Genomic DNA, 56,948 nt, shown 5'->3' with positions numbered 1-56,948 from the left:
GACGTTGAGCGGACATAAGCTCTGCCGGAATTGACCTTCTGTCAGGGGGCCGGACTCCAGTATGCCTTTCCGCTACGTCCGACCGAAGGCTGGTCAATCAGCTTTTCGGGCCCGAGTGACGGCCGTCGACGAGCTTTCCCATACCATTCCCGGAGGAATACATGCCGACCAAGACTACAGACGGAAAAGCCGGTGCGAAGAAGGCTGCAGACAAGCCTGCCGCTAAGAAGGCTGCCGGCTCCAAGCCCAATGCTCTTCAGAAGCCTCTGCAGCCGTCCAAGGAACTGGCCGCCATCGTAGGCTCGGATCCGCTCCCGCGCGGCGAGGTCGTGAGCAAGATCTGGGATTACATCAAGAAGAACAACCTTCAGAATCCTGAGAACAAGCGCGAAATCCTGGCTGACGACAAGCTGCAGCCGATCTTCGGCAAGCCGAAGGTGACGATGTTCGAGATGAACAAGCACCTCGCTCAGCATCTGAAGTAAGCCTCGTCAGGAATCCTGCCGCCACTGCGTGAGCGGCAGGATATCCGGCCGCTGACCCGGGGCCTTCTCCCAGGGATCAACCGCCCAGGCCGTTCCGGACCGTTTCTCCGCGATGACCGCCGTGAAATGCGGATAGCGTCCGTCCAGGAAGAAGCCCCGCGATTCCGGATATTCCACGATATGATGGGTGAGAAGGCCCTGCTCTTGCAGAACCAGGAGCAGGCTCGTGGTGTTGGTGGTCTCGTCCAGGCAGTCCATCTGACCATAGACGCCGGACATCTGGGGCGGAGACCCCGGCACGTCGGGCTTCCCGCCCAGGGACGTGGCAAGATAGGCGGTGTAGGATCTGATCACCTCGCCCAGAGCCCGCCGCTCCGCATCCGGCGAAGCCTGACCGGATTTCAGAGCCGCCCTGGCCCTGTCGATCCAGGTTCCATCGACCGAGATCGCCATCCGACGCACGCATCCATAGCCGTGACAGGCAATGATCCGGCCGCCCGACGGGCCGACATAGCCCTGCTGGTTGAACCAGCTCTGGGCCGGAAGGGATCCTGCCGCGGCGGATGAAACGGTGAACAGGAACGGAAGGGCTTTCAAAATGAGAAGTGGCATCGATCTCATGATGGGGATACCTATCGCCGGCGTCGCTGCGGGTGCCCCGGTTCATATAGATCGGACCGTTCGTCTGCCCATAGGTTAAGCTTGGTTGAGTCGGGTTACGACTTTGGAGGTCTCATGTCCCGCATCGTCTTCCTCAATGGATCCTTCCTGCCGATCGAAGAGGCCAAGGTGCCCTTCATGGATCGAGGCTTCATGTTCGGGGATGGCGTCTATGAAGGCATCGGCATGCTCGACGGGCGGCTGATCGACAACGAGGCCCATCTGGAGCGCCTGGAGCGCTCTCTCGCCGAGATCCGCATCCCCAATCCCTATACCAGGGCCGAGTGGACGTCTCTCCAGGAGGAATTGGCTCGCCGAAACGCCATGACGGAGGGCTTCATCTACTTCCAGGTCACCCGCGGCGTCGCCGAGCGTGACTTCTTCTTCCCGGAGAACACCAAGCCGACGGTCGCGATGTTCACCCAGGCCAAGGCCATTGCCGCAGCGCCCGCGGCGCAGACGGGGATCGCCGTCGTCACCGTGCCCGACCTGCGCTGGCAGCGGCGCGACATCAAGTCGATCAACCTGCTCGCTCAGGTTCTCGCCAAGCAGGCGGCCCGAGAGGCCGGTGCGCAGGAGGCCTGGCTGGTGGAGGATGGTTTCGTGACGGAGGGGGGCTCGTCCAGCGCCTTCATCGTCACGACGGGCGGCAGCATCGTCGTGCGTCCGCTGTCCAACGCCATCCTGCCGGGCATCACGCGCAAGTCCCTGCTGGAACTCTCGAGAGAAGCCGGGATCAAGCTCGAGGAGCGCCGCTTCACGGTCGAGGAGGCCTATGGCGCCGCCGAGGCTTTCCTCACCAGCGCGTCTAACTTCGTCCTTCCCGTCGTGTCCATCGACGGGCGGCCGGTCGCCGACGGCAAGCCGGGCCCGATCACGAAACGGTTGCGGGAGCTCTACCTGACCATGGCCGGCTCACCGGCCCTGGCCGCCGAGTAGCTGGGCCGGAACCCCCTCCTGGGTCGCTCGTTGCCTTTCCAAAGGAGCGACCCATGAAGCGTGTGTTGGTCTTATCCACGATCCTGGCAGCCGGCCTCGGCACGGCTGCCCTGGCGCAAAACCCCGAGGTTCTGAGGCAGCAGGCTCCGAACATGCCTGCTCCCAGCCAGATGCCGGCCGAAAAGGTCGAGCCGGACAGCAATCTCTCCGGCACGAACGGACCCTCCGAGACTGGTTCGACCAATACCTTGAGCGACAAGCTGGAGCGTTCCGACGGGGTGATCCGTCCGCCGGAGAATGCCACACCGGACATTACCGTGCCGGCGCCTGTCCCTGATCCGGGCACCACGCCGGTCATTCGCCCGCCGGGAAGTCCCGGGGGCAATCAGCAGGTACAACCCAAGTAGTCGCACCGCCTTTGACGGTTCCGGCGCTCGGCGGGGCTACTTTCCCGCCGAGCGCCGGCGCTTGCCGTCACGGGACCTGTTGTTCTCGCGGTCCTTCCCGTTCCCGGGCTGGCTGCCGCTTTTCATGATCTGAGCGGCCACTTCGGAGATCTCGCGGCGGAGTTCGTCGTTCTGGCCCTGCGAACTCTCCAGCCCCGCAAAGCGGGCCTGAACCTCGTCCCGCTCGCTTTCGATCTCCCGGATCTTCTGCTCCAGGATCAGGCCGCGTTCCTGCTCGGCGGCAAGACTCTTGGCCAGCTCGGCCAAGCGCAGGCGCTCGTCCGAGAGCTCGCTGTGGCGCTCGCCCAGCGCTCTCTCGAAGTCGTTGCCGCGGGCGGTCTGGGTCATCAGGCGGGTTTCGAGGTCGGAAATGGTGATGCGTTTGGTGTCGAGCTCGCTCAGGGAGGCCGTAAGACGCCGTTGCGCATCCGTGAACTCGGTCTCGAGACGGGAGAGCTTCTCGTCCGCGTGGATGAGCTCGTTCCTGAGCTTGGCGCGCTCCTGCTGCGCCAGATCCAGTTCCATGCGGGTGTTCGACAGCTCGTCCAGGGTGGCCCGGTGGGCATTCTCGAGAGCGGCCAGCGTCTCGCGCGTGCTCGAGAGATAGGTTTGCGTCTGCGTCTGATCGGCCTCGGCGGCGGCGAGGCGTGTCTGGGTCTCGGCCAGCCTAGTCTCAAGCTCCGACACCGTCCTGTCCCGTTCGGCCAGGGTGGCTTCGAGAGCCTCGATGCGGATGGCCCGACGGCCGAGCTCTTCCATGCTCTCGTGCTTGAAGGCGAGGGCCTCCTCGGCCTTGCGCTCGATGCGCCGCTGCAGCACGGCGAATTCGGCCCGGAGGTGGTCCTTCTCCGCCGTCAGCTCCGAAATCGACATGGGAAACAGAGCCTCGGCCCTGCGTCGGGCCAGGCGCTCCGCTCGCGCATTCACGGCCGGGATGATGAGAAGCGCGATGAGGGATGCTGCAACGAACCCCAGCGCAAAGATCATGATGCTTTCGATCACGCGGACGCCAACTCCAAGATGCTTGACCGGTAACGCTCAAGCACCTTGACTTGTGCCTGCGCAGCTTTCCAGAGCCATCGTGCCCCAGACGGCCCGTTGTAGCGCATTCGCGGGCCGTTTCCACTGGCTGGCGGGCAGATGCCGGCCCGCCCTGTGTCCTAGAACGGATTCCAGGTCGGTTCCGAGGTGAACTTCAGGTACCCGACATTGACGCCGAGACGGGCGCCCACGCCGGCCCGGATCGGAACCACGATCATCTCGTCCGCGGCCACGGCCGTCACGCCGAAGCCGCCGATGAAATAGGCCGAGCCGTCGATGCCCACGAAGCGCTTATAGAGGGCCTCGGTGAAGGGCATGTTGTAGACGAGCATCATGGTGCGGGCTCCGTCGCCGCCCACATCGAAGCCCAGCGACGGTCCCTGCCAGAAAATGCGACGGTCTCCCGCGTTGCGGGTGAAAAGCTTGCCCTCGCCGTAGCGCAGGCCGCCGAAGAAGGCCCCGGAGGCTTCCTGACCCAGGATGTAGCCGTTGGGCTCGCCCCACCGCCTGATCGCCTCCTGGAGAGCAAGGGCGAGACCGCGGGAGGCCGAACCGAAGAACTGGTGTCCCGACTCGACCAGTTCGTTGGAATTGAACGAGTTGGGATTGCCGGGATTGCTCGCGTAGGCGCGTTGAACGGATTGCGCCGAGGCCTGGAAGGGCAGGGTGCCGATCAGGGCGGCAAAGGCCGCTGCCGCAAGGAACGTGGATCGGGAGCGCATGGGCTATCTCCTCGCATGAGACAGGGGGCCGTCCGGCCGCTCGGGCCGGAGGGCTGCTATCGAGGCCCGAAGTTTAAGATCATCAACCCTAACAATCTCTGTACGGAAAGCCCAAGGGACGCGCGGGATTCATCATTCCGACCGGCAACGTCGCGAAAAATTCCCCGATCGGTCGTGGGATTCAGGCGACCGAGGCCGAAACCGGCAGATCGAGGCGCGTCGCGAGAGCCCCATCGCCGATCGCCGCGAAGGGGCCGTTGCGGTAGCCCCTTCCTTCGTGGCCGTAGGTCAGCGGAGCGCCGCCCGGCCCGACGACGCTGCCGCCCGCGCAGGTGAGAATGTGATCCCCGGCCGCCGTGTCCCATTCCATGGTGGGGCCGCAGCGTACGTAGACATCGGCCTCGCCAGACGCGATGAGGCAGAATTTCAGGGCCGACGAGGTCATGCGCCGCGTTCCGATCGACAGGGCCGACAGGCACGTTTCCGTCGCCATGTCGCCGTGACGGCGGCTGACCAGGGCCACGAGGTCCTTCTCGGGGGCTGGACGAACCCTCGCCTCGCGCCAGTCGAATCCCGCCTCCAGACTGTCCGGCAGGGGACTCTTGAGGGCCGTGTCCCCGGCGATCCACACCGATCCCATGGCCGGAGCCGCCACCACGGCCGCCACGGGCCTGTCGCCGTGGATCAAGGCGATGTTGACGCTGTATTCACCGGTGCCATGAATGAAATCGCCGGTCCCATCGAGAGGGTCCACGAGGAAGAAGTAGTCGTCCGTCTGCGTGGAGCTGGAGGTTTCCTCCGCCACGACCGGCACGCCGGACCACGATTCGTCGAGACGTTGGATGATCAGCCGTTCGGCTGCGAGATCCGCCGCCGTCGTCGGAGTCCCGTCATCCTTGATGCGCTTGTCGACGATGGCACTTTCCATGCCGCGCAGGATGCGGCCCGCCTCCCAGGCGATATGGGCGAGCTTGAGGGCGATCTCGTCGGGATTCTGACCATCGAAGCGCATCATGGCTTTGTGCCTGCTCCCTTGAGACCTGTCGATCTCTTTTTGCCCGCTTTTCAAAGAACTCATAGCCGGGTATCCGGGTTCACGTTCTCTTTTCTGTTTGGCTGTATGCATGCTGGTCGAAATCTCGATTTCATGAACACATAGCTGACATTACGGTGCTTCCGGAGCCCTCATGGCCACGATCTCGCTCGATTCGCTCGACCTCGCCGCTCTCCTCTGCTCGCGCGTCTGCCACGACGTGATTTCCCCGGTGGGCGCGATCGTCAACGGGCTGGAGGTTCTGGAGGACGACAGCGACGCCTCCATGCGCGACTTCGCGCTCGATCTCATCAACAAGAGCGCCCGCCAGGCCTCCGCCCGGCTGCAATTCGCCCGGCTGGCCTTCGGGGCGGCCGGATCGGCGGGGGCCTCGATCGATCTCGGCGACGCTGAGCAGGTGGCCCGTGGGCTCTTCCTCGACGACAAGATCTCCTTCTCCTGGTCGTCGCCGCGGCTCCTCTTCCCGAAGAACCGGGTGAAGCTGCTCCTCAATCTGGTCATGATCGCCACGGCGGCCATCCCGCGGGGCGGCTCGATTGCCGTGACCGTCACGGGAGATGCGGAGAACTGCGCCTTCACGATCGTCTCGAAGGGGCTGAATGCCCGCATTCCCGCACATTCCGAGGCGCTGCTGGCGGGCAATTCGGAAACCGGCACCGTCGATGCCCACGGCATCCAGATCTACTATGCCGGCATGGTGGCGCGCGCCTCGAGCATGAGCGTCGCCTTCAGCCTCGAAGGCGACGAGGTGACGATCAAGGCCGCCTTGGCCTGAGGCTGCCGGTCAGCCCTTATAGGCGACGAGAACCGCGCCCGACGCGATCAGAGCGATGCCGATCCAGTTCGGCATCGCCAGCTTCTCGCCCAGAAACAGCACGCCGAACAGGGCGACGAGCACGACGCTGAGCTTGTCGAGCGGGGCGACGCGGGCCGCATCGCCGAGCTTCAGGGCCCGGAAGTAGCAGAGCCAGGACGCACCGGTGGCCAACCCGGACAGCACAAGGAACAGATAGGTCCTTCCGGAAATGGAGGCAGGCGCCTGCCACTGGCCGCTGGCGACGAGGATCCCCCCGAGGACGAACAGGATCACGACCGTCCGGATGAACGTGGCGAAGTCCGAGTTGATCTGCTCGATGCCCACTTTGGCGAAGATGGCCGTCAGAGCCGCGAAGGCGGCTGAAAGCAGGGCCCAGAACTGCCACGAGACAAGAACGGATTTCATGCAGGCCTCCCGTACCGTCAACAAAAAAGCCCGGGTCTGAACCGGGCCTTTTTGGGTGTGCCATCGATCGCGAGGCTTAGAGCTGTTCCCACTCACGTGGAATCAACTCTCTAAAATGCTCTAGATCGCGATGCGCTCTTCCGCCTCGTTCGGCTCGCGCAGCACGTAGCCGCGGCCCCAGACGGTCTCGATGTAGTTGCGGCCCTGCGAGGCATTGGCGAGCTTCTTGCGCAGCTTGCAGATGAAGACGTCGATGATCTTCAGCTCGGGTTCGTCCATGCCGCCGTAGAGGTGGTTGAGGAACATCTCCTTCGTGAGGGTGGTGCCCTTGCGCAGGGAGAGGAGTTCCAGCATCTGGTACTCCTTGCCCGTCAGGTGAACGCGGGCCCCGCTGACCTCGACCGTCTTGGTGTCGAGGTTCACGATCAGGTCCCCGGTGGTGATCACCGATTGGGCGTGACCCTTCGAGCGGCGGACGATCGCATGGATGCGGGCCACCATCTCGTCCTTGTGGAACGGCTTGGTCAGATAGTCGTCGGCCCCGAAGCCGAGGCCCTTCACCTTGTCCTCGATGCCGGCCATGCCGGACAGGATCAGGATCGGGGTCTTCACCTTCGCGACGCGGAGCGTCCGCAGAACCTCGTAGCCCGACATGTCGGGCAGGTTCAGATCGAGAAGGATGATGTCGTAGTCGTAGAGTTTGCCGAGGTCGATGCCCTCTTCGCCGAGATCCGTCGTATAAATGTTGAAGTTCTCGGACTTCAGCATCAGTTCGATGCTTTGCGCTGTCGCGCTGTCGTCTTCAATCAGAAGTACGCGCATGTTCAATCCCCAGCCCTTGCCCTTGAGCTTGAGAGCAGCGGAAGACTGCCCATCCGACGCCGGGCCTGCGACGGATGCTCTTTTGAACTGATTCGAAACGCTAATTCAGAATGGTTAACAAACACTGATTCTGGGATGCAAGCGCTTAACGACCTTGGCCGGCAGATCATCCGCCGAAGACGATTGTCCTGTGGATTCTGGGTAACCATAGGGAACCGCCTCACATCATCCCAAATTCTTGTAACCTAAGCGTTTCAGGTGAATCCGGAGGCGGATCCGGTCTGGCCGCGCCCGTGACCGACCCAGTGTTAACGAAACCGGTAAACGAAAGGTTTACAAAGCCGGACGACGTCGCTCCCGGGCCCATGCGCGCCGCAGGGGAGCCAGGGGATAGGAAATTTTTTGTCGCAGGCGGTAAGGAAAGCTCAACCTCCGTGGGCGATGGTCGGGCATGTCTGGCGGATAACTGAGCGATCCGTGAGATGCAGTGAAACAGCGACGTGTGGAGTTGAATCAAGATGAAGTCGCGGGATACGCTCATCCGCCTCAAGCGCTTTCAGGTCGACGAGAAGCGTCGACGGGTGGCGCAGATCGAGATGATGATCGCCGAGTTCGACCGCATGGCGGCTGACCTCGACCGGGAGATCGCGGCGGAAGAGCAGAAGGCCGGCATCGCCGACCCGAACCACTTTGCCTATCCAACCTATGCGCGCGCCGCGGCCCAGCGCCGCGACAACCTCCGCCACTCGGCTCAGAACCTTCACATCCAGCTCGACGACGCGAAGGCGGAGCTCGGCGAGGCCTTCGAGGAGCTGAAGAAGGCCGAGAGCCTGGAGGATCGCGAGCGGAGCCTGGATGCCGCGATCAGCCAGACCGGGCAGGGCCGCGCCGTCCGCGCCACCGCCTGACCGTCCGAACAATTCCCGTGATCGAAGGGCGCGCTCGACCGACCGCGCCCTTTTTCACGCCGGGGCCGTCAGGATCGGCACCTGGGGGGCGGCCTCCCGCGGGAGGAACCCGAGCAGCCGAGGATCGTCGGCCACCTCGATGGCGCGCCGGTACGGGGTGAAGCCCGACCGCATGTAAAAGGCGAGGGCCCCCGGGGCGTCGAGCGTGCAGGTGTGGACGAAGAAGCGCTCGATCGGCCGGGCGAAGGCGCGGGCGATGGCCTCGTTCATCAGGAAGCGGCCCGCGCCCTGGCCGATGAACCCGGGAACGAGCCCGAGAAACGCCAGCTCGACCTCCCGGTCGATCCGGAAGTCGAGTTCGAGCAGCCCCACATCGGCCGTGCCGTCGTGCAGCGCATAGGCTTCCACCCCGGGATCGTCGAGGATGGACGCCAGCCTGTCGTCGGCCATGACCGCGCGGCTGAACCAGAGCCAGGGTTCGCCGATTGCCCTGAACAGCGCCCGGTAGCGCGGGCGGTCCCGATCGATCCGATGAAGGCTCCAGCCCGCGGGCTTGCAAGACGGCGGCGTGCTGGGGCGCTCGCGCATGTCGAGATATGTGACGATCGCGGCGATCTTGCCGGGCGGCAGGTCCGTGTAGCCGTTGAGGTTGAGAGCCGTTGCAGGTTCCGTCGTCATGGACCGGGCCTCGTGGACGCGATGGGGAAGAGGAAGGGTGCCGTTTGATAAGGGCATCGGGGTCCCGCGTCACTCCCTTCCGGTTGCAGGCCGGACATGCCTCCCGGCTTCCATGGAGCCGCCCCGGCCTTGCCTCCCGTGGCGGGTGCCGGCCTTGGACCTTATGTCATGTTGCGGCAAGGCATAATCCCCTTGCGGAACAATGGGATTGTGGGCACAGAAGATAACAGCGAGGGAGTTCTGCCGGCTCTATGAAGAATGTGCGTGAGTTCATTTGGCCCGTGATCGGGTTGCTGGCAGTCGTCGTGTCGGGCTGGCTTCTGTATCGCGAGCTGCGCGGCATGTCCCTCGACGACGTCTGGGACAGCCTGACCGCCGTTCCGCCCCATCGCTATGCCCTCGCGGCCCTGTCCACCCTCGTGGCCTATGCGGCCCTGGCCTGGTACGACCGGATCGCCCTGCTGCACCTGGGCGTCCGCCACATTTCGTGGCTGTTCGTGTCCATCACGTCGTTCACCACCTACGCCCTGTCGCACAACATCGGCGCCTCGGTCTTTTCCGGCGCGGTCGTGCGCTATCGCGCCTATACCTCGAAGGGCCTGGGCGCGCCTCAGATCGCCGTGCTGGTCGCCCTGTGCTCCTTCACCTTCGGGCTCGGCACCATCCTGCTCGGCGGCATCGCCCTGGTGGCCGACCCGACCCTGCTGCACCGGCTCGAGGAACTGCTTCCCTCGGTCCTGACCAACCCGGCGACGGCCCGCATCGTCGGCATCCTGCTCCTCGGCTTCGTGGCGCTTTACGTGGTCGGGTCCATTCTGCACCTCCCGCCGCTCGTCGTCCGCAAGGCCAAGCTGGAATATCCCCGGCCGGCCGTGATGGTGCGCCAGCTGATCGCCGCGCCGCTCGAGCTCCTGGGCGCGGCCGGCATCATCTATTTCGTGCTTCCGGCCCATCTCGAGCCGAGCTTCATCATCGTGCTGGCGGTCTTCCTGGCGTCGTTCTCGGCCGCCCTGGTCAGCCATGCGCCCGGCGGTCTCGGCGTGTTCGAGCTCGTCTTCCTGACCGCGATGCCCGACATCCCCAAGGCCGACGTCCTGGCGGCCCTCATCATCTTCCGTCTCTTCTATCTCCTGATCCCGTTCGCCCTCTCGCTCGTGGTCGTGCTGATGTTCGAGCGCGCGCGGCTGGCGCAGGCCTGGCGCGGCCGGGTCGTGGCGCCCGACGGGTCCGTACCGCCGCCGCCGCTCTCCTCCTCCGATCAATGACCGTCTTCTGGCGCCGGCTGCGCTTCGGCCTCGCGACGCTGCTTGGCGTGAAACCGCTCGGCTTCTTCATTCCCTATCGGTATGCCGGAAGCGTCGAGCCGCAGGATTACCCCGCGCTGCGCCCCGTGTTCGAGGCCGCGCGTCCGCGCTTCGCCCAGGTGCTGGAGGCGATCGACGCCCATGCGGAGGACCTGCGCGCGATCCTGCGGGGCAGGGGGCCGGCGCGGTTCGATCAGAGCTGGTTTCCCCGTCTCGACGCCGCCGCGGCCTACGCCATCGTCCGGCGGGACAAGCCCAGGCGGATCGTCGAGATCGGCTCCGGCCATTCGACCCGCTTCATGGCCCGGGCGGTTCGGGACGGGGGGCTTCCCACCCGGATCACCTGCATCGATCCCGCCCCCCGGGCCACGTTGAAGACCCTCGACGTGGAGCACCGGCAGGCGCTCCTGCGGGATGCCGACCCGGCCGAGTTCGAGGCCCTCGCGGCCGGCGACATCCTGTTCGTCGATTCCAGCCACATCGCCATGCCGGGCACGGATGTGGACCGCCTTTTCCTCGACGTGCTGCCGCGCCTCGCCGGCGGGACGCTGATCCACGTCCACGACATCACGCTGCCCGACGCCTACCCGGAGGTCTGGGGCTGGCGCGGGTACAACGAGCAATTGCTGGTGGGGGCTCTCCTGCAGGGCGGCGCCTACGAGCTGGTTTTCGCGAGCCACGCCCTCGTCAGGGACCATGGATCCGCGTTCTCGCAGGGAATCCTGGCGGAGCTGCCGCTGGTCCCCGGGGCCCACGAGACCAGCCTCTGGCTGCGTAAGCTTTAGCGCATCGTGCGAAAAAGTGGACCCAGTTTTTTCGCACTCAACGGTGCGCCGCTCAAAGGCTTGAGCATCGGCTATCAGGCGGCGGCCGGCTTCTGGCCCGGCTCCGGCACGGCAATGCCGGCTTCCATGTATTCGTTCAGCTTGTTGCGCAGGGTGCGGATCGAGATGCCGAGGATCCGCGCGGCGTGCGTCCTGTTGCCGAAGCAAGAGGCCAGGGTATCGAGGATCAGATGGCGCTCGACATCCGCGATGGTGCGCCCGACCAGGATGCGCCTGAGCGCGTCGATGGTCTGCTCCCCATCGGCGGAAGGGGGCGGCCCCATAGGGGCCCGGGATGAGCCTTGCTGGTCCAACGGATCCGGAATGCCAAGCACGATGAGGAGCCTGCCTTAAGGGAAGTGATTCAGGAGTTTATGCTCATCGTATGGTTAGGAACATCTTAACGGCCGCGCTTCCCGACGACAAAAAGGCGCCGGTCGGATGACCAGCGCCCGCTTCGTGCCGACCGTCGCGGCGCCTATTGCCGGTATTGCTGGATCCGGGTGGTGCGCAGGCCGGCCAGGCCATGCTGATCGATGGACATCTGCCAGCTCAGGAATTCCTCGGTGGTCAGCGTGTAGCGCTGGCAGGCCTCCTCGAGGCTGAGCAGGCCGCCGCGGACGGCGGCGACAACCTCGGCTTTGCGGCGGATGACCCAGCGGCGGGTGCTGGACGGGGGAAGGTCGGCAATCGTCAGGGGACTGCCGTCGGGCCCAATGACATACTTGACCCTTGGGCGGTGGGGTTCGGTCATGATACGCTCACACAAAAATTCAACGACCTTTGACAGGCTCGAACCTACGCGAGGGGACTTAATGTTTCCCTAAGCCCATCAGGCGGTTACGAGAATGCCTAAGCTTAGCCATAAACGTTAACGTTGGCTTATTGCGGGGCACTTTCCCTTTAAGAATTGTGGCCAGGGCACCGGATCCGGGAACGGTCGGGCCCTTCCAGAATGAGGGCCGTCTTCCAGGCCAGCGCATCGCCTGCCCGTATCCGAAGGGCCGCGTCAGCGAAAACCGGGTCCACTTTTCCGCACGATGCGCGAGAGCATCGGACCCAAAAGTGGGTCCACTTTTGGGATCGATCCGATGCTCCACTCTTGGCTGGCGCATCGTTCGAGCGGAAAACCGGGTCCACTTTTCCGCACGATGCGCTATAGAGGGGCCTTGGCCCCTCCCGTGCGCCGCCTTGAACGGCGCCTCTGGATGGAAAGATGCTCAATTCACTCGACCTCCCCACCGATCCCTCGAAGACCCGCGTCGTGGTTGCGATGTCGGGCGGCGTGGACTCGTCGGTCGTCGCGGCCCTGCTCAAGCGCCAGGGCTACGACGTCATCGGCATCACGCTCCAGTTGTACGACCATGGCGCCGCCGCCCACCGGAAGGGCGCCTGCTGCGCCGGCCAGGACATCTACGATGCCCGCCGGGTGGCCGAAGCCATCGGCATTCCCCATTACGTGCTCGACTACGAGGCGCGCTTCCGGGAGGCGGTGATCGACCGCTTCACCCAGAGCTATCTCGCCGGCGAGACGCCGATCCCCTGCGTCGAGTGCAACCGCTCGATCAAGTTCCGCGACCTCCTGGAGACCGCCCGGGAGCTGGGAGCCGACGTGCTGGCCACGGGCCATTACGTGGCGAGCCGCGCCCTGCCGGACGGGCGCCGCGCCCTCCACCGGGCGGCCGATCCGGACCGGGACCAGAGCTATTTCCTCTATGCCACCACGCCGGCGCAGCTGGATCTGCTCCGCTTCCCCCTGGGCGAGCTGCCCAAGGAGAAAACCCGGGAACTCGCCCGCGAGTTCGGCCTCACCGTGGCCGAGAAGGCGGACAGCCAGGACATCTGCTTCGTCACCCAGGGGCGCTACAGCGACGTGATCGAGCGCCTCAAGCCGGGCGCCGTGCAGGGCGGCGAGATCGTCCATGTGGACGGCCGGGTGCTGGGCCGGCACGACGGCATCATCCATTACACCGTGGGGCAGCGGAAGGGGCTCGGGCTCTCCGTGGGCGAGCCGCTCTATGTGGTGCGCCTCGAGGCCAAGGAGGCCCGCGTCGTCGTGGGGCCCCGGGAGGCCCTGGCCACCCGCCTGATCCGCGTGACGGACGTGAACTGGCTCGGGGACGTTCCCCTCGAATCCCTGGGCGAGACGGGCATGGAGGTGGCGGTGCGCGTCCGCTCCACCCGCGAGCCGCGCCCGGCCACCTTGAGATCCACAGGAACCGGCACTACGGTCGAGCTGTTATCGGCGGAAGACGGGGTGTCTCCCGGTCAAGCTTGTGTCATCTATGAGAGCGATGCTCCGCGGGCACGTGTGCTTGGCGGGGGCACCATTGCTCGGACCATCGCCGAGGCCGCCCCCGCCGCGGCCTGAGGTGCTTACCTAGGGATAGTTTATGACGGATGGAGCGACCACGGTCCTGATGCGCAAGGCCTATGCGCGTTGGGCTCCGATCTATGACCTCGTCTACGACAAGCTGACCGAACCGGCCGCCCGGGCGGCCGTGAACGCCGCCGTCGCCTGCGGGCCCAAGGTTCTCGAGGCCGGCGTCGGCACGGGGCTGTCCCTCGGGTACTATCCGAGGCATGCGGAGGTCTACGGGGTCGATCTGTCCGAGGACATGCTGCGCCGGGCCCAGGACAAGGTCGAGAGGAGGGGGCTCGGCCATGTGAAAAGCCTGCAGGTGATGGACGTCACCCGCCTGAGCTTTCCCGACGAGACCTTCGATGCCGTCACGGCGCAGTTCATCATCACCCTGGTGCCCGAGCCCGAGACGGCGCTCGACGAGTTCATGCGCGTGCTGAAGCCCGGGGGCGAGATCGTCCTCGCCAACCACTGGGGCCAGCCCTCCGGCCCGATCGCCGCCCTGGAGGAACTGGCCTCACCCGTGGCCAAGGCCATCGGCTGGAGCTCGGCCTTCAAGGCGTCCCGGGTCGAGGACTGGGCCCGCGGGACCGGCCGCATGGAAGTCGTGGAGCTCAGGAGCCTGTTCCCGGGCGGCTTCTTCAAGCTGATGAGGATCAGGAAGCGGGCCTGACCGTCCGGTGCGGCAGGCGGGGCGTCGCGTGCACTCCGCCTGAGCGCGCAGGGGCATCGGCGCCGGACCGGCCGGGTGACTTTCGGGGGGCGGGCCCTATCTAAGGAGGGGCTGCCCTCCGCTTATTACGAAAGCCACTCCCATGCGTCTCTTCATGTTCACCTCCCAGGCCAAGGACGACCTGCACGCGTTTGCGGGCGACGAGGCAGGCAGCAAGCTTCCCGCCAAATACGCCCCCTGGGGCCTGACGGGCACGCTCGCTTCCCGCGAGGCTCCGCCGCACAAGTTCTCGCGAAAGGCCATCGAGCAGGCGATTTCCTCCGAGGGATTCCAGCTCTGGCGCATGAAGCCGAAAGGCTGATGGATCGGCCGGCCGGTGCCTCATTCGCCGGCGCCTCATTCCTCGAGAGCGCGCGTTTCACAAATCCGCGGCTCGGCCGCGCGTCTTTCTTGACACCGGGGGGCAACCTTCCCTATATCGCGCTTGCCTGACGCGGGGTCCGCCCCGCTTCCTGGGGCGGAGTAGCTCAGTTGGTCAGAGCAGAGGAATCATAATCCTTGTGTCGGGGGTTCAAATCCCTCCTCCGCTACCATCAAAAAAGCCCGCGAAAGCAAGAGCTTAGCGGGCTTTTTGCTGTCTGAGATCGAAAGCTTCGACGTTGCAAGATGTTTGGCGTCGGCTCTCGAATCCTGCATGGTCGCGACCTCGGAGGGCGGGGCGCCTCGGAGGAGGCGGCCCCGGGCTGACGGTGATCACGGTGGTCAGAGACGGCCTTCCGCGAGCAACTCGCGGGTGCGCTTGAGCGTGGACATGAGGGCGGCCTTGTAGCCCGTCTCGCCGTCGAACTGCGCCTGTTCGGCCTGCTCCTCCGGGCCGTTCGGCTCTTTGCCGCGCAGGCCCAGATAACAGTAGAAGCGGAGCTGGAGCGTGCCGTCCGGGTCTTCGAACAGCTCGTTGACGATGGCGCCCTCGCGCGGCCCGGCGGCCTGGAAGAACGTGACCTTGCTCTCCGGTTCGAGGGTGACGATCTCCCGCAGGTCGGCACCGCCGATCGTGGCTTCGCGGACGAAATGGGTCGCGCTTTCCTCGACCACGTCGCAGCGGGTGCAGAGGCCGGGCGGAAGGAACAGGCGGGCATCGCGGGCCTTGAGCTCCAGGCCGGCCCAGACCTGGGCCCGGATCAGCGTGGTCTCGCCTTCAGGATTCACCGGGACGGTGGCGGTCGAATAGATCATGATGAGGTTCCTTCTCGTGAGGGGTCAGCGTGGATCGGTCGTGACGACATCCCGACAATGAGTGATCCACATTCGCCCCGATAGCCGCTATATCTGGACGCTCCGTCTCACTGGTGGAACGTTCATGGACCTGCTGGCTCTTTCCGATTTCAATCTCGTGGCCCGCTACGGAGGGTTCGGGCGCGCGGCGCGCGCGGCGGGACGCCCGAAGGCGACCCTGTCCCGCCGGGTCGCGGACCTGGAGGGCAGCCTCAACCTGCGCCTGTTCGAGCGCGGCGCACGGGCGCTGAAGCTCACCCAGGAGGGGCGGGCGCTCTTCGAGCGGACGGGCGCGCTGCTCACCGAACTCGACGAGACGGCCGCGGCGATCGCCTCGGGCGGGGACACGCCGCGGGGCAGGTTGCGCATCAGCGCGCCGCTGCTCTTCTCGCAGACCGCGATGGGACGGCTGGCGGCCGGCTTCGCGCTGAAATATCCCGAGGTCCGGCTCGAGATCACGACGGAGGACCGGCCCGTCGACATGGTGGAGGAAGGCTACGACCTGGTCATCCGGGTCAATCCGGACCCGGACGAAACCCTGGTCGGACGGATCTTCCTGCGCGACCGGCTGGTCGTGGTCGCAAGCCCGAACCTCTCTCGGCCGGCGGGCGATCTCGCCGTTCCGGCGATCGTCCGGGGCACCGGCGACCGGGTTGCGGCCTGGAGCCTCATGACGCCGTCCGGACGATCACGCCTCGCGGTCGATCCGGTCCTTCGCCTCTCGTCCCTCGTCATGGTCCGCGATGCCGTGCGGGCCGGCGTTGGCGTCGGACGCCTGCCCGTGTCCCTTGTCAGCCACGATCTGGCCGCCGGAACGCTGGTGCAATGGGGCGCCGTGGAGGGGGCAGACATCGCCCTGTGGACGCTCTATCCGTCGCGGCGGCTCCTGAGTCCTCGCGTGTCCGCCTTCCTCGACTACCTAAAGGAAGCCTTTCCGAAGGGAACGCCCGACGAGCTGGCAGCCTTCGTCCCGGGCTAGAGCTGTTTCCACGGGCGTGGAATCACCTCTCGTCTTGGCCGTGCCGCATTTTTGACGGCGAACCGGAGCCACTTCGCCGAAAAATGCTCCAAGCCCGAGGGCGAGGCAGGCCTTCGATCACAGGGCCGGTGGAACTTGGCCGGTCGAACCTGGCCGTCACCCGTTGCCGTGATCTCCGGTGCCGGGGCGGGCCCGGCGGCTGCCGTCGAGGAGTCGACGAGCGTCGCCATTCTTTGGCAAGATGGGGCTGCAACCCATCAGGCGACGATGCTTCGACAGGTCCACTCCCTCTCCGCCGGATTCCTCATCCTCCTGCTCGTGAGCGCCGGCCCGGACGCCCGGGCTCAGGTCAGGCTCGGGGGCGGGACCGAACGGCCGCCCGGCGCCAATCTCGACCCGCTCCTCGGGCCGGGCGGGGTCTATGCGAGGATCCCGGCGAGAGACGACCGCGGCCGTGACCAGCTGGCAATGTTCCGGGCCTGGAACCCGGACCCGGTCGGACAGCACGAGGCCAATGTTCGGGCCCTCAACCCGGCCCTGGCCAGGGTCATCCTCAAGGCGCAGGCCGATCATCCCGGGCTGCCCTTCGTGATCGGCTCGGGCCGGCGCGACGCCGAGCTGCAGCGCAAGGCGGTGGCCTGGGGCTGGTCGAGAACCCAGGGCAGCCCGCACCGCACCGGCGACGCGGTCGACCTGTGGCCCCTCGACCCGGAGGGTCGCGTCTATTTCGATCCCGGTGTCCAGACCCGGATCGCAGAAGCCGTCAAAAGGGCCGCCGCGGCGCTGGGCGTGCCGATCCGCTGGGGCGGCCACTTCCACAGCTTCAAGGACATGGACCGCTCCCATTTCGAGCTCTCGCCGCGACAACCGGGACAAGGCTGATCCGGCCGCGTTCGCATTCCTGATGAAACCCTCACCCGCTCTCGTGGTTGATAGCCGGTAACCAAACGACTCCGCGAGGCGAACCGGATGCCGAAACGCCCTCGAATGCAGGTTCAGCGGGTCTGCCCGCCGCTTCCAGGTTAGATCTTTCCTTCCATTCTCAACCCTCGTCCCATGCCCGGGACCTGCGCTTCCATGCATTTCGCATGATGGATGCCCCCATGCGGCAGAGACCCCTGTCGCGGAAAGTTTTGCAATGTCTCCGTTTGCCGGCGGCCCAGCCCAGAGCGGCCACGCCCGATTCCCGTCCCTGCACGAGTTCGTTCTCCTCATTGCGCTCGTGATGAGCCTCGGGTCTCTGTCCATCGACAACCTGCTTCCCGCCTTCGGGCCGATCCAGTCCGATTTCGGGATCCCCGATCCCAACGATCTCCAGATGCTGATCACGGCCTACATGGTGCCCTTCGCCGTCATGCAGACGGTCTATGGTCCCGTCTCGGACGCGATCGGGCGGCGGCCCACGCTGATGATCGGGCTGGCCGTCTACCTCCTGGGCGGCTTCATCGCTGCGACAGCCCCAAGCTTCGCCATGCTGCTGATCGGACGTGCCGTTCAGGGAGCCGGCCTGGCCGCCACGCGCGTGCTGACGGTGGCGATCATCCGGGACCGCTTCGCGGGCCGCGAGATGGCGCGCGTTCTGTCGATCACCATGATGGTCTTCATCATCGTGCCGATGCTGGCGCCCGCATCGGGCAGCCTTCTCCTGCTCCTGGGCACGTGGCGCATGATCTTCGGGACCATCCTCGGCTTTGCCGTGCTGGTGGCGGCCTGGTTCTTCATCCGCATGCCGGAAACCCTCCATCCGGAATACCGCCGGCCCTTCTCCGTCGGCCAGATCGTGTCCGCGGTGAAAGTCACGGTCTCCACGCGGGTCAGCATCGGCTATGCGACGGGCGTCGCCCTCATGATGGGCTGTCTCATGGCGTATATCGGGTCCGCGCAGCAGATCTTCGAGACGGAGGTCTACGGGCTTGGAGCGCTCTTCCCTCTGGTCTTCGGGTGCATCGCGGCCTTCATGGGAGCCGCCTCGTTCACGAACGCGACGCTGGTGCGGCGCTTAGGGATGCGCCGCCTGTCGCATATCGGCCTGTGCGGCTTCACGCTCGTTGCGGCCGTGCAGCTTGGCGTGGCGCTCCTCTACGGCGGCCGGCCGCCCCTGCTTCTGTTCGCGGCGATCTTCGCTTTCAACCAGTTCCTGTACAGCCTCACCGTGCCGAACTTCAATTCCATCGCGATGGCCCCCCTGGCGGCCATCGCGGGCACGGCGTCATCCTTCATCGGCTCCTACACCACGCTGGTCGGGGCTCTGTTCGGGTTCGTCATCGGACGCTCCTTCAACGGCACGGTCGTGCCTCTCAGCCTGGGCTATCTCTGCCTCGGCGCGGCATGCCTCGTGGCGGTCCTGTGGACCGAGAGAGGGCATCTGTCCCTCTGGAGCGAGCCCGATGAAGAAGGCGACGAGCAGGCCATGCCGGTTGCGGCGGAGTGAGGGGCCGAGTCTCTCGGCAGCGTGCCCCGGGCGGACCTCACCGTCGCGCTGATCATGCACCGCTTCACGGCTGGATCGAAAGAAATGCTGGCGCGCTGGCATCCGGGTTCGAGCCTCGACATGGACGAAGCCTCACGGGCCCAAAAGCACATGAAGTTCGGCTCGTTCAAGGATGTCTGCCAGCCCGAACTCATGGAGCGGATGCGCGACTTCTTCATGGCCGGGCTTGTCCCGGCCATCCCGATGCGGTGAGGCTCGGCGCCTCAAATAATCGGGATCACCGGGACAAGCCCGGTGATGACGTGGAGGGTGGTATGAGCGGGAGATGACGGGGGGAGTGTTGGTCGAAGCCGGTGACAACACCCTCTCCACGTCATGGCATCCTCCGCCCTTCCTGCTACCCACCCACGTCATGGCCGGCCTTGTGCCGGCCATCCCGATACGGAAGAGCGCGGCGCTTCTCGCATCGGGATCACCGGGACAAGCTCGGTGATGACGGGGAGAGGGACGCGGCTCTCCCGTGCCGGGGCATCGCCGGCGCGAAGCCGGAGACTCGAGCATTTTCGGCGAAATGGATCCGATTCACCGTCACACAATGCGGCTCGGCCAATTCCCCTCGCGTGGAATCATCTCACTTCGATGATTCCACGCGAGGGGAAGCAGCTCGGGTGGGGGTCGATCGAGATCTTGGCATTCGGAACAAAGACCGTTGTTTCCTCTTTCGTCGGGCATGGCTGGACCGAAACATGATACTCGCCCCATCATTCTGGTGGTTGAAGATGAGGCGCTCGTCCGGATGACGCTCGTCGACGTGCTGGAAGATGCAGGCTTCAAGGTGATCGAAGCCGTCCATGCGGATGAGGCGCTCCAGGTTCTGAGGGCCGTCTCGGGCATCCACGGGATGGTGACGGACGTGGAAATGCCGCGCGGCAGCATCAACGGTTTCGAGCTGGCCCGACACGTGCGGGCGAGCCGGCACGAAATCGGCGTTCTGGTCGTCTCCGGGCGGGCCGCCCCCAAGTCGGGCGAACTGCCCGAAGGGGCGCTGTTCATCGGGAAGCCCGTTCATCCCGAAACGCTGGTCCGTCTGCTCAAGAAGCTTCTCGTCTCGAATGACATCTGACGCCCTCCCGATCCGGTCGGATTCGATGGCCACGGGCGTCACTCATCCTCGATCATCGACCGGATCTTCTGCGCGAGGGCATCCACCGCGAACGGCTTGGTGATCATCTGCATCCCCGGCTCGAGGAAGCCCGCGGCCAGAGTGGCGTTCTCCGCATAGCCCGTGATGAAAAGCGTCTTGAGGTTCGGGCGCGTTTCCCGGGCGGCATCCGCCAGTTGGCGGCCGTTCAGCCCGGGAAGACCGACATCCGTGACGAGAAGGTCGATGTGCCGCTTGGATTGAAGGATCTTGAGCCCCTCCGGTCCGTCCACCGCCTCGAGGGTGCGGTAGCCGAGATCCTCCAGCACCTCCAGGATGAGGCCACGCACCACCGGCTCGTCCTCCACCACCAGAACGGTCTCGCCGGATTGCGCCCGCGGCGCCTCGGCGAGGGTCGAGGCTTCGATCTCGGCTTGCGTCTCGCCTCTGTAGCGCGGCAGGTAGATCTTGATCGTGGTGCCCTGGCCAATCTCGCTGTAGATCCGGGCATGGCCCTCCGACTGGCGCGCGAACCCATACACCATCGATAATCCGAGTCCGGTGCCCTGACCCAACGGCTTTGTCGTGAAGAACGGTTCGAACGCACGCTCGATCACGTCGGGCGGCATGCCGGTGCCCGTGTCGGTCACGCAGATGCAGACATACTGGCCCGGCTTCACGTCCCGCTGCGCGGCGATGTAGGTGTCGTCGAGGTGCGCGTTGCAGGTCTCGACCGTGAGCCGGCCTCCGTCCGGCATGGCGTCGCGGGCGTTGATGACGAGGTTGAGAAGTGCGCTCTCGAGCTGGTTCGGGTCGCAGAGCGTCGGCCACAACCCGCCGGCGAGCACCACCTCGAGGGTCACCGTTTCGCCAACCGTGCGCCGGAACAGGTCCTCGAGGGAGGCAACCAGCGCATTCGCCTGCACCGGCCTGGGATCGAGCGGCTGGCGGCGTGCGAAGGCCAGCAGGCGGTGGGTGAGCGCCGCCGCCCGGTTGGCCGACGTGGTCGCGGCCGTGATGTACCGATCGACCGTGTCGAGCCTGCCCTGGGAGACCCGCGTGCGCAGCATGTCGAGGGAGCCGACGATTCCGGTCAGAAGATTGTTGAAGTCGTGAGCGATGCCGCCCGTGAGCTGGCCCACCGCTTCCATCTTCTGCGACTGCCGCAGCGCCTCTTCGGTTTGGCGCAATGCCTCCGCGGCTTCCCGCTCCGCCGTGATGTCGCGACCGATCGCGTAGAACAGTCCCTCCTTGGGCACGGCGGTCCAGGAGACCAGGCGATAGCCGCCGCCCTTGGTCCTGAAGCGGTTTTCGAACCGGAACGTCTGAATCCCCTGTTCCAGATGGGCGAGTTCCGCGAGGGTGCTCTCGATGTCGTCGGGATGGATGAGGCCGAGGAAGTTGCTCGCCAGGAGCTCCTCCTCGGTCCAGCCGAGCATCGTGGTCCAGGCCGGATTGACGGCGAGCAGGGTTCCGTCCGAACGGCATACATCCATCAGGTCGGTGCTGAGCTGCCAGATCTGGTCGCGTTCGCGGGTCCGTTCCTCGACCTGGGCCTCCAGGGTCTCGTTTAGGCGCCGCAAGGCCTCCTCGGCACGCCGCCGCTCCTCGATCTCGCGTTGAGCGTTCTGGAACAGGCGAGCGTTGTCGATCGCCACCGCGGCTCCTGCGGCAAGCCCTGCCATCAGGCGCTCGGAGCGCTGATCGAAGACACCGGTCTGTGCGTGTCCGAAGAACAGCCCGCCGATCACCTCGCCCGAACGGGACGCCACGGGGACGGCCAGATAGCTGCGGACGGGCAGATGGCCCGGCGGCATGCCGCGATGCGGCTCGGTGTGACCGTAGGCCGGATCGCGCGTGATGTCGTCCGAGCGGACGATGCGGTCCCCGCCGAACGTCGGAGCGAACACCTTGGTGTTGCGCGGCATGGGGAACTTGGCGAACGCCTCGCGCGGAACGCCGGAGATCGTATAGAGCATGTAGCTCTCGCCTGCCGCGTTCTCGACGTTGTAGAAGAAGGCGCCGAATTGCGCTCCCGTGAGCTCGACGCCCGCATCGGTCACCCGCTGGACCAGCCGGTCGAGATCAAGCTCCGACGCGACCGCCGCGAGGGCGGTGTTCAGGATCTCCAGGGAGCGCGTCTCTTCCTGGAGGGCCTCCCGGGCGGCCCTGCGCTCATGAATATCCTCCGTGGTCCCGTACCACTTGACGATGTCTCCGGACGGGCCCCGTCGCGGGAATGCGCGGGAATGCATCCAGCGGTATTCGCCCGAGCGCATGCGGGCGCGGTGCTCGATGTCGTAGGTCTCCCCGGTGGATGTGGAGTGGGTCCATGCCTTCAGGGACGGCTCCAGATCCTCCGGGTGCATGGCCTGGGTCCAGGTCTCCCCGAGCCCGGACGTGCCGGTCCAGTCCTGCCAACGCTGGGCCACACGGTCGAGCTGCCCGTTCGGAGCGGCCGTCCAGGTGACCTGCGGATTAAGCTCGACCGTGTGGCGGTAATGGTCCTCCGCCTCGTGGAGCCGATCTTCGGCGATCTTCCGCTCGGTGATATCCCGGTAGAACACAGCCAGGCCGTCTGGGCCCGGATAGGCCCGGATCTCGGTCCAGGCTTCCCGGCCGTCGGGCCAGACATAGCGGTTCTCCGTCCGCATCGGCACCCGGCCGGCCATCGCCTGCTTGTAGAACTGGCCGAGCGGCGTTTCCTCCGTACCCGGCCAGACCTCCCAATGACGGCGCCCGATGATCTCGGTCTCCGGCCGGGTGTCCAGCCGCAGTCCCGCCGTGTTGATCTGAAGAATGCGGAACTCGCGGTCGAGCAGGATGAAGGCTTCGTCCATTCCATTGAGCACGCCCGTCGCGCGCTCCTCGCTCTCGCGCAGGGCGCGCTGATTGAGGATCTTCCCGGTCGTCTCGATGGCCGCACAGAACATGCCGGCCACGGCCCCGCTCTCGTCATGAACGGGAGAATAGGAGAAGCTGAACCAAGCCTCCTCCCGATAGCCGTGCCGCTCCATGGGGATGAGGAGATCCTCATGCCAGCTCGCCTGTCCCGCGAGAGTCTGATCGACGAGCGGCTTGATCTGCCCCCAGATATCCGACCAGACCTCCGCAAAAGGGCGCCCCAGAGCCTCAGGATGCTTGGCGCCGAAGATCGGGGCATAGTCGTCGTTGTACAGGAAGGCGAGTTCGGGGCCCCAGGCGATGAACATCGCCTGCTTGGCATTGAGCATCAGGCGCACCAGGGTGCGCAGGGATTGCGGCCAGGCTTCGGGCGGCCCCAGGGGAGAGGTCGTCCAGTCGTGCGCCCGCATCCGGGCTCCCATCTCCCCTCCGGAGGACAGGAATTCGCGATCGACGGGGGCAGGGCGGAGTGACGTCGTATCGTGCATCGGTATCCTGTGCGGAAGTTAGGTCCGGCTCGTGGACGGGCCAGAATCAGGCTTCGCCAGGGCTCTAGCGACGGTAGGAACGGAGGCTGGATCGGCCTCGGGCTGGAATCTAGAGCATTTTTCGGTGAAGTGGATCCGGTTCACCGTCAAAAAATGCGGCGAGGCAAAGAAGAGAGATGATTCCACGTGAGTGGAAGCAGCTCTAAGGCAGAGTGCCGCCGATCTCAACGCTCCTCTTGCCTCCCGACGATGGCCACGCGCGTCACCGGGGCGCCTTGCCGCCTCCGCGACGGGAACGAAACCAACATTCCCGTTCCGAGTTATCCAACCGTAGCAGTTCGTGTTTCCGTGAGGTTGGCGTATGCGGAGGTTCCTGCGTGACAATGGGCTGACGATCACATTGTTGGCCCTGTTCGTCCTGTCCCTGATCGGTCAGGCCCTCACCGGATGGCGGGCCCATGGGGAGGAACTGCGCCTCCACAACCTGCCGGCCATCGGTTTCGGCTCCTATCTGGCCAGCGGCCACTTCATCTCGGCCGTCTTCGAGAACTGGGAGAGCGAGTTCCTCCAGATGGCGGCTTACGTGCTGCTCACCATCTTCCTTTTTCAGAAGGGCGCCTCGGAGTCCAAGAAGCCGGACGAGGCCAATGCCGAGGACGAGTCGCCGTCGGCGCATCGCGCCGATCCGGACGCACCGTGGCCTGTCCACCGGGGCGGCTTGGTGCTGAAGCTCTACTCGCACTCGCTCAGCATCGCGCTGATCACGCTCTTTCTTGCGTCCTTCTGGCTGCATCTGGCGGGGAGCACGCGCCGGATCAACGAGGAGGCGCTTCAGCACCACCAGCCGACGCAGACGGTGCTGGAGACCTTGGGAGATCCGCAGTTCTGGTACGAGAGCTTCCAGAACTGGCAGAGCGAGTTCCTGTCGATCGGCGTATTGCTGCTGCTCGGGATCTATCTGCGCGAGCGCGGCTCGCCCGAGTCGAAGCCGGTGGCCGCTCCGCATGCGATGACCGGTCATTGACAAGAAGGCCTGTCCGTCCCCTCGATCCGGGCGGCCGCAGCTCCGTTCCGGTCTGAACGGATCGGCCCTGTCGTGTCTGGAAGCATAGGGGCGATCGCGCCCGCAGTCTCAGGGAACGCCCAGGTTCAGGGAGCTCTCACGTTCAGGGAACTCTCACGTTCAGGGAACTCTCATGGCAAGCGCCCGTTGGCTTCCGTTCACTTGAGAACGGCCATGAGCGATCCAACTACACCCATCTTTCGGCGCCCGGACGACGAGCAGCACCACGCCAGGCTCGAGGCGTCCCTCGAGGCCGGCACCCAGGCCGTATCCGAAGAAGCCATCCCGATCGTCGAGGAGACCGTTTCGGTCGGCAAACGTCAGGTCGTGACCGGGCGTGTGCAGGTCAAAACGATCACGGACACCGTCGAGGAACTGGCGCATGCGGACATGCGCCGGGAAGTCGTGGAGGTCACGCGCGTCCCCATCGACAGGATGGTCGAGAGCGCTCCCGAGATCAGAACCGAAGGCGATGTGACGATCGTGCCGGTGCTGGAGGAGGTGCTCGTGGTCGAGAAGCGGCTGGTGCTCAAGGAGGAGTTGCACATCCGGCGCAGTGCCGAAACCGAAACGGTCGAGGTGCCAGTCAGCTTGCGCAAGCAGCGCGCCGTCGTGGAGCGGCTTGCTCCCGATGCACCCACCCCCCAGGAGGAGACATCCCGATGAACTCTGGAGCCGCAACCGGATCTGCAACCCGAAAGCTCGTGACGGCCTTCTTCGACAGCCGTGGCGATGCCGAACAGGCGATCAGCCGTCTTCATGCCGCCGGGATTGCACAGGACAGCATCCGCCTGACCCCGGGCGACGAGGACGCCGATACGTCCCGCGGCACGGACACGCCGTCGTTCCCGGAGGCCAGCGTCGGCCTGTGGGATTCGTTGCGCGACCTGTTCCTGCCCGACGAGGATCGCCACACCTACGCCGAGGGCCTGCGCCGCGGCGGCTACCTCGTTTCGGTCAACGCCGCCGATGCCGATTACGAGCGCGTGATCGACATCCTCGATGATGAAGGCACGATCGACATCGATGAGCGCGCTGATTCCTGGCGTTCCGAAGGATGGGCGGGAGCATCGGATGTCGGAACCTCGGACGTGCTGTCCGGGAGCACGGCCAACCTGACCACAGGCGCCTCGACCGCGTCCGGGACGTCCGCACGCTTCGAAGGCTTCGAAGGCTCCGGGGGCGCAGCCTCGATGAACACGGACTCGCAGCGCACTGCGCGCGGCGACGAGGTGATCCCGATTGCCGAGGAGCAGCTGCATGTCGGCCGGCGTGACGTGAGCCACGGGCGTGTTCGAATCCGCTCTTACGTGGTCGAGCGTCCGGTCAGCGAGCAGGTGAACCTGCGCGAGGAGCACGTGGAGGTGGAGCGGCGCCCGGTCTCGGGCGCGGCGCAGGCCGGTACGATCGGCGGCGACCCATTCCAGGAGCGCACCATCGAGGTTGAAGAGCGTCGCGAAGAGGCGGTGGTCTCGAAGGAAGCCCGCGTGGTCGAGGAGGTTGTCGTCCGCAAGGAAGCCGAGCAGCGCACGGAGACGATCTCCGACACGGTGCGCCGCACCGAGGTCGACGTCGAGGACGAGCGCGGCGCCGGCGGCAACCGGACGGGCACGGACGATCGCAACTCCTAACCCATGAGAGGCGGGCCAAAGATCCTGGCGGAAAGGGCCCGCCCATCAGGCGGGACATTCTTCAGGGTCGATCAGCGGGAATCAGGTTCCCCGGCCATCGTTGAATCTGCCTCGTCGGAGTTTCGGCGTGGTTTGCGCTGGACGCGCATCGCCGAAGCACGAAAGGCCACAGGGCCCTGATCCGGCCTGAACGTGGGGCTCGCACGGCAGATCCGGCCGGTTCCCGCAGGTCGAGCGTGGACCATCGTCCCCTGTGTGCCTCCAACTGTTCATTTCCCTCGATCCGGCATAGGATCGACGCAGGCTGACGGGCCATGCGCCCGATTGCCGACAGCCGCGCAGGCGACGTTCGCGCCTGCGCATTCCAGGCGCGTTCCGCGAAGGGCGAGGTGGGACAGAGGATGACCCTGCACCAGCATATACAGAAACATTGGAAAACCGCGGCCATCCTCGTCGTGGCGGGCATCCTTGCCTACAGCGTTTCGTACTTCTGGTGACAGGGGGCGCCCGCATTCCGACGGGCCCAAGCATGACGATGGCGGAACGCGTGCGGGGCAGGGCAGGTTCAGGAGGGAAGCAATGACGAGATCCACAGGGGGCCGGCGCTCCGGCGATCCGTTGAAGGCGGCCGAAGCCGCCTTCAAGAAGGCCACCACGAAGCCGGTCGAGGGGCCGCCGAAGGCTGCTGCCATTCCCGGCGTCAAGGAGACGGTCACCCTTCGCATCGACCAGGACGTGCTTGCATTCTTCCAGGAGGACGGCCCCGGTTGGCAGGATCGCATCAATGCGGCGCTTCGGAAGGTTGCCGGCAAGTCCGACGACTGAGAATCAACTCTTGCGGTGAAACCGGATTCCTCCGAGAGGGTTGGCTCAACGATGGGCAAGGGGAAGGCGAGGCACGCGGAGCCTGGCGATGTTGGTTGACGATGAGCAGATCCGGGGGCTTCGGCTCCCCAATACCCTCGAGCTGCCGCCGAGTCACACTGCGGCGATGGTCGGGCTCTTGCTCAAGAACCTCTATGCGGAAACCCTTGCAGAAGCGCATCCGCGCCATCTGATCGCTCTGATTGAAAGACTCGACGAAGCCGAGCGCAGATCCATGAAGGCAGGCCCGCGCTAGAGCCTCGGACGTGAAGAGGGGACACCGCTTTTGGGATCGATTCCGTTGCTCACACTTTGAAGCGTCGCATCGTCCGGACGATGCGCTCTGCGGTCTTTCGATCGGGTTCACCGGGACACGCCCCGTATTGACACCTTCCCAACGTCATGGCCGGGGTTGTCCCGGTGAACCCGATTGCTTGAAGCGCGGCGCCTCTCAGAAGCGGGATCACCGGCACGAGGCCGGTGATGACGTGGAGGGTGACCATCGCTGTGGCGTGATCTTTCCCACGTCATGGCAACCTCCACCCTTCCCGCCATCCTCCCACGTCATGGCCGGGCTTGTCCCGGCCATCCCGATCTTTTGGGGCGCGGCGCCTCTCATCATCGGGATCACCGGGACGAGCCCGGTGATGACGTGGTGTGTGTGTGGCCCGGTGCGAACACCCTCCCCACGTCATGGCCGGGCTTGTCCCGGCCATCCCGATTGCTTGAAGCGCGGCGCCTCTCAGAAGCGGGATCACCGGGACAAGCCCGGTGATGACGTGGAGGATGAAAGACCCGGCTCGCACCACCCTCGTCGTCATGGCCGGCCATCCCGATTGTCCGATGCTCCCATCCCGCACGATGCGCGAGCGGCCCGGGACGGTCCCTCGGGCGATGCTGAGGCCCATTCAGCGAAAGTCCCGGGTTGCAACTCTGATCACGGGCGCCTGCGCCATGTCGGTCGTCGATCGTTCGGGGGGCTCCTGGGCACTCATCCGCAACATCTCGCGCGAGCCGGACTTCGCCTCGTCGCCGGCCCCATGCCTCATCCGGAAGGGCTCGTCCCGATCACCCACAGAGCGCAGGAGATCGGACAGATCGATGAGATGCTCGGCGATCAGATGGGTGACGCCGCCCTCTCGTTGAAGCCGCCCGCGGCAGCCGATCATGCCCGACGACAGGATCAGCCGCCGGTGCGTCTCGAATACCCTGGACCAGATCACCAGATTGGCGACGTCGGTTTCATCCTCGATGGTCATGAAGGTCACGCCCTTGGCGGAGCCCGGCTTCTGGCGCACCAGCACCAGACCTGCCACCGTCATCCGCTGCCCGTCCCGGGCATGGTGAAGATCCCCGCATGAACGGATCCGGCGTTCGGTCAGCTCCGGCCTCAGGAAGGAGACAGGATGCCGGCGCAGCGTCAGCCCTTTCGAGCGGTAATCGTCGACCACTTCGCGACCTTCGGTCATCGGGGCGAGTTCGACCTCGGGTTCGATCACCTCGGGTCGGATCGTGCGCTCCCGCTCGTCGGCAGCCGCAAACAGTGGCAGCACCGCGTCCGACAACCCCTCGATGGTCCAAAGGGCGTCGCGGCGCCTGATTCCGAGGGAACCGTAGGCATCAGCCTCCGCCAGACGGGTGAGGGATGCGACCGGAAGACCGGTGCGCCGCGACAGATCTTCGATGGACGTGAACGGCTGCCCGGTGCGGACGATCGGGATCAGGGCTGCGTCCGCATTGGCAAGACCATGGACCATGCGGAACCCGAGCCGGACGGCGAAGCGCCGTGGGTCGGCCGTTGCTTCCAGGGCACAGTCCCAGCGCGAATGGTTGATGTCGACGGGCCGGACCTCGATGCCGTGGGCCTGCGCGTCCCGGACCAGCTGGGCCGGGGCATAGAAGCCCATCGGCTGCGCGTTCAGGATGGCACAGCAGAACACGTCGGGATGGTGACACTTGATCCAGGACGAGGCGTAGGCGATCTTGGCGAAGCTCGCCGCGTGACTCTCCGGAAAGCCATAGGAGCCGAAGCCTTCGAGCTGCTTGAAGGTCCGTTCGGCGAAGGCCGCGTCGTAGCCGCGGGCGGTCATGCCCTGGATCAGCTTGTCGCGGAACCTGGAGACGCCTGCGGTGAACTTGAAGGTCGCCATGGCGCGCCGGAGCTGATCGGCCTCGGAGGGCGTGAATCCCGCGCATTCGATCGCCACCCGCATGGCCTGCTCCTGGAACAGCGGCACGCCGAGCGTCTTCTCCAGCACGCGCCTGAGCTCCGGGCGCGGGTACTCGACCTCCTCGCGCCTCTCGCGCCGGCGCAGATAAGGATGAACCATGTCGCCCTGGATCGGACCAGGACGGACGATCGCCACCTGAATGACGATGTCATAGAAAGTCTTCGGCTTCATGCGCGGCAGCATCGCCATCTGGGCGCGGCTCTCGATCTGGAAGGTGCCGATCGTGTCGGCGCGCCGGATCATGGCGTATGTGGCCGGATCCTCGGCCGGAATCGTGGCGATGTCGTAATCCTCGCCCTTGTGCTCGCGCAGGAGATCGAAGGCGCGGCGCATGCAGCCCAGCATGCCGAGACCCAGCACGTCGACCTTCATGAACGTCAGAGTGTCGATATCGTTCTTGTCCCACTCGATGACCTGCCGGTTCTCCATGGCGGCCGGTTCGATGGGCACGAGGTCGTCGAGGCGGTCATGGGTGAGCACGAAGCCGCCCGGATGCTGCGAGAGGTGACGCGGAGCGCCGATGAGCTCAGCGGCGAGTTCCAGCGTCATCCGCAGGCGCGGATCATCGAGGTTGAGGTTGAGCTCCCTGGCCTCCTTGTCCGACACGCCATCGTTGCCCCAGCCCCAGACGAGGCCGGCCAATCCTGCCGTCACGTCCTCGGGAACGCCGAGAGCCTTGCCGACCTCGCGCACGGCGCCCCGGGCACGGTAGCAGGAGACGACGGCGGTCAGCGCCGCGCGGTGCCGGCCATAGGTGTCATAGATCCACTGGATCACCTCCTCGCGCCGCTCATGCTCGAAATCGACGTCGATGTCAGGCGGCTCCCGCCGCTCCTGAGAGACGAAGCGCTCGAACAGCAGGTCGTGCTCGGTGGGATTGATCGACGTGATCCCGAGCACGAAGCACACGGCGGAGTTCGCCGCCGAGCCGCGCCCCTGGCACAGGATGCCCCGCGACCGGGCGAACGACACGATGGCGTGGACCGTGAGGAAATAAGGAGCGTATCCGAGCTCCTCGATGAGGTGCAGTTCGTGGCGGCAGGTCGTTGCGACCGTATCGGGAATGCCGTCGGGATAGCGATGCCTCGCACCGTCCCAGGTCAGCCGCTCCAGCTTTTCCTGCGCGGTCTCGCCGTCCTCCGTCTCGGACGGATACTGATAACGCAGCTCGTCGAGAGAGAAGGTGCAGCGCTCGAGGATCTCCCGAACACGATGAAAGGCTTGCCCGTGGCGTTCGAACAGGCGCTCCATCTCGACTGGGTCCTTGAGGTAGCGGTCGGCATGGCGCTCGAGCCGGAAGCCGGCCTCGTCGATGGTGGTGCCTTCCCTGATGCAGGAGACCACATCCTGAAGGCGGCGGCGATCGGGATGATGATAAAGCACGTCCCCCATGGCGATGGTCGGCACCCTGGCGGCCTGCGCGGCTTGCTCGATCGCGTGAAGCCGCAGGTGCTCGTTGGGCGCAAAGCGCCGGATCAGCGCCATATAGGCGCGGTTGCCGAAGGTCTCTTTGAGCCGGACGAGGTTCCGATCAAGCTCCTCCGTCGCCTCATCGCCCAGCAGGATCGCGACGAGTCCCTGGTTCCAGGTGACGACGTCGTCCCAGACGAGATAGCACTTGCCCTTGCCGCCGCGGCTCTTGCCGATGCTGAGCAGCCGGCAGAGGCGGGAATAGGCAGCCCGGTCGGTCGGATAGACGAGCAGCGATGTGCCGTCCGTGAGGTCGAGGCGGCTCCCGACGACGAGGCGAACGCCCGTGTCCCGCGACGCTTCGTAAGCCCGAACGATGCCGGCCAGGGAATTGCGGTCGGTGATGCCGAGCGCCCGGATGCCGAGGAGCTTTGCCTGCTCGAACAGCTCCTGCGGACTCGAGGCGCCGCGCAGAAAGGAGAAGTGGGTCGTGACCTGGAGCTCGGCATAGAGGGGGCAGAGGGCATCCGTCATGAGAAGAAGCCGTGCATCCACCAGCGCCCGCCCTCGGCGGTCGGCGCATCGCGGAAGATCCAGAAGCGGCCTCCCTGCATGGTCTCGACGCGATAGTAATCCCGGGCGGCCGAACCCTTGTCGCCGTTCCACCATTCCGGTGCGATGCGCTCGGGCCCGTCGGCCTTGGCGACCGTGTGCTTCACCTTGCGCCAGATGAAGAAGCGCGGCGGGTGATCCGGGAGCAGGGCGGTCGCCACGACGGGCTCCGGCGGGTCGAGCAGACGCGTGGGGCGCGGCAGGTTCTCCGGCCAGATGGAGCCGGTCGGCGGCGCGAGCGCCGGGATCCTGCGGGCCATGCGCTCGGGAACGAGGCTCTGGACGGGGGCGAGGCGGTAGACCTTTCTCATGCCGATGCGGGCGCCGAGACGATCGACGAGGGGGCCTATATCAGCCTCCATGGCAACCTCATCGCTGAGGCCATGGACCTGAACCTGCGTCTCCGTCAGCGGCTCGACCTTGCTTGCGACGAGAACGATCTCCTCGATGCCGAAACCGGGATCGATCGCTTGCAGGCGCTCGTCGAAGAGCCTGGCGAGATGAACCGCATCCCGATTGGCTCTGGCGGTGCCGACCCGCAGGCAGGCGCTCTTCTGATCGACGCGCTGGCAGAGAAGATCGAGGCGGCGCACTCCTTCGCCGCGGCGCTCCAGTTGCCGGCACAGATCCTTGGCCAGGCGCAGCACCACGCTCTTGAGATCATCGAGCCGACCGATCGGCTCCGCGAAGGCGATGGCTGCCGTCGGCGCTTCCCTCGGGATGAGCGGCGTGATCGGCTCGAAGGCGTGGCCCATGGCTTGGTCGAGACGCAGCGCCACATCGCGGCCGAAGCGTCGGACGAGAGGCGCTCTCGGCATGGCGGCCAGCTGACCGATCCGTTCGATGCCGAGCCGGTGCAGGGCGCCGAGTTTGTCGGCCGCCATCCGCAGGGCACGGATCGACAAGGTCGCAACGGCGTCCGCGGTCCGGCCCGTCGGCACGACCCCGCCGCTTCCGTAGCGGGCCACGGCCCAGGCCGCCCCCGGAGCATCGGCGACGGCTGCCTTCGAGGCAATCCCCTGCCGTCCCAGGCGGCTGGTCAGATCCGCGAGCAACTCCTCCTCGCCGCCGAAGAGATGCGCCACGCCGGCAATATCGATCCAGAGCCCATCCGGAGGATCGGGCGCCACCACAGGGGAGTAGCCGATGGCCCAGCGTGCCAGCTCGCGCAGCGAAGCCTCATCCTCGTCCGGCGTCGCCTCGACCACGTGCAGGTTCGGCACCAGGGCCTGAGCCTGGGCAAGCACCATGCCGACATGCAGACCCGCCGCCTGCGCGGCCGCGCAGGCGGCACGCACGGCGCGGCGTGATCCAACCGTATGAACGGTCACGAGCGGCTCATCGCGCGGCGGCTCGCCGGTCCGCCGCCTGATCCGATCGGTCGGCCAGGTCGGCAGGTAGAGCGAGACGACCCTTCGCATCGCAGGCCTCCAAAATCCAGGTACGCGGTTCGGCGCCACGGCAGCGCAGGAGTTCGATCTGCCAGCGCTCCCGGCCAAGGCCGGGGGCAGGCATCGCCTCGGACGAGACGGGGGTGATGCGCCAGCGGGTGACGGCGGCCGTCGGCAGATGGACCAGATCCTTCTCGGCCAGGGTCCACCAGCGTCGGATCACCAGGGCGGTGACGCCCGTGGCTTCCGCCGCCAGCTGCAGGCGCCGCGAGGCCGCCAGTCCCAGGCGCGAGACCTCGCCCACGACAGCCGCCAGTCCCTTTTCCCGGAGGCCTTCCTCGATGAGAGGCAGGATGTCCCGGTCGCGCTCAGCCTCGGCATAGATCACGCGGTCCGGATGCAGGCCGGCGCGCAGGAGGCCAGGAGCGAACAGGTCCTGACGGGACAGGCACCAGAGCACGGGACCCTTGAGGCGGGCGGCGATCCCGGCGGTGAAGAGGGTCGTGCAGCCGGCGAATTCCGAGGCGAGACCGGCCTCGATCATCTCGTGCAGAGCCCCCCTGGCAAGCCCGCCCCCGGGCAGGTGTCCGTCGATCTCGCCCAGACCGAAGGGCAGGGGTTTGACCTTCTGGGAACTGCCTTCGAGCCGGGCGATCCGATGTCGTAGATCGGCAAGCCTGTCCTGTTGCCCGGCATGATGCATGTCCCGCGCCAAATCCGCTTCGCGTTGAGGATGTTCCTAGTATGTTCTCGTTGCGGAAGGTGTCAAACACACGCGTCAGCAATTGTGGATTGCGAGGAGAAGAATGTTGCGCTCAGGCTTGACGATTTCCTGAAGGACGGCGCGGATCAGGCGACGGCATGGGGTCGGGCTTCTTGCCGCGATTGTGTGGCATCGTCAGCGATCCGAAGGCAGTTGCGGCCGGCCGCCTTGGCTTCGTAGAGCGCCTGATCTGCGGCCTCGAGGAGGGCGGCTCGCTCGCTTCCGCGGGAGGGCCGTGCCGAAGCAATCCCGATGCTGGCCGTGACCACCTGATAGGGACTGCCCTCGTGTGCGATGCTCAAGGCGACGATGCTTTGAAGAATGGTCTCGGCGATCAGCCCGGCGCCCGCGGGATCCGTTTCGGGCAGGATGATGGCAAACTCCTCGCCGCCATAACGGGCCGCGATATCGCGAGGACGGCGGATGCTGGCCTCGAGCGTCCCGGCGACTGCACTGAGCACCTCGTCGCCCCTCCCATGGCCATAGCGATCGTTGAAGCTCTTGAAATAATCGGCATCGACGAAGAGCAGCGACAGAGGCGAGCCTGCGCGGACGGCCTGACGCCATTCCCGTTCGAACGTCTCACGGAAGGCGCGACGGTTCGGCAGGCCCGTCAGGTCATCCGTCCTCGCAATCCTCCTGAGCTTGGTTTCCGCCCTCGTACGGCGCTTCAACTCGCGCTGGAACAGGATCGTCAGTCCGACGACCGCACAGCAGAGAGCAAGCGTCGCCAGGCTGAGAATGAGGGCTTTTCGCTGCCAGGCCGAGAAGATCTCGTCGACCGAGAGGGCCACGGTGAGAACCAGCGGATATTTCGTGAGCCGCTCGAAGGAGATGATGCGCCGGATGCCGTCGATGGGCGAGATCGAGTCGAACGTGCCGGACTTTGCCTGCAGAAGACGCTGGACATGCGGGGAGTTGCCCAGATCCTGATTGATCTGACCGGCATCATAGGGATAGCGCGTCAGCAGGACGCCGTCATTCCGAAAAAGGTTGATGGCTCCCTGCCGGCCAAGGCTCAAGTTGTCGAACATCTGATTGATGGTCGCCAACGGGATCGATCCCATGACGACGCCGGCGAAATGGCCCGTCGGATCCGATAACCTGCGGCTGATCCCGATGCTGAGATCGCCTGGGCGCATTCTGCTCTCGAAAGGTCGGCTCACGAAGAGGCCGATGTGACTGTTCTCTTTGTGGACGATGAAGTACTCGCGATCCGCGACGTTGAGCGATCGTGGGGCAATGACCGGACCGGCATCGGCGATGAGATTGCCGTCCCGATCCACGAGAAGCAGCGTTCCCATGAAGGACGCCGAGGCGGCGCGGTCGAAGAGCATCCGGTATTGAAGGTCGGCAGGAAGCTGCTGGGAGCCGAGATATCCCAACCCCTCCATGGCCCCTTTGAGAGACAGATCGAGCAGGGCGAGATTGCCGTCGAGATCATGGGCGATCGTGGTCAGGATGTTCCGGGAGGCCCTCTCGGCCTCATCCCACGTGTTCTGGCGATCCACCCACAGCGTATGGGCCGAGATCCCGAGAATCCCCAGGGCGATGACGCCTGCAATCAGGTGTAGATAGACTTCTGAGAACAGACGTTTCATTCGGCACTGCACAAACCATATTAGAATATATTCAATAGATGATCCTAAGAGATTGTTACAATCGGCAGATGGTCGCGACGGTCGAGGAGGACAATATCTTCGAAAGTCTCGCAAAATACGACACAGAGTAACATCTAAGAGATCGACTTGAAGGCCGGGCGGTTCCGGCCGTCACCGCTTCGAGACGGTCCGCCCTGCCAAAAACAGGCAACATCGTAACTTTGTCACGGATGAAGGCCTCCCTCCTGACATCACGTCGTGAGCCTCGTGATTGCCGGGATTGCGCAAGGATCCGGATCGGGGCCGGCGCCAATCATCTTCACGATCGCCTGATCGCGTCGCAAGCGCCGTTGAACTGCGAGAGCCCGCCTCCACATCATATCTGAATGGTCATGCAGGTTCCGTTCCTGTGGGTTCGTCGAAGGAGGCCGGGCTTCAGTGATCGCGTTCCCGAGCCGGCCCTGGGCGCCAGCGCCATGGAACCGGCCACGGTAGCACAAGCGTTCCCCATGGAATGGTCTGGAGGCGTGTCATGGCAGGATTGACAGGACGTTGGCTGGTGGCGGCCTCGCTTGTGGGGCTTCTGGCGGGCCCGTCGACGGCGCTGGCTCAAGCAGCACGCCCATGGGTCGATCCGCCATCCGAGACCGAGACAAAGGCGCTGCAGCCTAACCCGGCGCCGTCGTCCCTTCCGGCATCGCCGCCGGCCCAGGCTGCAGCGCCTTCTGGTGCAACCCCTCCTGGCCCATCCCCCGCCGAAGCGAAGGCCGGCACTGAAGCTCAGCCGGCCGCCGAGACTTCGTCGCGGAGTGCAGTCGCCGACACGCAGGCCAAGCCAAGGACCACGGCCGAGCGCAAGACACGCTCTCGCTCACAGCAGGCCAATGCATCAGCCCGCAGCCAGCGGCGGGACGCGCAGGTCGCGCGCCGACGTGCGGCCGGGACGCAAATATCGCAGGCTGAACCCCGCAGCGCCATCGAGCGTCGGGCGCGGGTCACACGCTACGGGTCTGTTCGGGAGGGGCTCGATGCGGGTCTGCAGGTCATGAGGCTGCGAACCATTCAACTCCCGGACGGCCGTCGCATCGACATTCTGACGCGGCCCGATCAGGATATCGCATCCGGATTGCCGGACGGGTATTGATGGTTCAGTTCCGGGCGCAAGTCGAAAGACGCCAAGACGACGCAGCACCGCTCATGTTTGACTACCGGGCCTGATCGGCTGTTTCGGTTGCGTCGCCGCCGCCCTGTCGCGATCGCACGGCGGCCTCTTCCGCAAGGCGACGTATGTCGAGCCAGAGACGCTGCTCGCGCCGCGCGTCCGCAAGGGCGCGGTGGGCGGCAGGACCGAGTTCATCGTCGCGGCGCTGCGCCTGAGCAAGAATATCCTGCATGAGGCTCCGATGAAGATCCGTCGGGATTTGAGCAGCCTGCAGCACCTCACGCATCATCCGTCGATGAGCCATCTCGGTATCTTCAAGACGCAAGGCGTGGCGCGGCAGTCCGGCTGCGCGCAGGAGCTTGCTCAGCCACTTCCCATCCCATGATGGCGCCGTCGCATAGAGTGCACGGCCCGTCAAAACCGACACCATCCGCCGTGCAACCTCGTCGAGCGGTTCTCCTTCCGCATTCAGTTGCTCTCTTGAAATGCCATGAACTCTTCCTGCTTTGACATCCCAGTCGGTCCACGCTTCAGCGGGCCTGATGAGGTGGCTCTCCTCTTCCCCATTCGCGAAGACCCAGGCCACCTCGATGGGATAGCCCTGCTTGCCGAGGGAGGAGGCCTCGAAATCGAGGAACACGGTCTTCGATAAATCCGGCATCGTGGATCAACTCGCGGATGGCGTCGGGGGCTCGCCCATCACGAACAATGTCGTCGACGAGCACCGATGGATCATACATCCACTTCATCCAGAACGCGCAAGCGGCCACGCGGCTCCACTGCACGGGTGCCCCAGGGTTCGGATGCACGGGACGGAAGAGTGCGCCGGGGATCCCTCGCGGCCTGCCGAACCCCTGCGACGTGCTGGAACGCCGTCGCTCCGAGCAGAACCTGCACGCCGGAGGCATGCAAAGGTTCGGCTCGAGCATCGGACGGACCCAGCGGGGGGGGGCCCGGGCCAGAGGGGTCGGGGTTTGGGGGGGCCGGCCCCCTCTAAATGGAGAGTGTTTTCTCGGGGGGGGGGCCCGCTGGGTCCGTTCTGACCGATGCTCTCATTCAAGAAGCAAGCATCGGATGAATCCCAAAAGTGCAAGTCCACTTTTGGGTCCGATGCTTTCGAGTGCCGTGACGCAGAACTCCTAACGGGGATTGGCAGATGCGAAGCCTGCCGAGGCCGTAATCGAACCTGTCGTCATGGGTTCGCTGGCGCCTGTTCGAAGCGTCTGCAGCAATCCCTTGCGCTTGGCCTCGTAGTAATAGCCGCCGGCATAAAGCGCGACGGCGCGATCCTGATTGCCGCCTGCGACGCGATAGGCATTCGCCAGATACGGAACGGCGTATGTAAGATTGGTGTTGGCGTCGAGCAGCCCAGAGACCGTTCCTTTGTAGCCCATGCCTCGCGCGGTGGCATACCGGATCTGCATGAGGCCCAGATTGCCGGCATTGGACGCGCGTGGATTGTAGCCGCTTTCGCGCCGGATGATTCGATGCACCAATGTTTCGGGAATTCCGTGGGCCTTGGCGTGCTGTGCGACGAGCGCGTCGATCTGGTCTCTTTCGGATGCTGCGGCAGGCAACGTGCAGGCAAGCGCCGCACATGCGAGAACAAGACGAGAAATCATGAAGGTCCCCTTGTTTGAGGAGATTTCTCGACGTCAATCGTGGCAATTGGACGTCAGCTTGACTGTAGGGACGTCCCGCCGACGCGTGTGACCCGTCCCGACGACGCTTCCGATGTAAACTCTTTGGCCGCTGCTTCGACCATCCTGCTCATTGGAGACATCGCCGGCGCTCGTTCAAAAGGGGTAGAGGAGTAATCCCCTGCCGGGCTGCGCGGAATCCAAACGCTCACGCTTCCCGCGAGGTTCTGGAAGGTCAATACACCTGACTTATCCGGCCCGGGCCAGTGCCAGGAAAGCACGCGCCGAGATCAGCTGACGACTCTCTTCCTAAAATTTGAGGTGGAGTATTCTATGCAGGCGGAACCCTATTATCAAATGCATGCAAATGCGTGACGATATCTTGCCGAATATAACAAATGCCGGGTTGAGTGTTGTTCCGGATGCGACGACAGAATACCCCAGACTATCAGGCTCGCAGAGCAAGGGGTTATAGGGAGCGCTTATGAGTTAAAGCCTCATGTTGAAAGTGGTAATGCTTTTCTTAGTTCCGACGGGGTATCTCTCAAGCCGAAATAGTGGGGCGAAATAAAACCGAGCGGTAGTATTTATTGGGCTGTATCCGGCGCTTTCCAAAGTCTGCGCCCCTTCCACTGTGATTCAGCAGGAACAGCCCAATGCAAATCAGCGTTTTTGGGATTGGCTATGTCGGTGCCGTCTCCGCGGCCTGTCTGGCCAACGATGGCCACAACGTCATTGCCGTCGATCCAAACCCCCAGAAGGTCGGACCTCTCAACGAAGGCATCAGCCCGATCGTCGAGCCGGGACTGGGCGAGATGATCAAAGATGGCATCAGCAGCAAGCGCCTCATGGCGACGAGCGATGTCCGCGAGGCCGTCCATGGAACGGACCTGTCTTTCGTGTGTGTTGGAACGCCCTCCCGTTCCAACGGATCGCTCGACACGGCCTATGTGAGCGCCGCCGCCGAGCAGATCGGCGCTGCCATCCGCGAGAAGAACTCTTTCCATTCCGTGGTCATGCGGTCGACCATCCTGCCCGGAACCATGGAGAGCATCGTTCTGCCCGCCCTCGAGCGCGCATCGGGACGCCAGGCGGGCGTCGGCTTCGGCGTCGCCTACTATCCTGAGTTCCTGCGCGAAAGCACGGCGATCGCCGATTACTACGATCCGGGGGCCATCATCTTCGGCCGTCACGACCAGCCGACGATCGACCGGCTGCTCGATCTGCACAAGATCTTCAAGGTCGACCCGAAGATCGTGTCCATTCGCACGGCCGAAGCCGTCAAATACACGAACAATGCATGGCATGCGCTGAAGATCAGCTTCGCGAACGAGATCGGCAACATCTGCAAGGAGGCCGGAATCGACGGGCATGCCGTGATGGAGGTTCTGTGCGCCGATACGCGGTTGAACATCTCCAAGGCATACCTGAAGCCTGGCTTCGCGTTCGGAGGTTCCTGCCTTCCGAAGGACCTTCGGGCTCTGCGCTCCGCGGCACGCAAACTCGACGTCCCGACGCCTATTCTCGACGCCACGATGGAGGCGAACGAAGAGCAGCTGCGCCGGGCATACTCGATGGTCGCCGCCACTGGAAAGCGTCGGATCGGCATCATCGGCCTGAGCTTCAAGCCCGAGACCGACGATCTGCGTGAAAGCCCCCTGGTCGAACTCGCGGAGCGCCTCTACGGGCGCGGCTACGACATCCGCATCTACGACCCGAATATTCAGGTCGCGAAGCTGACCGGAGCCAACCTCCAGTTCGTCAAGGCGCACCTGCCCCACCTGACTTCGCTCCTGACCGACGACATCAACGAAGTCATTGATCATGCGGAGGCTTTCGTTCTCGGCAATCGTGACGAAGCCAAGCGGCTGATGGCGACCCTGAACGACGACAGGCCGCTCATCGATCTCGTGCGCATCGATCAGACAAGGTGTTCCGGTGACCTTTATCAAGGAATCTGCTGGTAACGCCAGCAGCAACCGGCTTTCGGAGTCGGTAGGGGCCCACGTGCTCTATGTGGTGGCCGTAGCAGCGTTTGCTGCTGCCATCCCGCCTCAGGCTTACGGCGCCGTGGGCGCCGGAGCCGTCGGAACCATAGGGTTTCTGGCCCTGTGGCGCTACGGATGGGGCTTTCTGCATTTCATCCGCGCTCTTGTCTTCCGCAAGCGGGCATTCCCACGCATGCGGAAGGCGGCCGACGCAGCCGTGGAGCAGGCACCGCCCAACGCTTTTCTGCTGGTGACGACCTTTCGCATCGACAGTGCCGTCACCGCACGGGTCTACCGCGCCGTTTTCGCGGCGGCGCTGGCAGCTCCCGGACGAGCGACGGTGGTCGCCTCCGTTGTCGAGGCCGGCGATCAGAGGCTCGTCAAGAGCCTGTTCCGGGCCGTTTGCGGAGAAGCGAGCAACGTCGATCTGGTCATGGTTCGAATTGCCGGAACGGGCAAGCGGGATGCTCTCGCCTATGGCTTTCGAGCGATCGCACGCCGCACTCCGGCCGACGACGACGTCGTCGCGGTCATCGACGGAGACAGCATCGTGCCGCCCGACCTCGTGCGGAAATGTGCCGGTTTCTTCCAGCTCGATCCACAGGTCGGGGCCTTGACGACCGACGAGCTGAGCGAAGTCCGCGGGCGCCGGATCTTCCAGGAATGGTATTCGCTCCGCTTCGCCCAGCGTCACACCCTCATGTCATCCGTCGGGCTGTCGCAGCGCGTCCTGACATTGACCGGCCGCATGGCGATGTTCCGGGCGAGCATCATCTGCAACCCGGAGTTCATTCGCCAGGTCGAGCTCGACTACGTCGACCATTGGCGCCTGGGCCGGTTCAAGTTCCTGACGGGCGACGACAAGTCCAGCTGGTTCTGGCTGCTTCGGAACGGCTACAAGATGCTCTACGTCCCCGACATCGTCGTGCTGACCGTCGAGGATCCGCCCTCGGACAGCTTCATCTCTGCCGCGGCCATGCTCATGGTGCGATGGTTCGGGAACATGCTGCGCACGAATTCGCGGGCTCTCGCGCTCGGCCCACGCAGGATCGGATTGTTCACCTGGTGGGCAATTCTCGACCAGCGGATGTCGATGTGGACGTCCCTCGTGGGCTTCTCGATCGCTCTTCTGGCAGGGATCTTCGTCAGCGGCTACGCGCTCCTGCTCTATGCCCTCTGGATCCTGACCTCGCGCTATGTCCTGACCCTCTCCCTCCTGGCGTCCAGGCCGAGGGTCTCCGTCTTCTATCCGTTCCTCCTCTACTTCAACCAGATCTTCGGGTCGCTGGTCAAAGTCCATGTCACGTTCCGTCTCGACCGACAGAAATGGACGCGTCAGAAAACCGCCTCGGCCAAGGCGACGAAGCGGCCCCTCATCGCGAGCAGCTTCATGTCCGCATACATGCATAGCCTCGCGCTGGCCGCATTCGTGACGGTGCTCGCCTGGAGCATGGACGTGCTTCCGACACCGAAGCCGATGCTGTTTCTCCCTTAAAACAAACGATATCGATTTGGAGCTTGAGGATCATGACGAAGATCACGCACGAGGCCGAGGTTCAAAGGCAGCATCCCCGATACCGAATTCCGATCCGGTGCATCTATAGCGGATCTCAGGTTTCCGTGGTCGATGTCTCGGTCGGGGGCATCGGCCTGAGAACAGGCACGATCGACGCGAAGCCGGGCCGTGTTCTCGACCTCACCCTGGTGTTCCCGTTCAGCGGCTACGAGCTCTCGCTTCCCATCAACGCGGAGGTCCGCTACATCACCGACGAGCACAGCAGGATCGGCCTGCGCTTCGTCGATGTCTCGCCGCGCCAGCACAACCTCCTGCGCTTCATCCTCGACGCCTACCTGTCCGGCGAGGTGGTGGATGCCGGTGACATCCTGGATGTGTCTTCGCGCCGGAACGAGGGCAAGACCCGCGAGGTTCCCCAGCGCGCCGCCCCGCAGGGGCTGAGGGCTCATCTTTCCCATCATGGCCGCACCGTGGCGGGCTATGTCGGGATCGGCGCCGTCACCCTGCTTCTTCTCGGATTCATCGGCATGGGCCTCTTCGAGCGGATGTACATCATCCCCGCCCAGTCGGCCCTGATCACCACCGACCTCGTGACGGTTCCCGCTCCCTCGAACGGCCAGGTCACGTTCGTTGCGACCGGCAGCGAAGTGAAGGCAGGGGAGCCACTGCTGACGATCCAGGGCCCGCAGGGCAACAGCATCGTCATCGACAGCCCCTGCAACTGCGTCGTCCAGGCCCGTTACAGCCGAGCCGCCAATTTCGTGCGCGAAGGTACGCCGATCCTGGCTCTTCGCGAAAAGACGAGCACTCCTTATGTCACGGCAAGCATTCCTCACGATCAGCTTCTGCGGTTCTACCGCGGCGCCAGCGCCGTCATCGAGTATGCGGATGGCACCCGTGTGCGGGAGAATCGCATCGAGCGCCTGCCGGCCCTCGTCGGCGAGGCCGCATCGTCCGGTCCGTTCCTCGTCAAGCTCGCACCGGGCCGCGATCTCGACATGTCCACCATCGGGCAGCCCGTATCCGTCGTCTTCAACACGTTCTCGGGATCCTCTGTCGGTGCCGCGGCCGGCAAGCTTCAGGCAGCCCTGAACTGGGCAGGCGAGGGGATCGCGGCTGCTTTCGGGCGCGGCAACGAGGTGGCGACGGCACCCAAAAAGGCCAAAGAGCCGGACGTCGACAGCGGGAGACGCCTCGCGGGACTGAAACAATAAGAACGATCGGATCAGGGCCACGCTTCGAAGGGCTTTCCTTGAACAGTTTGGAGATTTGAAATGAACAGCATCACTCCCGTTCTCATGTGCGGTGGGTCCGGAACCCGACTGTGGCCGGTTTCCCGCTCCAGCGAGCCGAAGCAGTTCCACGCCCTCGCGGGTCAGTCGAGCCTTTTCCAGCAGACGGTCCGGCGGTTCCGCACGGAGCAGTATGCAGAGCCCGTCATCGTGGTGAATACCAACCATCGCGACCTCGCCCTGCGGGAAATCGGCCAGCTGCATGCGGGAGCCGCAAGGTTGCTGGTGGAGCCGTGCGTGCGCAGCACAGGACCGGCGATTGCGGCCGCGGCGGCCCTGATCGCCGAAGAGGATCCGGATCGGCTGATGCTCGTCGCCCCGAGCGATCACGTCATGGAACAGGCGGAGGTCTTCTCGGAGGCCGTCGCGCGGGCCGCCAAGGCCGCGCAGGAGGGGCAGATCGTCCTCTTCGGCATTCGCCCGACCCATCCGGAGACCGGCTTCGGCTATATCGAGATCGGCGAGGCTTTCGATGACGCCAGCTTCAAGGTGAAAGGCTTCGTCGAGAAGCCGGTGCGGCCTGTCGCCGAGACGCTGGTTGCCGGAGAGCGCCATCTCTGGAACAGCGGAATCTTCATGTTCACGGCCCGGACGATCCTCGATGAACTCGAGCGCCATGCGCCGGACGTTCTGGCCTGCGCCCGGCGCGCTCTCGCGCAGGCGCAACGCGGCAACGATACCATTCGGCTCGCGGCCGAGTTCGACACGGCTCCGGTCATCTCGATCGACTACGCCGTCATGGAACGCAGCGATCGCCTCGTCTGCATTCCGGTCTCGCCCGAGTGGAGAGATCTCGGCTCCTGGTCCGCGCTCTGGGATATCGGGTCGAAGGACGGCAACGGAAACGTGTCGCGCGGCGACACGCTGCTTCAGGACGTGCGCGACAGCTACGTTCACGGGAATTCCCGACTCGTCGCTGTCATGGGAGTCGAGAACGTCGTCGTGATCGATACCGCCGACGCGGTTCTCGTCAGCTCACTGGATCAGGCCCAGAACGTCGGGCGTCTGGCGGCCGAGCTGGCGGCGTCGAAGCGTTCGGAGGCGGCCCTGCACCGGAAGGTGCGCCGTCCTTGGGGATCGTATGAATCTCTGCGTGTCGGTGAGACCTTCCAGGTGAAGCACATCGTCGTGGATGTGGCGGGTCGCCTGTCGTTGCAGTACCACCATCACCGCTCCGAGCATTGGACGGTCGTTTCGGGAACCGCAAGGGTCACCGTCGGCGAGAAGGTCTTCGTCATGACGGCGAACGAATCCGTCTACATTCCAAAGGGTGACGTCCACCGGCTCGAGAACATCGGCGATGAGGAGTTGCACCTGATCGAGGTGCAGTGCGGAACGTATCTCGGGGAAGACGACATCGTGCGTCTGGAGGATCAGTATGACCGCATCGTCACGATCTGACGGTCGTCGCCGCCTGAGGATGGCATCCCTCCTCCTGTCCATGGCGCTGGTTTCCGGCGCCATGGCACAGGACGGCGGCGAGGTCACGCGTCTCGCAGACGAGGCGCGGCAGGCCTTCGTTGCTGCCGAACAGGGCGGTGTCAGCGCAAAGCAGAAGGCGGCGTTCTATCAGGTTGTGAGGGCCCGGCTCAAGCTCCTGGAGAAGTTCGCCGGTCAAGGCACCTCCGGCCCGGGCGAGTTCAGAGAAGGCGCGCGCGCGGAACTCACCCGCCTTGCCGACGAAGGGCTCAACCACGACATGGTCAGCGCGATGCTGCTCCAGGCTTCCATCGCGGACCTCGTCGGGCTCCAGGCCGGTCCCGACCGGGTGGAGGCCGGCGTCGCTCTCCATCAGCTTGCAAGCGAGCAGCGGTCGCCGGCTTACCGCGCCGCAGCTTTCATTGAGATTGCCTATGCCTATGCCAAGGCGGGCCTCCAGGATCGGGCCGTCAGATACGCATCCTTGGCCCTCGATGTGATCGAATCCGTCTCCGAGCCCGGCCAGCGTGCCGGGATCCTGAATGCCGTGTCGCGGGTCGCTTCCGGGGTCGGGGCTCCCGGGATTGCCCTGGCAAACCGCGCGATCGGTCTGATGCCGGCCTCCCGCAGCCGGGCCTATGCCCGCCAAGCGATGGCACGAGACCAGCTCAGGGGCACTCCCCTGGAAAAGGCGTCCGACGCGAAATTGAAGGTCGAGGCGAAGAAGCGCACGGCCATGGGAGATCTGGCGGCAGGGCTGTCCTTGGCCCTTGCATTGCAGGATGGCCGGGAGCGGGACGACGCTCTGTCTGCGTCGTTCGAGGCCGCCGTCGAGCGGCGGGACCGGGATGTCTCCCTGGCGGCCGCGCAGGGCTTCTTCGACAGCGCCAGGCAGGAGGCGGCCCTTGCGGTGGTCGTGAAGAGCGACGTGGATCGTGGAACGCCGCTTCGGGCCGCCGAACTGGTCAACAGCATGGAGGATGGTCCTGCGCGGGCGGCACTGCAGATCATCGTCGCGGCTGCGCTGAAGAAGGCCGGCTACGACAGGATGGCTGAGCGGCTCTCCACAGGCGCTTCAGCCGCACATCCCGGCTCAGGACGGACGCCGGAACCCGACGACGTGACGCATCGGGCCGGGTCCGGCGAGACCGACCGGCGCGCGGACGAGTCTCTCGCCCTGTCGGAGGTCAGGAGCCTCATCGAGCAGAAAAGAAGGGCCCAGGTTCCGGATGCGGTGCTCGCCGCCAGCCTCCGCCGGATAGCCGATGACGACGACCGGGCGGCCATCGCTCTCGAACTCGCCACGCTGCCCGATGCCGGCGCCGCGGCCGCCGACCTGGTCCGCTCCCTCGGAGACGATCGGTTCCGCGCCAAGACGTTCAGGCGTCTGGCCGAGATCCGCGCCGATCACCTCATGAAGCCGTTGAGCGATGAAACGGGTGACAATGGCGATGGCGCCGGAGCGTCCGGACTTGCCTCCGACGAGGATTCCCAGGAACTCCAGACCCGCCGGGGCCTTGCCCTGATCAGGGTGGACGCGCCGCCAGCGGCAAGCCCTCACGTTCAAATCCCGAACACATTTGCGACCTCGGCCGGGGTGCGGTCGAACACGCCCTGGCCCGGCGGCGCGGTCGTCGGAAGCACGTTCGCCCGTCACAATCCCTATATCGCGAAGTTCCTCGATGATGACGAAGGTGGGGTCACGCGCCTCGAGCAGGCCGTCCGGTATCAGGGCTTGCCTTCGCCACGGATCATCGTGGTCCAAAGCGGAACCGCCACCTTGGGCATGGTGGCCCGTCAGCTGCAGGGGACCGATGCCCGCGACCTGATCGTTCAGGACGGTGACTCCATCGTCGTGAAGGCCCCGGTCTTCGTCGCTCCCGGCGCGACGCTGATCCTCTCGCGCCTCGATGCTGCCGCCTACCGATTGAGCGCCACGGCCGGCGCGTTCATCGCCAATGCGGGCCTGGTCGACATCGTCGATGCGGATGTTGTCGGCTACGACGAGACAACGGGGCAGCCATCGTGGTCCGACAGCGAGAAGTCAGGCCTGTTCCGCCCGTTCCTGCTGACCTGGGGCGACGGCCGCATGAACGTGGCATCGTCCGTCCTGGCAGCCCTCGGCTATGATAACGTGAAATCGTTCGGGCTCGCGTACTCGTCAGGCCCGGATCAGGTGGCCGATCTGCGGGATCAGGCTCGCCCCACGGGAACCGTCGTCGATAGCGTGTTCCGAAATCTCTATATCGGCCTCCACTCCTATGAGGCCGGGGGAATCCAGGCGGTCGGAAACGAATTCCGCGACAGCGTCGTTTATGCGCTGGACGCGCACGACGGGTCGAAAGGAAGCATCATCGCCTTCAACACCGTCTACGGAACCATGGTCAGACACGGGATCGCGGTGTCCCGCGACGCCGGGGACAACCTGATCGTCGGCAATCTCTCGTTCGACAATGCCGGATCGGGGATCGTGCTGGATCGCAACAGCACGAACAATGTCCTCAACGCCAACAGCTCGTTCCAGAATACGCAGGATGGCGTGACCGTCTTCGAGAGCTCCTGCAACGTGTTGACGAACAATCATCTTGCCGGGAACAGGCGAGACGGGCTGAAGGTTCGCAACAGCTTCGACGTGGGAGCCTACGGAAACAGGATCGAGGCGAATGCCAATTCGGGCGTGAGCGCCTCTATCGCAAGCCTTCCCGCCTCGAAGAGGGGAGACGGACAGGGCGAGGGATCCGGCCACTACGCTCCCGTGACCGGCCTGTCCCTCAGGAACAACAGCTTCTCTTCGAACGGGGTCGGCATCAACACGCAGGGCGTATCGGGCCTGACGATGTTCTCGAACCGTTTCGTCAAGCAGTCCCGGCGCTTGCTCGGCGGCGACGTCCGCGGTCTGGAGGGCCCCGTCCTTCGCCTCGCCTTCCAGTCCGATGTGCTCATTGCAAGCACATGCCGGCCTGCGAAGCCCGTGTTGTCCTGTCGGCTCAGGGATATGGGCTTCTTCGAAGGAGATGCCGATCGGCAGATCTTCAACGCCCAGGCCGGATCGGACTGCACCGACATCAATGGAAGCGTTCAACAGCGCGCCTTCTCCAGCTCGTCTCAAGGGACCTAGGAGCAGCATGAACCGAATTCTCGTCTTCTCGGTCCTGGGCCTTCTCATGGCGGCGCCGTGCCACGCCCAGGTGAGGGCACAGGGTTTGTTCGATGTGGAAGCTCGCCGCGCGGCCCTTGCGCAACCGGCTCTCGCGTCCGTGCGCGCCGCGTGCCTTGCGATTGCCCGCGACCCATCCTGGGCCAGTCTCAAGCCCATCGACGGAATCAAGGCTGTGGACGGATCCAACGCCGATGGAGGCGCCAATTCCTATTCCTGGGCCGTCATGGCCCTGACCGGGCGGGCTCTCGCCGGCGAACCTGCATCCGAGACATCCCTGCGCGATCTCCTGCTCGCCTGGGCGAAGGCGAGAGCGTTCGAGAGCACGGACGCCGAGAGCGAGGCCTCTTACGGGCTGAAGCGCGTGCTTCTGCCGACCATCGCGGCCTATGCCGTCGTGAACCGCAGCCTGGACGACGGCCAGCGACAGATCGTGTCGGGCTGGGTCGATTCTCTCGTTCGCCGGGTCGATCGGACCTTCGGCACCGATGCGGACCGCACCGGCCACCGCGCTCTGGCCGACAGCATCCTCATGACCTGGGGGGCCATCACGGCGGACGATGCTCTTTACGAGAAAGGGTCTCGAGGATATCGCGCCGTTCTCGGACAGGCCCGCGCCGACGGGAGCCTTGCTCTGGAAACGCGGCGCGGCGCCCGCGCCCTGTGGCACATGCGTCAATCCCTGGCGAGCCTGACCGTCATGGCGGAAGTCGCCGCCACCCGTGGCGTGGACCTGTATGGACTTCGTGAGGGCGAGGCGAATTTCGACCGGCTCCTCTCCTATCTCCTCAATGGCATTGCAGAGCCTGAAGTGGTGATGGCTTATGCCTCGGAGAACGAAAGTCCCGGACCCGAAGCTGATTTTCGCCGCCAGGACATGAGCTTCCTGGCGAAGCGCAATTACGGGCGCCACCCCATGGCTTGGGTCGAGCCGGTTGCGGCGCGTGAGCGGCCTGGCCTTGCGACGAAGCGGCTCAAGGCGCTGCTGGCGCGCAGCCTCCGGTCGGATCGGCCTCTCGTCGATGAACTCGTTGGCGGCAACGCCACATGCTTTTGGGGGCGCTGATGAACCGAACTCACCTGGGTCTGCTCGGTGCCCTCGCAATTCTGACGTCGCTTTCGTCCGGTCCGGCCTTCTCCCAGACATCGACCGGGGCTGAGCCGCGCGACGGGTTCCGCAGCATCATGGCGAAGGTCGAGCAGCTGAAGCAGCGCAACGATCCGGCTGCTCTCGTGGAGCGGGCTCAACTGCTGCAGGACGGCCTTCCCGTGAGCGAAACGAACCCGCTCAGGGTTCCCCAGCTGGACGAAGCGGCTCGTCTCTACGAACAGGCCCTGGCCCTGCCGGGAGCGCACTGGCCATCGGCCGCGCTGCGGCGTGCCAAGTTGATCCTGGCCCGCGACCGGGACCCGGCTTCCGTGGATCGGGCAGCCGAGCTGCTGCGCCGCGCCGCGGCCTTGCAGAGCCACGAGGCGGCCTTCGTCCTCGCGGGCCTGATGGAAGCAGGGATCGGCGACAAGCAGGATCTGGAAGGAGCCCGAAACCTCTACCAGATCGCCCTCCGGTCCGAGCATGGCCCCGCCGGCCTCGAGCTCGCCCGTCTCGAGAGCGATCCGGCAAAGGCGAACGTCTTCGCGACCCAAGGCTTGAGGATCCTGTTCCGGGAAGCCCAGCGGGGATCGGCCGAGGCGGCCAGGACACTGGCCGACCACTACCGCGACACGGCGAACGGACCGGACAGGATCAATGCCGCCATCGAATGGTACCAGCGGGCTGCCGACCTGGGGGATGCAGAAGCCTCGCTGCGCCTGGGGCGCCTGCGAGCCGATCCGAAATCGGCCACGCGCCAGCCGCAGGAGGCGAAGATCGCCTTCGAGAGGGCCGCTCAGCGCGGATCGGTCGAAGCCGCCATGATTCTCGCCGAGGATCCCTTCAACGGGGCGGCTCTCGGTGTCGAGGCGGGCACGGCCGACCTCTGGCTCAATCGGGCCATCGAGACCAAGGCCCCGCGGGCTCTGGTCCTCGCGGCAGAGATCCGGAGCCAAAATGGTCCCGATGGGCGTCAGGCCGCAAAGGACCTCCTGGCCGAGGCCGTTCGGCGCGTCGGTCAGGACGTGACGGTTCTCGTCGCGCTCGGCCGCCATCTCCGCGATGGCGTTCTGATCGACCGTGACGTGGCGCTGGCGCTCAGGTTGTTCGACAGGGCGGCGGCCAGCGACAACTCGGCGGCACTCTACGAGTTTGCGCGCACCACGCTCGCCTATCCGGATGCTGCCACGGAGAGCATGCGTGGAACCGCGATCGAGCGGCTTCGGACGGCGGCGGAGCGTGGTCACGTGAAGGCGGCGGTGAGCATGGGAGACGCGTTGCTCCGCGGCAATGGAGTTCCGGAATCGCAGGCCGAAGCCATGCGCTGGTACCGCCGCGCGGCCGAGAGCGGTTCTCCTGTCGCCTATATCCGTCTCGGCGATCTTTATGCGAGTCGCTTTTCCGGCACGGAAGCGCCACGCGCGCTGGAATGGTATCGCAAGGCCGCCGAGGCCAACAGCGCGATCGCCATGATCCGTCTCGGGAAGATGTTCAATGACGGCCGGGGAGTGCCGCAGGATCAGGCTCTGGCCGCGACCTGGTTCAGCCGCGCCGCCGCCGCCGGCAGCAGCGCCGCCATGGTGGAGCTGAGCGCGCTCTACTCCCGGGCCGGAGGTCCGGGTCATTTCAATCTGGCCCGCGAGGCTCTCGAGAAGGCGATCAAGGCCGGCGACAGCCGTGCTCCGATTGCGCTGGCCAAACTCTACCTTGCGCGTGGTGAGCGCGTGCTGGCCGAGGGGACTCTCAGGAAGGCCGCCGAGGGGGGGAGTGCCGAGGCTGCCTTGCAGCTGGCTGAGGTCTCGCTTTCGGGCCAGCCGACGGGAGAGCAGCAGAACGCCGCCCGCCGGTGGCTGGCCATCGCCGAGAAGGCCATGGCGGCCGATGATGACCAGAACGGCAAGATTGCCTTGCTGTATCTCAGTCTCCCGGACCCCGCATCGATCGAACACGGTGCGTCCGTTCTGGAAACCTTGGTTCGAAAGAACAGTGCCGAGGCCATGACGCTTCTGGCGACGGCTCTCCTGCAGGGGACGGGTGGCAGGCACGACCCGGTGCGGGCGGAGGCGCTGCTTCGCCGCGCCATACAGCTCGGACATGATGGAGCGCGCTTCATCCTCGCCAAGGCCTACCGCGACGGCGACGGCGTCCCCCGCGATCCCGCCCAGGCGATGGCGCTCTACCGGGAGATCTACAACGAGGAGCCGGGCGACACCAAGGTGCAGCTGGCTCTGGGTGAAGCTTATGAGCGCGGCGTCGGCGTCGCTCAGGATCGCAAGGTTGCGGCGGAGTTCTTCGCCCAGGCTGCGAACCAGGGTGATCCGGACGGGCAGATCCGTCTTGGACTGGCATACCTTTACGGGGGCGGCGTGGAGCGTGACAGTCGCACGGCCGAGCAATGGCTGTCGCGGGCCGGCGAGGCCGGGCAGATCGACGCGAGGCTTCAGCTCGGAGGCCTCAAGCTGTCGGGCCTGGGTGCAACGGTCGACAGCGAAGGTGCGTTCGCCTCCTATCTGCGGGCTGCGGAAGGTGGATCTCCGCTCGCGATGATCGAGGTGGCGCGCGCCTTGGCCAACGGTACGGGCACGCAGCTCGATCCGGGACTTGCGAAGACCTGGCTCGAGAGAGCCGCGAGCCTCGGGTCTCCGGACGCGATGTTCGAACTCTACCGCCTGAACGACATCGCCACGAAGCCGAACGCGCGTGAAGCCGACCGTTGGCTCAGGCAAGCGGCCGAGAAGGGGCATCCGGGCGCGATGTACCGGCTCGCCTTCCGTTACCAGCAGGGATCGTCCGACAAGGAGCGAGCCACGGCGCGGGAATGGCTCGAGAAGGCCGCGCGGGCCGGTCACTCCCAGGCCGCCAAAGCGCTGGCGAAACTGACGAACGCGACGCCCGGCTGACAAGGTGAAGAATGAGCGAAGCAGGACAGCGGAATGCCCGCAAGCGTGAGATGGGGTGGAGAGCCAAAATGGTGATGTTTCGTCGGCCCGCCAGACGATCGCCGGCCTTTCGGCCCGACCGGATCGGCGGCGCCTCCGTCGCGGGGTTCGCCGTGTGGATGGCGCTTGCCACGTCCGGGGCCGCCCAGACGTCCGGCCCGCGATCCCTCGCGCCCAATGCCGATTTCAGCAAGATCTGCCAGCCCGCCACCAAGCCGCATCTGACGCGGGACTGGAGCACGTGGGACAGAACGCAGCCCGTCAACGATCCCGACGAGATGTACGAGGCTGCGATCGCCTACGCCGAGGGACGTGCCGATACCAGCCGGTCGCCTCTGACGGCGCGCAAACTTCTCGAGGATCTCGCAGACCGGCCATGGGCCGGTCGGGGCCGGGCTCATTTCCGGCTCGGCAAGCTCTTCCTCGATCCCGCCGCAGGGCCTGTCGATCCCGAGCGCGCGGCGAGCCATTTGAAGACGGCCTCGTCCATGCTGAACATGGATGGGTCCGTCCTGCTCGCCCAGCTCCATGTGCAGGGCCGGATTGCCGCGGCCAATGTTCGCGACGCGGAGCAACTGCTCCGCGCCGCCTCGACGGCCGGCAATGTCGACGGCATGATCGAGCTCGCGCGGTTGCAGCGCAGCGGCAAGATCGGTTCCGTCCCGCAGGGCGTGACGGAGGATCTCATCAAGCTGGCCCTCCAGACCCTCTACGCCGAACTCGGAAAAGGCAAGTGCGGCGCTCTCTTCGATATCGCGACGATCCTGAGCGACGACGCCCTGGTGCCCGGTGGACTGGCCGAGGCGGTCAAGTGGTTTGAAGCGGCCGCGCGCCAGGGCGATCCCAAGGCCGATCTGGCCCTTGCGGAAATCTACCTGCAAGGCCGCGTCAAGGCGGCGCCGGAGCAGTTCCTGTCCCATCTCACCCGAGCCGCCGAGGCCGGGGAGCCTCGGGCCATGACATTGCTGGGCGAGCGTCTCCTCCTCGGCGATCGTGCGCCGAAGGATGTGCCGAAGGCGATCGTCTGGCTCGAGCGTGCGGGGTCGAATGCCGATCCCGAGGCCTATAAGCTCCTTGCCCGCCATTACCGGGGCGAGTTCGGCGCGGCCCCGGATCTGCCGAAGGCGGCGGACGCCCTCGTGAAGGCAAGTGCCCTGCCGGGGCACACCACGGGCATTCTGGTCAGCCTCGCACGTCTTTACGCCGCCGGCGCGACCGGAAAGCCCGAGGTGAACGCGGCCTTGAGCCTCTATCGCCAAGCGGCGGCCCGCGGGGACGTCGGGTCTCTCACGGAAATGGCGAAGCTCCTGCTCGCCTATCCGGCGCTGGGCCGGTCCGAAGAGGCTCTTCGCGACCTGCGGGAGGCCGCCTCGCTTGGTGATGCCGACGCCATGGGTCTGCTGGCCGAACTCTACGCCTGCAGCACAGCCGTCGCTCCGGATCCGGCGCAGGCCAAGGCGTGGTTGACGCGCGCGGCGGAGGCCGGACACGTGCGCAGCATTTCGGCCATTGCGAACCAGGCGGGCGACGATCCGGATGTGGCGCAGCGGAACGCGAAGGCCCTCCTTCGTGCGGCCGAGCGAGGCGACCGCGAGAGCATGATCCTTCTCTCGTCCGCCTATCGCTCCGGTTCGGGCGTCGCGATGGATGAAGCGGCGTCCGCCCGGTGGCGCGAGAGGGCTCTCGCGCCAGGGGAGGGTCGGACCCGTGCCATGGTTCTCCTGGCCCGTCGGATGCTGGACGCCAAGGACGGCGGCCGCGACGAGGCGGGAGCCCGGACGCTGCTCGAGCGTGCCGCGCAAGAGAGCGATTCGAATGCACAGTTCGAGCTCGGACGCCTTTTGATCGCCCAGCGTGGGCGAACCGACGATGTCATGAGGGGCGTGCAGGTCCTGCGGGAATCCGCCTCGGTGGGCAATGCCGCTGCCATGCTGGCCCTCGCCGAGCTCCCCAACGCTCAGCTGCAACCGACCGGCAAGACGGCTCTGGAGTGGAGGCAGGCTGCGGCGGCGGCCGGCAGCGTGCGGGCGGCCATCGCCCTGGCGGCGAGCGCCAAGGATGAGTCCGATGCGGCGCGCTGGCTCACCCGCATCGCATCATTGCCGGTTTGCACCGCACGGGACATGGTGGAGCTCGCGCAGGTCCATCACAAGGTCTCCGGTCCCGATCACGGGGAGAACGCTCGTCTTTGGATGAAGAGAGCCCTTGCGGACGTCCAAGCCGGCGGCCGCGATCCGGCAGTCCTGTTCCTGATCGGGCGCGCGATGGTCGAGGGCGTGGGCGGGCCGGCCAGCAGGGACGAGGCCGTGAGGTACATCCAGACCTCGGCAGAAGCGGGCCGGGTCGAGGCCATGCGTTATCTCGGGCGAGGCTATGTCTCCGGCGAGATCGGCGAGAGCAACATGCAAACAGCCGTGCAATGGCTCGCCAGAGCCTTGCAGAAAGGAGACGCCGCTGTCGCGGCCGACCTGTCCAGAGTGGCTTCGATGCCCACAGAGGCCGCCGATCGAGCGGTGGAAACGCTCCGGGCGAGCGCCGAGACAGGCTTTGCGCCGGCCATGCGGGAATATGGACGGAGCCTTCAGCTCGGCTTCGGTGTGCCGGCTGATCCGCGAGCCGGCGCCGCTTGGCTGCTGAAGGCGGCGGAGGCCGGCGACACGATCGCCATGAAGGAGCTCTCCCGTGCCTATGCATCGGGGTACGGCGTCGAACTATCGGCGAGCGCGAGCACGGAATGGCTTCAGCGTGCGGCACGCGCCGGAGATGCGGAGGCCATGTACGGCCTCAGCCTTGCCATGACGCTCGGGTTCGGCACCGACGTGAATGCAAGCGCCGCGCAGGACTGGCTGAAGACGGCCGAGGGTGCCGCGAGGAAGTGATGTCCGACGAGGGTGCCGCGAGGAAGTGATATCCGAGCGGCATTGCAGAACCAGGTTGCAGAACCAGGAAAGACGAGACGGGCGCCGATAGGCGTCGTGTGGGAGAGGCAAGATGATCAAGACTACGCGTATCGTTCTCCTGAGTTGCCTCTTCACGAGCGCCTCTTTGGCGGCCCTGGCCGCCTCTCCCAGCGCCGCGAAGGCGCCGGCCGCCCAGGGGGCCGCTACCGCGCAACCCGCAGCGCCCACCCAGGCGCAGCTTCGCGCCATGTCCACCGTGAGGCTTCTCCGTCTCGGCCAGAAGGCTCTGGATGCGGAGATGGACACGCAGGATTTCGCCACCGGGCTGGACGCGGCCAAGATCGCATCGTCCCGCGGCGACCGCGAGGCAACACGCCTCATGGCGAAGATCATGGCCCGCCACGACGTGGTCCTGCAGGGTGTCGATCGCGCCCGGCTCGAGCGGCGCCTCCGGTTCGAAGCCCTCAGAGGAGCATCGAGTTCGGTTCTGGCCGTGGCCGGCATGTACGATCGCGGCGAGGGTGTTCCCGTCGACACGAAGAAGGCGGCCGAGTGGTACCTGTGGGCGGCTCGCGTCGGCCATGAGCGTGCCATGGCCTATGCCGCTTACGGCTATGGCACCGGTCGCGGCCTGGAGCGCAGCGAGACGGCTGCGCTGAAATGGCTCGATGGTGTGAACGAGGGCCGTCGGCGCAGCACCCTGCTCGAGATCGGCTGGGCGCTCGCCCTGGGAAGCGAGGGAACGACGGACATGGAGTCGGCCCTCCGGTTCTTCGAGCAGGCGGCTCAACTCAAGCCCGGCATCGCCTACCAGGTGGCTGCCGAACTGGAGCGCGGCACACGCGGGGTTCAGAACCGCGACGCGGCCGCCCGGTTGATCAGGATCGCGGCCGAGCGCGGCGATTCCGCTGCCGCCATGCGCATGGCCACGGCTCTCTCGAGCAGCACCGATCCCGAAGATCAGCGGCAGGCGGTACGGTGGTACAGCCTCGCAGCCCTGGACAAGGACAATTCGGCGGCCGGGCAGGCCCTCGCGAGACTTCTGACCTTGCGGCCGGCCGATGATCTGGTTGCTCTGATCATCGCAGGCCTCGACAAGGCGGCCTCGGCCGGGAACACGGAAGCGCTCATCGGTCTGGCTCATGCCTACACGGACGGGATCGGCGTGGAAGCTTTGCCGGAGAAGGCCGCAAGCCTGCTCCAGGTCGCAGCCGATTCAGGCAATTCGGAAGCCAAGTACCGGCTCGGGCTCATGTACAAGTCAGGATCGGGGGTCAAGGCCGACCCCAAGAAGGCGATCGAGCTCATGAGCAGCGCTCGCGAGAGCGGCTTTCCTCTCGCCGCCGTCGCCTTGAGCGCCATGACGGAACCGGCCGCGACCGAATCGACGAGGGAAGCCGGAGGAGCCTCGCCTGCCGCGCCGAATGCCGTTGCCCGGTGAGACATGAACGCGAAAGGCGAGGTGCCGCAATCACCGGCATCTCGGATCAAGCGCGACCGTTCACGGGCGGCACGCGATTTGCCGGATAAGATGTCTGCTCGAACGGGCTGAACGGCGCGCAGGTCTCGAGCATGCGCGAGGCATGCGTCGGCGCTGCGGTGGAGGCGAGGCGCAACCCCGCCGAGTTCGCGCCTCGGCGCGCGCATGCATCGGAAAACCCGATGTCATCCGAAACATCGCAGCTCGGATTTTCGGCCCTTGCCCGGGGTCTTGCCTTGATTCGAAGGCTCAAGCCGGCGGCCTCCGAAGAGGCATCGATTTCCTACCTCCTAAGCATAAAACGATACCCCTTTATTAAGGATGGATAACGAACCGTTAATTTGTACAATTCGAGGTAATCTCTGCGGAAAGGCCCCTCGCATGTCACACCTTCTCCCAGTCACCACGATCTTAGGCTGCAAGAATTCAATGTTGCGCGAGGGCTTGAGGCATATCCTCTCGAGCACGCGGTTTCGGCTGCATCCCGAAAACCTGACGCGCGCAGAGATCGCTCTCGATGAGGCTACGCGACAAGGTCAGATCCTCTTCATTCTTGACGCGAATCTTTATCCGACAGGATTGGCTGAAGGCATATCGTCGTTGAAGCAGGAATATGCTCAGGCTCGCATTGTTCTGCTGTCGGACAGCTTCAATCTCGAGGGGATGAAATCGGCTTTCCAGTCCGGCGCGGATGGATACTGTCTCGCGACGACAGGATGCGAGGCCCTGATCAAGTACCTCGATTTGGTCATGCTGGGTGAAGTCGTCTTCCCGTCCGCAGCCTTCCTCGCGGCCATTTCCACGCACGCGGAGGCGCTCGACCTCTCGAAGGAGGCGCCTGTCGTCAAAGTCTCCTCTTTGCAGGCTGCTCCGACGTCGGAAGGACAGGATTCGCCGATCCGGACGCTGTCGAGCAGAGAAGCGGAGATCCTGCAATGCCTGATGCAGGGGGCGCCGAACAAGGTCATCGCGCGCAAGCTCGACGTTGCCGAGGCAACAGTGAAGGTTCACATCAAGGCCATCCTGCGCAAGATCCGCGTCGCAAACCGGACGCAGGCGGCCATGTGGGCCGTCAACCATTTGTCTTCGAGCGCGGCTGACGCATCCTGGATGCAGGCAGGGGACACCTTGGCGGCCAACAGCTTGCGCTGACGGGGGCCCGGATCCCTTCGCCGCGCCATGCGATGGTGCGGCGACATCCCTGGCTCACGCCGGGTTGCAGTCGCCGACTGATGTTTTTCGGGCGCGTCCCATGGCGGGACCATCGATCGGCCATGGGGGGCACCACGGCCCCGCTCGTGACAGGTGCCCGAGAATACCGGACCCAAAAGTGGACTCACTTTCGGGTCCGATGCTCGACTTCTTGGCTGGCGGATCGTTGGGGGGGGGCCCCCCGGGCCGGGCCCGCCCCAGGGGCGGGCGGCGGGGGGAGAGGGCCGAG

48 protein-coding genes, 1 tRNA gene and 1 pseudogene are annotated in these 56,948 nt (G+C 65.4%); 33 read left to right on the top strand and 17 right to left on the bottom strand.

Annotated elements, in window-relative coordinates; genetic code table 11:
* Nucleotides 1–161: 161 nt before the first annotated feature.
* Nucleotides 162–485: an SWIB/MDM2 domain-containing protein gene (locus OCW50_RS19740; RefSeq protein WP_213563760.1), complete on the top strand. Its 324-nt coding sequence runs from the start codon at nt 162–164 to the stop codon at nt 483–485.
* A gap of 6 nt (nt 486–491) precedes the next feature.
* Here the strand turns inward: OCW50_RS19740 and OCW50_RS19735 are convergent, their stop codons facing one another.
* Entirely contained in the window at nt 492–1,097 is a 606-nt protein-coding gene (locus OCW50_RS19735) for a hypothetical protein (protein ID WP_262298656.1), read from the bottom strand.
* 123 nt (nt 1,098–1,220) lie between these two features.
* On the opposite strand from OCW50_RS19735, the gene OCW50_RS19730 reads away from it, so the two are divergent.
* Both OCW50_RS19730 and OCW50_RS19725 read left to right on the top strand, forming a co-directional pair.
* On the top strand, nt 1,221–2,084 hold the full coding sequence (locus OCW50_RS19730; RefSeq protein ID WP_262298655.1) for a D-amino-acid transaminase: 864 nt from the start codon (nt 1,221–1,223) through the stop codon (nt 2,082–2,084).
* Between the two features lie 53 nt (nt 2,085–2,137).
* A complete protein-coding gene (locus tag OCW50_RS19725; protein ID WP_262269798.1) occupies nt 2,138–2,491 on the top strand; it encodes a hypothetical protein in 354 nt (117 codons plus the stop codon).
* 36 nt (nt 2,492–2,527) lie between these two features.
* On the opposite strand, the gene OCW50_RS19720 is transcribed toward OCW50_RS19725, so the two are convergent.
* The 3 genes from OCW50_RS19720 to OCW50_RS19710 form a co-directional block, all read right to left on the bottom strand.
* Entirely contained in the window at nt 2,528–3,532 is a 1,005-nt protein-coding gene (locus OCW50_RS19720; RefSeq protein WP_262298654.1) for a coiled-coil domain-containing protein, read from the bottom strand.
* A gap of 158 nt (nt 3,533–3,690) precedes the next feature.
* Nucleotides 3,691–4,293 (bottom strand): DUF1134 domain-containing protein, encoded by a 603-nt coding sequence (locus OCW50_RS19715; protein WP_262269800.1) that lies wholly within the window; start codon nt 4,291–4,293, stop codon nt 3,691–3,693.
* Nucleotides 4,294–4,474: 181 nt separating this feature from the next.
* A complete protein-coding gene (locus OCW50_RS19710) occupies nt 4,475–5,308 on the bottom strand; it encodes a 3'(2'),5'-bisphosphate nucleotidase CysQ family protein (protein WP_262298653.1) in 834 nt (277 codons plus the stop codon).
* 172 nt (nt 5,309–5,480) lie between these two features.
* Between OCW50_RS19710 and chpT the strand changes: the two genes are divergently transcribed.
* The gene (gene chpT / locus OCW50_RS19705; protein WP_262298652.1) at nt 5,481–6,122 is read left to right on the top strand and encodes a histidine phosphotransferase ChpT; all 642 of its coding nucleotides are present in this window, start codon (nt 5,481–5,483) and stop codon (nt 6,120–6,122) included.
* Between the two features lie 9 nt (nt 6,123–6,131).
* Here the strand turns inward: chpT and OCW50_RS19700 are convergent, their stop codons facing one another.
* Complete coding sequence (locus OCW50_RS19700; RefSeq protein ID WP_262298651.1) at nt 6,132–6,569, bottom strand: EamA family transporter; 438 nt, start codon at nt 6,567–6,569, stop codon at nt 6,132–6,134.
* A 120-nt stretch (nt 6,570–6,689) separates the two neighbouring features.
* Nucleotides 6,690–7,391: a response regulator transcription factor CtrA gene (gene ctrA / locus OCW50_RS19695; protein ID WP_009763776.1), complete on the bottom strand. Its 702-nt coding sequence runs from the start codon at nt 7,389–7,391 to the stop codon at nt 6,690–6,692.
* A 518-nt stretch (nt 7,392–7,909) separates the two neighbouring features.
* On the opposite strand from ctrA, the gene OCW50_RS19690 reads away from it, so the two are divergent.
* Nucleotides 7,910–8,299 carry a flagellar export protein FliJ gene (locus tag OCW50_RS19690; RefSeq protein WP_262269804.1) on the top strand — a complete coding sequence of 130 codons (390 nt, stop codon included), beginning with the start codon at nt 7,910–7,912 and terminating at the stop codon, nt 8,297–8,299.
* Nucleotides 8,300–8,353: 54 nt separating this feature from the next.
* Here the strand turns inward: OCW50_RS19690 and OCW50_RS19685 are convergent, their stop codons facing one another.
* A complete protein-coding gene (locus OCW50_RS19685) occupies nt 8,354–8,977 on the bottom strand; it encodes a GNAT family N-acetyltransferase (RefSeq protein WP_262298650.1) in 624 nt (207 codons plus the stop codon).
* A gap of 251 nt (nt 8,978–9,228) precedes the next feature.
* Here OCW50_RS19685 and OCW50_RS19680 point away from each other — a divergent pair, with 251 nt between their 5' ends.
* Together OCW50_RS19680 and OCW50_RS19675 are read left to right on the top strand one after the other, a co-directional pair.
* A complete protein-coding gene (locus OCW50_RS19680) occupies nt 9,229–10,242 on the top strand; it encodes a lysylphosphatidylglycerol synthase domain-containing protein (protein WP_262298649.1) in 1,014 nt (337 codons plus the stop codon).
* A complete protein-coding gene (locus OCW50_RS19675; protein WP_262298648.1) occupies nt 10,239–11,066 on the top strand; it encodes a class I SAM-dependent methyltransferase in 828 nt (275 codons plus the stop codon). Before OCW50_RS19680 ends, OCW50_RS19675 begins: the two co-directional genes overlap by 4 nt.
* A gap of 74 nt (nt 11,067–11,140) precedes the next feature.
* On the opposite strand, the pseudogene OCW50_RS19670 reads toward OCW50_RS19675, so the two are convergent.
* Together OCW50_RS19670 and sciP are read right to left on the bottom strand one after the other, a co-directional pair.
* Nucleotides 11,141–11,419 (bottom strand): annotated as a pseudogene (locus OCW50_RS19670) (helix-turn-helix domain-containing protein); the annotation flags it as partial.
* A gap of 164 nt (nt 11,420–11,583) precedes the next feature.
* Entirely contained in the window at nt 11,584–11,859 is a 276-nt protein-coding gene (gene sciP, locus OCW50_RS19665; protein ID WP_009763782.1) for a CtrA inhibitor SciP, read from the bottom strand.
* 462 nt (nt 11,860–12,321) lie between these two features.
* Here sciP and mnmA point away from each other — a divergent pair, with 462 nt between their 5' ends.
* The 4 genes from mnmA (at nt 12,322) to OCW50_RS19645 (ending at nt 14,733) form a co-directional block, all read left to right on the top strand.
* Complete coding sequence (gene mnmA, locus OCW50_RS19660; RefSeq protein ID WP_262269808.1) at nt 12,322–13,476, top strand: tRNA 2-thiouridine(34) synthase MnmA; 1,155 nt, start codon at nt 12,322–12,324, stop codon at nt 13,474–13,476.
* Nucleotides 13,477–13,498: 22 nt separating this feature from the next.
* Nucleotides 13,499–14,140, top strand: coding sequence for a class I SAM-dependent methyltransferase (locus OCW50_RS19655; RefSeq protein ID WP_262298647.1), 642 nt, complete (start codon nt 13,499–13,501; stop codon nt 14,138–14,140).
* 142 nt (nt 14,141–14,282) lie between these two features.
* Complete coding sequence (locus OCW50_RS19650) at nt 14,283–14,501, top strand: hypothetical protein (protein WP_173946356.1); 219 nt, start codon at nt 14,283–14,285, stop codon at nt 14,499–14,501.
* Between the two features lie 155 nt (nt 14,502–14,656).
* A tRNA-Met gene (locus OCW50_RS19645) sits at nt 14,657–14,733 on the top strand.
* Nucleotides 14,734–14,902: 169 nt separating this feature from the next.
* Here OCW50_RS19645 and OCW50_RS19640 read toward each other — a convergent pair.
* Nucleotides 14,903–15,376, bottom strand: coding sequence for an SRPBCC family protein (locus OCW50_RS19640; RefSeq protein ID WP_262298646.1), 474 nt, complete (start codon nt 15,374–15,376; stop codon nt 14,903–14,905).
* A 124-nt stretch (nt 15,377–15,500) separates the two neighbouring features.
* Between OCW50_RS19640 and OCW50_RS19635 the strand changes: the two genes are divergently transcribed.
* From OCW50_RS19635 to OCW50_RS19615, 5 genes are all read left to right on the top strand, one after another.
* Nucleotides 15,501–16,394, top strand: coding sequence for a LysR family transcriptional regulator (locus OCW50_RS19635; protein ID WP_262298645.1), 894 nt, complete (start codon nt 15,501–15,503; stop codon nt 16,392–16,394).
* A gap of 267 nt (nt 16,395–16,661) precedes the next feature.
* Entirely contained in the window at nt 16,662–17,276 is a 615-nt protein-coding gene (locus OCW50_RS19630) for a M15 family metallopeptidase (protein WP_262298644.1), read from the top strand.
* A gap of 256 nt (nt 17,277–17,532) precedes the next feature.
* A complete protein-coding gene (locus OCW50_RS19625; protein ID WP_262298643.1) occupies nt 17,533–18,825 on the top strand; it encodes a multidrug effflux MFS transporter in 1,293 nt (430 codons plus the stop codon).
* A gap of 21 nt (nt 18,826–18,846) precedes the next feature.
* The gene (locus OCW50_RS19620) at nt 18,847–19,077 is read left to right on the top strand and encodes a spore photoproduct lyase family protein (RefSeq protein ID WP_262298642.1); all 231 of its coding nucleotides are present in this window, start codon (nt 18,847–18,849) and stop codon (nt 19,075–19,077) included.
* A gap of 478 nt (nt 19,078–19,555) precedes the next feature.
* Nucleotides 19,556–19,948, top strand: coding sequence for a response regulator (locus OCW50_RS19615; protein WP_262298641.1), 393 nt, complete (start codon nt 19,556–19,558; stop codon nt 19,946–19,948).
* 38 nt (nt 19,949–19,986) lie between these two features.
* Here the strand turns inward: OCW50_RS19615 and OCW50_RS19610 are convergent, their stop codons facing one another.
* Nucleotides 19,987–23,358, bottom strand: a complete 3,372-nt coding sequence (locus tag OCW50_RS19610) for a PAS domain S-box protein (protein ID WP_262298640.1) — start codon at nt 23,356–23,358, stop codon at nt 19,987–19,989.
* Nucleotides 23,359–23,719: 361 nt separating this feature from the next.
* On the opposite strand from OCW50_RS19610, the gene OCW50_RS19605 reads away from it, so the two are divergent.
* The 6 genes from OCW50_RS19605 (at nt 23,720) to OCW50_RS19580 (ending at nt 27,172) form a co-directional block, all read left to right on the top strand.
* The gene (locus tag OCW50_RS19605) at nt 23,720–24,382 is read left to right on the top strand and encodes a DUF6766 family protein (protein WP_262298639.1); all 663 of its coding nucleotides are present in this window, start codon (nt 23,720–23,722) and stop codon (nt 24,380–24,382) included.
* A 213-nt stretch (nt 24,383–24,595) separates the two neighbouring features.
* Nucleotides 24,596–25,087: a YsnF/AvaK domain-containing protein gene (locus OCW50_RS19600; RefSeq protein ID WP_262269816.1), complete on the top strand. Its 492-nt coding sequence runs from the start codon at nt 24,596–24,598 to the stop codon at nt 25,085–25,087.
* The gene (locus OCW50_RS19595; RefSeq protein ID WP_262298638.1) at nt 25,084–26,052 is read left to right on the top strand and encodes a YsnF/AvaK domain-containing protein; all 969 of its coding nucleotides are present in this window, start codon (nt 25,084–25,086) and stop codon (nt 26,050–26,052) included. Before OCW50_RS19600 ends, OCW50_RS19595 begins: the two co-directional genes overlap by 4 nt.
* A 314-nt stretch (nt 26,053–26,366) precedes the next feature.
* The gene (locus OCW50_RS19590) at nt 26,367–26,549 is read left to right on the top strand and encodes a hypothetical protein (protein ID WP_262298637.1); all 183 of its coding nucleotides are present in this window, start codon (nt 26,367–26,369) and stop codon (nt 26,547–26,549) included.
* 82 nt (nt 26,550–26,631) lie between these two features.
* On the top strand, nt 26,632–26,877 hold the full coding sequence (locus tag OCW50_RS19585) for a BrnA antitoxin family protein (protein WP_262298636.1): 246 nt from the start codon (nt 26,632–26,634) through the stop codon (nt 26,875–26,877).
* Between the two features lie 88 nt (nt 26,878–26,965).
* Nucleotides 26,966–27,172: a hypothetical protein gene (locus tag OCW50_RS19580; protein WP_262269819.1), complete on the top strand. Its 207-nt coding sequence runs from the start codon at nt 26,966–26,968 to the stop codon at nt 27,170–27,172.
* 652 nt (nt 27,173–27,824) lie between these two features.
* Here the strand turns inward: OCW50_RS19580 and OCW50_RS19575 are convergent.
* From OCW50_RS19575 to OCW50_RS19560, 4 genes are all read right to left on the bottom strand, one after another.
* The gene (locus OCW50_RS19575) at nt 27,825–31,091 is read right to left on the bottom strand and encodes an error-prone DNA polymerase (protein WP_262298718.1); all 3,267 of its coding nucleotides are present in this window, start codon (nt 31,089–31,091) and stop codon (nt 27,825–27,827) included.
* A complete protein-coding gene (locus OCW50_RS19570) occupies nt 31,088–32,590 on the bottom strand; it encodes a Y-family DNA polymerase (protein WP_262298635.1) in 1,503 nt (500 codons plus the stop codon). Before OCW50_RS19570 ends, OCW50_RS19575 begins: the two co-directional genes overlap by 4 nt.
* The gene (locus OCW50_RS19565; RefSeq protein ID WP_262298634.1) at nt 32,508–33,263 is read right to left on the bottom strand and encodes an ImuA family protein; all 756 of its coding nucleotides are present in this window, start codon (nt 33,261–33,263) and stop codon (nt 32,508–32,510) included. The genes OCW50_RS19570 and OCW50_RS19565 overlap by 83 nt, the downstream gene beginning before the upstream one ends.
* A gap of 146 nt (nt 33,264–33,409) precedes the next feature.
* Nucleotides 33,410–34,924: a sensor domain-containing diguanylate cyclase gene (locus OCW50_RS19560; protein ID WP_262298633.1), complete on the bottom strand. Its 1,515-nt coding sequence runs from the start codon at nt 34,922–34,924 to the stop codon at nt 33,410–33,412.
* Nucleotides 34,925–35,456: 532 nt separating this feature from the next.
* Between OCW50_RS19560 and OCW50_RS19555 the strand changes: the two genes are divergently transcribed.
* Nucleotides 35,457–36,068: a hypothetical protein gene (locus tag OCW50_RS19555; RefSeq protein WP_262298632.1), complete on the top strand. Its 612-nt coding sequence runs from the start codon at nt 35,457–35,459 to the stop codon at nt 36,066–36,068.
* Between the two features lie 61 nt (nt 36,069–36,129).
* Here OCW50_RS19555 and OCW50_RS19550 read toward each other — a convergent pair whose 3' ends face one another.
* Together OCW50_RS19550 and OCW50_RS19545 are read right to left on the bottom strand one after the other, a co-directional pair.
* Nucleotides 36,130–36,747: a 3'-5' exonuclease gene (locus OCW50_RS19550; protein ID WP_262298631.1), complete on the bottom strand. Its 618-nt coding sequence runs from the start codon at nt 36,745–36,747 to the stop codon at nt 36,130–36,132.
* Between the two features lie 478 nt (nt 36,748–37,225).
* Nucleotides 37,226–37,708, bottom strand: coding sequence for a lytic transglycosylase domain-containing protein (locus OCW50_RS19545; protein ID WP_262269826.1), 483 nt, complete (start codon nt 37,706–37,708; stop codon nt 37,226–37,228).
* A 674-nt stretch (nt 37,709–38,382) separates the two neighbouring features.
* Between OCW50_RS19545 and OCW50_RS19540 the strand changes: the two genes are divergently transcribed.
* The 10 genes from OCW50_RS19540 (at nt 38,383) to OCW50_RS19495 (ending at nt 56,659) form a co-directional block, all read left to right on the top strand.
* Entirely contained in the window at nt 38,383–39,693 is a 1,311-nt protein-coding gene (locus OCW50_RS19540) for a nucleotide sugar dehydrogenase (protein WP_262298630.1), read from the top strand.
* On the top strand, nt 39,665–41,209 hold the full coding sequence (locus OCW50_RS19535; RefSeq protein WP_262298629.1) for a glycosyltransferase: 1,545 nt from the start codon (nt 39,665–39,667) through the stop codon (nt 41,207–41,209). The genes OCW50_RS19540 and OCW50_RS19535 overlap by 29 nt, the downstream gene beginning before the upstream one ends.
* Nucleotides 41,210–41,241: 32 nt before the next feature.
* Nucleotides 41,242–42,444, top strand: coding sequence for a PilZ domain-containing protein (locus tag OCW50_RS19530; RefSeq protein WP_262298628.1), 1,203 nt, complete (start codon nt 41,242–41,244; stop codon nt 42,442–42,444).
* Nucleotides 42,445–42,504: 60 nt separating this feature from the next.
* Nucleotides 42,505–43,923: a mannose-1-phosphate guanylyltransferase/mannose-6-phosphate isomerase gene (locus OCW50_RS19525; RefSeq protein WP_262298627.1), complete on the top strand. Its 1,419-nt coding sequence runs from the start codon at nt 42,505–42,507 to the stop codon at nt 43,921–43,923.
* Nucleotides 43,901–47,059: a right-handed parallel beta-helix repeat-containing protein gene (locus OCW50_RS19520; protein WP_262298626.1), complete on the top strand. Its 3,159-nt coding sequence runs from the start codon at nt 43,901–43,903 to the stop codon at nt 47,057–47,059. The genes OCW50_RS19525 and OCW50_RS19520 overlap by 23 nt, the downstream gene beginning before the upstream one ends.
* Nucleotides 47,060–47,066: 7 nt before the next feature.
* Nucleotides 47,067–48,164, top strand: a complete 1,098-nt coding sequence (locus tag OCW50_RS19515; RefSeq protein ID WP_262298625.1) for an alginate lyase family protein — start codon at nt 47,067–47,069, stop codon at nt 48,162–48,164.
* Complete coding sequence (locus tag OCW50_RS19510) at nt 48,164–51,088, top strand: tetratricopeptide repeat protein (RefSeq protein ID WP_262298624.1); 2,925 nt, start codon at nt 48,164–48,166, stop codon at nt 51,086–51,088. Before OCW50_RS19515 ends, OCW50_RS19510 begins: the two co-directional genes overlap by 1 nt.
* Nucleotides 51,089–51,156: 68 nt before the next feature.
* The gene (locus tag OCW50_RS19505; RefSeq protein WP_262298623.1) at nt 51,157–54,006 is read left to right on the top strand and encodes a tetratricopeptide repeat protein; all 2,850 of its coding nucleotides are present in this window, start codon (nt 51,157–51,159) and stop codon (nt 54,004–54,006) included.
* Between the two features lie 112 nt (nt 54,007–54,118).
* Nucleotides 54,119–55,468: a tetratricopeptide repeat protein gene (locus OCW50_RS19500; RefSeq protein ID WP_262298622.1), complete on the top strand. Its 1,350-nt coding sequence runs from the start codon at nt 54,119–54,121 to the stop codon at nt 55,466–55,468.
* Between the two features lie 468 nt (nt 55,469–55,936).
* Complete coding sequence (locus tag OCW50_RS19495) at nt 55,937–56,659, top strand: LuxR C-terminal-related transcriptional regulator (RefSeq protein ID WP_262298621.1); 723 nt, start codon at nt 55,937–55,939, stop codon at nt 56,657–56,659.
* Nucleotides 56,660–56,948: the final 289 nt, after the last annotated feature.

Origin of the sequence: Microvirga sesbaniae (assembly GCF_025460805.1) — a bacterium.
Classification (GTDB): Bacteria; Pseudomonadota; Alphaproteobacteria; order Rhizobiales; family Beijerinckiaceae; genus Microvirga; species Microvirga sesbaniae.
Note: the sequence above shows the minus strand (reverse complement) of the source record. Positions and strands in the feature narration are given on the sequence as shown.

Coding starts and splice junctions, on each gene's coding strand:
- OCW50_RS19700 (WP_262298651.1), bottom strand. CDS start 6,569: ATGAAATCCGTTCTTGTCTCGTGGCAGTTCTGGGCCCTGCTTTCAGCC.
- OCW50_RS19685 (WP_262298650.1), bottom strand. CDS start 8,977: ATGACGACGGAACCTGCAACGGCTCTCAACCTCAACGGCTACACGGAC.
- OCW50_RS19515 (WP_262298625.1), top strand. CDS start 47,067: ATGAACCGAATTCTCGTCTTCTCGGTCCTGGGCCTTCTCATGGCGGCG.
- OCW50_RS19735 (WP_262298656.1), bottom strand. CDS start 1,097: ATGCCACTTCTCATTTTGAAAGCCCTTCCGTTCCTGTTCACCGTTTCA.
- OCW50_RS19575 (WP_262298718.1), bottom strand. CDS start 31,091: ATGACGGATGCCCTCTGCCCCCTCTATGCCGAGCTCCAGGTCACGACC.
- OCW50_RS19650 (WP_173946356.1), top strand. CDS start 14,283: ATGCGTCTCTTCATGTTCACCTCCCAGGCCAAGGACGACCTGCACGCG.
- OCW50_RS19560 (WP_262298633.1), bottom strand. CDS start 34,924: ATGAAACGTCTGTTCTCAGAAGTCTATCTACACCTGATTGCAGGCGTC.
- OCW50_RS19710 (WP_262298653.1), bottom strand. CDS start 5,308: ATGATGCGCTTCGATGGTCAGAATCCCGACGAGATCGCCCTCAAGCTC.
- OCW50_RS19630 (WP_262298644.1), top strand. CDS start 16,662: ATGCTTCGACAGGTCCACTCCCTCTCCGCCGGATTCCTCATCCTCCTG.
- OCW50_RS19500 (WP_262298622.1), top strand. CDS start 54,119: ATGATCAAGACTACGCGTATCGTTCTCCTGAGTTGCCTCTTCACGAGC.
- OCW50_RS19610 (WP_262298640.1), bottom strand. CDS start 23,358: ATGCACGATACGACGTCACTCCGCCCTGCCCCCGTCGATCGCGAATTC.
- OCW50_RS19550 (WP_262298631.1), bottom strand. CDS start 36,747: ATGCCGGATTTATCGAAGACCGTGTTCCTCGATTTCGAGGCCTCCTCC.
- OCW50_RS19655 (WP_262298647.1), top strand. CDS start 13,499: ATGACGGATGGAGCGACCACGGTCCTGATGCGCAAGGCCTATGCGCGT.
- OCW50_RS19570 (WP_262298635.1), bottom strand. CDS start 32,590: ATGCGAAGGGTCGTCTCGCTCTACCTGCCGACCTGGCCGACCGATCGG.
- OCW50_RS19565 (WP_262298634.1), bottom strand. CDS start 33,263: ATGCATCATGCCGGGCAACAGGACAGGCTTGCCGATCTACGACATCGG.
- OCW50_RS19590 (WP_262298637.1), top strand. CDS start 26,367: ATGCGCCCGATTGCCGACAGCCGCGCAGGCGACGTTCGCGCCTGCGCA.
- OCW50_RS19690 (WP_262269804.1), top strand. CDS start 7,910: ATGAAGTCGCGGGATACGCTCATCCGCCTCAAGCGCTTTCAGGTCGAC.
- OCW50_RS19495 (WP_262298621.1), top strand. CDS start 55,937: ATGTTGCGCGAGGGCTTGAGGCATATCCTCTCGAGCACGCGGTTTCGG.
- OCW50_RS19625 (WP_262298643.1), top strand. CDS start 17,533: ATGTCTCCGTTTGCCGGCGGCCCAGCCCAGAGCGGCCACGCCCGATTC.
- OCW50_RS19555 (WP_262298632.1), top strand. CDS start 35,457: ATGGCAGGATTGACAGGACGTTGGCTGGTGGCGGCCTCGCTTGTGGGG.
- OCW50_RS19615 (WP_262298641.1), top strand. CDS start 19,556: ATGGCTGGACCGAAACATGATACTCGCCCCATCATTCTGGTGGTTGAA.
- OCW50_RS19680 (WP_262298649.1), top strand. CDS start 9,229: ATGAAGAATGTGCGTGAGTTCATTTGGCCCGTGATCGGGTTGCTGGCA.
- OCW50_RS19730 (WP_262298655.1), top strand. CDS start 1,221: ATGTCCCGCATCGTCTTCCTCAATGGATCCTTCCTGCCGATCGAAGAG.
- OCW50_RS19715 (WP_262269800.1), bottom strand. CDS start 4,293: ATGCGCTCCCGATCCACGTTCCTTGCGGCAGCGGCCTTTGCCGCCCTG.
- OCW50_RS19520 (WP_262298626.1), top strand. CDS start 43,901: ATGACCGCATCGTCACGATCTGACGGTCGTCGCCGCCTGAGGATGGCA.
- OCW50_RS19635 (WP_262298645.1), top strand. CDS start 15,501: ATGGACCTGCTGGCTCTTTCCGATTTCAATCTCGTGGCCCGCTACGGA.
- OCW50_RS19545 (WP_262269826.1), bottom strand. CDS start 37,708: ATGATTTCTCGTCTTGTTCTCGCATGTGCGGCGCTTGCCTGCACGTTG.
- sciP (WP_009763782.1), bottom strand. CDS start 11,859: ATGACCGAACCCCACCGCCCAAGGGTCAAGTATGTCATTGGGCCCGAC.
- OCW50_RS19725 (WP_262269798.1), top strand. CDS start 2,138: ATGAAGCGTGTGTTGGTCTTATCCACGATCCTGGCAGCCGGCCTCGGC.
- OCW50_RS19675 (WP_262298648.1), top strand. CDS start 10,239: ATGACCGTCTTCTGGCGCCGGCTGCGCTTCGGCCTCGCGACGCTGCTT.
- OCW50_RS19605 (WP_262298639.1), top strand. CDS start 23,720: ATGCGGAGGTTCCTGCGTGACAATGGGCTGACGATCACATTGTTGGCC.
- OCW50_RS19595 (WP_262298638.1), top strand. CDS start 25,084: ATGAACTCTGGAGCCGCAACCGGATCTGCAACCCGAAAGCTCGTGACG.
- OCW50_RS19585 (WP_262298636.1), top strand. CDS start 26,632: ATGACGAGATCCACAGGGGGCCGGCGCTCCGGCGATCCGTTGAAGGCG.
- OCW50_RS19740 (WP_213563760.1), top strand. CDS start 162: ATGCCGACCAAGACTACAGACGGAAAAGCCGGTGCGAAGAAGGCTGCA.
- OCW50_RS19505 (WP_262298623.1), top strand. CDS start 51,157: ATGGTGATGTTTCGTCGGCCCGCCAGACGATCGCCGGCCTTTCGGCCC.
- OCW50_RS19510 (WP_262298624.1), top strand. CDS start 48,164: ATGAACCGAACTCACCTGGGTCTGCTCGGTGCCCTCGCAATTCTGACG.
- chpT (WP_262298652.1), top strand. CDS start 5,481: ATGGCCACGATCTCGCTCGATTCGCTCGACCTCGCCGCTCTCCTCTGC.
- OCW50_RS19530 (WP_262298628.1), top strand. CDS start 41,242: ATGACGAAGATCACGCACGAGGCCGAGGTTCAAAGGCAGCATCCCCGA.
- ctrA (WP_009763776.1), bottom strand. CDS start 7,391: ATGCGCGTACTTCTGATTGAAGACGACAGCGCGACAGCGCAAAGCATC.
- OCW50_RS19600 (WP_262269816.1), top strand. CDS start 24,596: ATGAGCGATCCAACTACACCCATCTTTCGGCGCCCGGACGACGAGCAG.
- OCW50_RS19580 (WP_262269819.1), top strand. CDS start 26,966: ATGTTGGTTGACGATGAGCAGATCCGGGGGCTTCGGCTCCCCAATACC.
- OCW50_RS19640 (WP_262298646.1), bottom strand. CDS start 15,376: ATGATCTATTCGACCGCCACCGTCCCGGTGAATCCTGAAGGCGAGACC.
- mnmA (WP_262269808.1), top strand. CDS start 12,322: ATGCTCAATTCACTCGACCTCCCCACCGATCCCTCGAAGACCCGCGTC.
- OCW50_RS19525 (WP_262298627.1), top strand. CDS start 42,505: ATGAACAGCATCACTCCCGTTCTCATGTGCGGTGGGTCCGGAACCCGA.
- OCW50_RS19540 (WP_262298630.1), top strand. CDS start 38,383: ATGCAAATCAGCGTTTTTGGGATTGGCTATGTCGGTGCCGTCTCCGCG.